At 54.4% G+C, this 56,901-nt stretch carries 53 protein-coding genes, 2 tRNA genes and 1 riboswitch (1 of these 56 only partly in view); of the genes, 13 read left to right on the plus strand and 42 right to left on the minus strand.

The window, feature by feature from the left end; genetic code table 11:
- Positions 1–161: 161 nt before the first annotated feature.
- The 7 genes from H4684_RS07310 to H4684_RS07340 form a co-directional block, all read right to left on the minus strand.
- Positions 162–1,004, minus strand: a complete 843-nt coding sequence (locus tag H4684_RS07310) for a hypothetical protein (protein WP_192623303.1) — start codon at positions 1,002–1,004, stop codon at positions 162–164.
- Positions 1,001–2,017: an AAA family ATPase gene (locus tag H4684_RS07315; protein ID WP_192623304.1), complete on the minus strand. Its 1,017-nt coding sequence runs from the start codon at positions 2,015–2,017 to the stop codon at positions 1,001–1,003. The genes H4684_RS07310 and H4684_RS07315 overlap by 4 nt, the downstream gene beginning before the upstream one ends.
- Positions 2,014–2,589 carry a nicotinamide riboside transporter PnuC gene (gene pnuC, locus H4684_RS07320; protein WP_192623305.1) on the minus strand — a complete coding sequence of 192 codons (576 nt, stop codon included), beginning with the start codon at positions 2,587–2,589 and terminating at the stop codon, positions 2,014–2,016. The genes H4684_RS07315 and pnuC overlap by 4 nt, the downstream gene beginning before the upstream one ends.
- Positions 2,590–2,648: 59 nt before the next feature.
- Positions 2,649–4,214, minus strand: a complete 1,566-nt coding sequence (locus H4684_RS21130) for an ADP-ribosylglycohydrolase family protein (RefSeq protein WP_318779623.1) — start codon at positions 4,212–4,214, stop codon at positions 2,649–2,651.
- A gap of 148 nt (positions 4,215–4,362) precedes the next feature.
- Complete coding sequence (locus H4684_RS07330) at positions 4,363–5,703, minus strand: hypothetical protein (protein ID WP_192623306.1); 1,341 nt, start codon at positions 5,701–5,703, stop codon at positions 4,363–4,365.
- 96 nt (positions 5,704–5,799) lie between these two features.
- Positions 5,800–7,698 (minus strand): DNA recombination protein RmuC, encoded by a 1,899-nt coding sequence (gene rmuC, locus H4684_RS07335; protein ID WP_225940312.1) that lies wholly within the window; start codon positions 7,696–7,698, stop codon positions 5,800–5,802.
- 260 nt (positions 7,699–7,958) lie between these two features.
- Entirely contained in the window at positions 7,959–8,552 is a 594-nt protein-coding gene (locus H4684_RS07340; RefSeq protein WP_192623307.1) for a PIN domain-containing protein, read from the minus strand.
- Positions 8,553–8,980: 428 nt separating this feature from the next.
- Here H4684_RS07340 and metK point away from each other — a divergent pair, with 428 nt between their 5' ends.
- Both metK and H4684_RS07350 read left to right on the plus strand, forming a co-directional pair.
- On the plus strand, positions 8,981–10,147 hold the full coding sequence (metK, locus tag H4684_RS07345; RefSeq protein WP_192623308.1) for a methionine adenosyltransferase: 1,167 nt from the start codon (positions 8,981–8,983) through the stop codon (positions 10,145–10,147).
- On the plus strand, positions 10,144–10,755 hold the full coding sequence (locus H4684_RS07350; protein WP_192623309.1) for a hypothetical protein: 612 nt from the start codon (positions 10,144–10,146) through the stop codon (positions 10,753–10,755). Before metK ends, H4684_RS07350 begins: the two co-directional genes overlap by 4 nt.
- Positions 10,756–11,187: 432 nt before the next feature.
- Here H4684_RS07350 and H4684_RS20965 read toward each other — a convergent pair whose 3' ends face one another.
- On the minus strand, positions 11,188–11,313 hold the full coding sequence (locus tag H4684_RS20965; protein WP_264080943.1) for a hypothetical protein: 126 nt from the start codon (positions 11,311–11,313) through the stop codon (positions 11,188–11,190).
- Between the two features lie 325 nt (positions 11,314–11,638).
- On the opposite strand from H4684_RS20965, the gene H4684_RS07355 reads away from it, so the two are divergent.
- From H4684_RS07355 to H4684_RS07370, 4 genes are all read left to right on the plus strand, one after another.
- Complete coding sequence (locus tag H4684_RS07355; protein WP_192623310.1) at positions 11,639–13,117, plus strand: ATP-binding protein; 1,479 nt, start codon at positions 11,639–11,641, stop codon at positions 13,115–13,117.
- Positions 13,104–15,803 carry a Z1 domain-containing protein gene (locus tag H4684_RS07360; protein ID WP_192623311.1) on the plus strand — a complete coding sequence of 900 codons (2,700 nt, stop codon included), beginning with the start codon at positions 13,104–13,106 and terminating at the stop codon, positions 15,801–15,803. The genes H4684_RS07355 and H4684_RS07360 overlap by 14 nt, the downstream gene beginning before the upstream one ends.
- On the plus strand, positions 15,796–16,791 hold the full coding sequence (locus tag H4684_RS07365) for a PD-(D/E)XK motif protein (RefSeq protein ID WP_192623312.1): 996 nt from the start codon (positions 15,796–15,798) through the stop codon (positions 16,789–16,791). The genes H4684_RS07360 and H4684_RS07365 overlap by 8 nt, the downstream gene beginning before the upstream one ends.
- Positions 16,792–17,390: 599 nt before the next feature.
- Positions 17,391–19,460: an AIPR family protein gene (locus H4684_RS07370; RefSeq protein WP_192623313.1), complete on the plus strand. Its 2,070-nt coding sequence runs from the start codon at positions 17,391–17,393 to the stop codon at positions 19,458–19,460.
- Between the two features lie 73 nt (positions 19,461–19,533).
- On the opposite strand, the gene H4684_RS07375 is transcribed toward H4684_RS07370, so the two are convergent.
- The gene (locus H4684_RS07375; protein WP_192623314.1) at positions 19,534–21,081 is read right to left on the minus strand and encodes a DNA cytosine methyltransferase; all 1,548 of its coding nucleotides are present in this window, start codon (positions 21,079–21,081) and stop codon (positions 19,534–19,536) included.
- 88 nt (positions 21,082–21,169) lie between these two features.
- Between H4684_RS07375 and H4684_RS07380 the strand changes: the two genes are divergently transcribed.
- Positions 21,170–21,595 carry a very short patch repair endonuclease gene (locus H4684_RS07380; RefSeq protein WP_192623315.1) on the plus strand — a complete coding sequence of 142 codons (426 nt, stop codon included), beginning with the start codon at positions 21,170–21,172 and terminating at the stop codon, positions 21,593–21,595.
- A gap of 41 nt (positions 21,596–21,636) precedes the next feature.
- Here H4684_RS07380 and H4684_RS07385 read toward each other — a convergent pair whose 3' ends face one another.
- From H4684_RS07385 to H4684_RS07435, 11 genes are all read right to left on the minus strand, one after another.
- Positions 21,637–22,572, minus strand: a complete 936-nt coding sequence (locus H4684_RS07385; protein ID WP_192623316.1) for an HNH endonuclease — start codon at positions 22,570–22,572, stop codon at positions 21,637–21,639.
- Positions 22,573–22,883: 311 nt separating this feature from the next.
- Positions 22,884–24,623: a UvrD-helicase domain-containing protein gene (locus tag H4684_RS07390; RefSeq protein WP_192623317.1), complete on the minus strand. Its 1,740-nt coding sequence runs from the start codon at positions 24,621–24,623 to the stop codon at positions 22,884–22,886.
- Positions 24,624–24,709: 86 nt separating this feature from the next.
- Positions 24,710–26,275 carry a nuclease-related domain-containing protein gene (locus H4684_RS07395; protein WP_192623318.1) on the minus strand — a complete coding sequence of 522 codons (1,566 nt, stop codon included), beginning with the start codon at positions 26,273–26,275 and terminating at the stop codon, positions 24,710–24,712.
- 309 nt (positions 26,276–26,584) lie between these two features.
- Positions 26,585–28,762, minus strand: coding sequence for a VIT domain-containing protein (locus tag H4684_RS07400; RefSeq protein WP_192623319.1), 2,178 nt, complete (start codon positions 28,760–28,762; stop codon positions 26,585–26,587).
- A gap of 3 nt (positions 28,763–28,765) precedes the next feature.
- Positions 28,766–29,188, minus strand: coding sequence for a helix-turn-helix domain-containing protein (locus H4684_RS07405; protein WP_192623320.1), 423 nt, complete (start codon positions 29,186–29,188; stop codon positions 28,766–28,768).
- Between the two features lie 372 nt (positions 29,189–29,560).
- Positions 29,561–30,379 carry a hypothetical protein gene (locus tag H4684_RS07410; protein WP_192623321.1) on the minus strand — a complete coding sequence of 273 codons (819 nt, stop codon included), beginning with the start codon at positions 30,377–30,379 and terminating at the stop codon, positions 29,561–29,563.
- Positions 30,380–30,392: 13 nt separating this feature from the next.
- A complete protein-coding gene (locus H4684_RS07415) occupies positions 30,393–31,256 on the minus strand; it encodes a metallophosphoesterase family protein (protein WP_192623322.1) in 864 nt (287 codons plus the stop codon).
- On the minus strand, positions 31,253–31,936 hold the full coding sequence (locus H4684_RS07420) for a metallophosphoesterase family protein (protein WP_192623323.1): 684 nt from the start codon (positions 31,934–31,936) through the stop codon (positions 31,253–31,255). Before H4684_RS07420 ends, H4684_RS07415 begins: the two co-directional genes overlap by 4 nt.
- On the minus strand, positions 31,933–32,202 hold the full coding sequence (locus tag H4684_RS07425) for a hypothetical protein (RefSeq protein ID WP_192623324.1): 270 nt from the start codon (positions 32,200–32,202) through the stop codon (positions 31,933–31,935). Before H4684_RS07425 ends, H4684_RS07420 begins: the two co-directional genes overlap by 4 nt.
- Positions 32,177–33,028 (minus strand): DUF6088 family protein, encoded by an 852-nt coding sequence (locus tag H4684_RS07430; protein ID WP_192623325.1) that lies wholly within the window; start codon positions 33,026–33,028, stop codon positions 32,177–32,179. The genes H4684_RS07425 and H4684_RS07430 overlap by 26 nt, the downstream gene beginning before the upstream one ends.
- Positions 33,029–33,045: 17 nt before the next feature.
- Positions 33,046–33,768 (minus strand): metallophosphoesterase family protein, encoded by a 723-nt coding sequence (locus H4684_RS07435; protein ID WP_192623326.1) that lies wholly within the window; start codon positions 33,766–33,768, stop codon positions 33,046–33,048.
- Positions 33,769–33,921: 153 nt separating this feature from the next.
- Between H4684_RS07435 and H4684_RS07440 the strand changes: the two genes are divergently transcribed.
- The gene (locus H4684_RS07440) at positions 33,922–34,149 is read left to right on the plus strand and encodes a helix-turn-helix domain-containing protein (RefSeq protein WP_192623327.1); all 228 of its coding nucleotides are present in this window, start codon (positions 33,922–33,924) and stop codon (positions 34,147–34,149) included.
- 217 nt (positions 34,150–34,366) lie between these two features.
- Here the strand turns inward: H4684_RS07440 and H4684_RS07445 are convergent, their stop codons facing one another.
- From H4684_RS07445 to H4684_RS07485, 9 genes are all read right to left on the minus strand, one after another.
- The gene (locus H4684_RS07445) at positions 34,367–35,557 is read right to left on the minus strand and encodes a tyrosine-type recombinase/integrase (protein WP_192623328.1); all 1,191 of its coding nucleotides are present in this window, start codon (positions 35,555–35,557) and stop codon (positions 34,367–34,369) included.
- Between the two features lie 187 nt (positions 35,558–35,744).
- Positions 35,745–35,820 (minus strand) — tRNA-Ile (locus tag H4684_RS07450).
- Between the two features lie 28 nt (positions 35,821–35,848).
- Positions 35,849–36,766: an NAD(P)/FAD-dependent oxidoreductase gene (locus H4684_RS07455; protein WP_192623329.1), complete on the minus strand. Its 918-nt coding sequence runs from the start codon at positions 36,764–36,766 to the stop codon at positions 35,849–35,851.
- Between the two features lie 64 nt (positions 36,767–36,830).
- Complete coding sequence (locus H4684_RS07460) at positions 36,831–37,082, minus strand: hypothetical protein (protein ID WP_192623330.1); 252 nt, start codon at positions 37,080–37,082, stop codon at positions 36,831–36,833.
- Positions 37,057–38,466 carry a hybrid sensor histidine kinase/response regulator gene (locus H4684_RS07465; RefSeq protein WP_192623331.1) on the minus strand — a complete coding sequence of 470 codons (1,410 nt, stop codon included), beginning with the start codon at positions 38,464–38,466 and terminating at the stop codon, positions 37,057–37,059. Before H4684_RS07465 ends, H4684_RS07460 begins: the two co-directional genes overlap by 26 nt.
- A 1-nt stretch (position 38,467) precedes the next feature.
- Complete coding sequence (locus tag H4684_RS07470) at positions 38,468–38,950, minus strand: adenosine-specific kinase (protein ID WP_192623332.1); 483 nt, start codon at positions 38,948–38,950, stop codon at positions 38,468–38,470.
- Between the two features lie 182 nt (positions 38,951–39,132).
- Positions 39,133–39,603 (minus strand): outer membrane lipoprotein, encoded by a 471-nt coding sequence (locus tag H4684_RS07475; protein ID WP_192623333.1) that lies wholly within the window; start codon positions 39,601–39,603, stop codon positions 39,133–39,135.
- Between the two features lie 129 nt (positions 39,604–39,732).
- Positions 39,733–40,671, minus strand: a complete 939-nt coding sequence (locus H4684_RS07480; RefSeq protein WP_192623334.1) for a hypothetical protein — start codon at positions 40,669–40,671, stop codon at positions 39,733–39,735.
- The gene (locus H4684_RS07485; RefSeq protein ID WP_192623335.1) at positions 40,668–41,888 is read right to left on the minus strand and encodes an L-serine ammonia-lyase; all 1,221 of its coding nucleotides are present in this window, start codon (positions 41,886–41,888) and stop codon (positions 40,668–40,670) included. The genes H4684_RS07480 and H4684_RS07485 overlap by 4 nt, the downstream gene beginning before the upstream one ends.
- A gap of 122 nt (positions 41,889–42,010) precedes the next feature.
- Here H4684_RS07485 and H4684_RS07490 point away from each other — a divergent pair, with 122 nt between their 5' ends.
- From H4684_RS07490 to H4684_RS07500, 3 genes are all read left to right on the plus strand, one after another.
- Entirely contained in the window at positions 42,011–42,265 is a 255-nt protein-coding gene (locus H4684_RS07490; protein WP_161949142.1) for an HP0495 family protein, read from the plus strand.
- A 292-nt stretch (positions 42,266–42,557) separates the two neighbouring features.
- Positions 42,558–42,633, plus strand: a tRNA-Lys gene (locus tag H4684_RS07495).
- 311 nt (positions 42,634–42,944) lie between these two features.
- Positions 42,945–43,952, plus strand: a complete 1,008-nt coding sequence (locus H4684_RS07500; protein WP_192623336.1) for a Fic family protein — start codon at positions 42,945–42,947, stop codon at positions 43,950–43,952.
- A gap of 54 nt (positions 43,953–44,006) precedes the next feature.
- Here H4684_RS07500 and H4684_RS07505 read toward each other — a convergent pair whose 3' ends face one another.
- A complete protein-coding gene (locus H4684_RS07505) occupies positions 44,007–45,179 on the minus strand; it encodes a multidrug effflux MFS transporter (protein WP_192623337.1) in 1,173 nt (390 codons plus the stop codon).
- 172 nt (positions 45,180–45,351) lie between these two features.
- Between H4684_RS07505 and H4684_RS07510 the strand changes: the two genes are divergently transcribed.
- On the plus strand, positions 45,352–45,819 hold the full coding sequence (locus H4684_RS07510; RefSeq protein WP_192623338.1) for a hypothetical protein: 468 nt from the start codon (positions 45,352–45,354) through the stop codon (positions 45,817–45,819).
- Positions 45,820–46,079: 260 nt separating this feature from the next.
- Here H4684_RS07510 and H4684_RS07515 read toward each other — a convergent pair whose 3' ends face one another.
- Both H4684_RS07515 and H4684_RS07520 read right to left on the minus strand, forming a co-directional pair.
- On the minus strand, positions 46,080–46,406 hold the full coding sequence (locus H4684_RS07515) for a hypothetical protein (protein WP_092192575.1): 327 nt from the start codon (positions 46,404–46,406) through the stop codon (positions 46,080–46,082).
- 292 nt (positions 46,407–46,698) lie between these two features.
- The gene (locus H4684_RS07520) at positions 46,699–47,607 is read right to left on the minus strand and encodes a hypothetical protein (protein ID WP_192623339.1); all 909 of its coding nucleotides are present in this window, start codon (positions 47,605–47,607) and stop codon (positions 46,699–46,701) included.
- 436 nt (positions 47,608–48,043) lie between these two features.
- Between H4684_RS07520 and H4684_RS07525 the strand changes: the two genes are divergently transcribed.
- Positions 48,044–49,393 carry an APC family permease gene (locus H4684_RS07525; RefSeq protein WP_092192572.1) on the plus strand — a complete coding sequence of 450 codons (1,350 nt, stop codon included), beginning with the start codon at positions 48,044–48,046 and terminating at the stop codon, positions 49,391–49,393.
- A gap of 105 nt (positions 49,394–49,498) precedes the next feature.
- On the opposite strand, the gene H4684_RS07530 is transcribed toward H4684_RS07525, so the two are convergent.
- The 10 genes from H4684_RS07530 to siaA all read right to left on the minus strand — a co-directional run.
- Positions 49,499–50,434 carry an ABC transporter substrate-binding protein gene (locus H4684_RS07530; protein ID WP_192623340.1) on the minus strand — a complete coding sequence of 312 codons (936 nt, stop codon included), beginning with the start codon at positions 50,432–50,434 and terminating at the stop codon, positions 49,499–49,501.
- Between the two features lie 685 nt (positions 50,435–51,119).
- Entirely contained in the window at positions 51,120–51,869 is a 750-nt protein-coding gene (locus H4684_RS07535; protein WP_192623341.1) for an ABC transporter permease, read from the minus strand.
- Entirely contained in the window at positions 51,866–52,627 is a 762-nt protein-coding gene (locus H4684_RS07540; protein WP_192623342.1) for an ABC transporter ATP-binding protein, read from the minus strand. The genes H4684_RS07535 and H4684_RS07540 overlap by 4 nt, the downstream gene beginning before the upstream one ends.
- Before the next feature lie 2 nt (positions 52,628–52,629).
- A complete protein-coding gene (thiD, locus tag H4684_RS07545) occupies positions 52,630–53,445 on the minus strand; it encodes a bifunctional hydroxymethylpyrimidine kinase/phosphomethylpyrimidine kinase (RefSeq protein ID WP_192623343.1) in 816 nt (271 codons plus the stop codon).
- Positions 53,442–54,077, minus strand: a complete 636-nt coding sequence (gene thiE, locus H4684_RS07550; RefSeq protein WP_192623344.1) for a thiamine phosphate synthase — start codon at positions 54,075–54,077, stop codon at positions 53,442–53,444. The genes thiD and thiE overlap by 4 nt, the downstream gene beginning before the upstream one ends.
- Positions 54,070–54,885 (minus strand): hydroxyethylthiazole kinase, encoded by an 816-nt coding sequence (gene thiM / locus H4684_RS07555; protein ID WP_192623345.1) that lies wholly within the window; start codon positions 54,883–54,885, stop codon positions 54,070–54,072. The genes thiE and thiM overlap by 8 nt, the downstream gene beginning before the upstream one ends.
- A gap of 67 nt (positions 54,886–54,952) precedes the next feature.
- Positions 54,953–55,044, minus strand: a riboswitch (TPP riboswitch).
- A 37-nt stretch (positions 55,045–55,081) separates the two neighbouring features.
- Entirely contained in the window at positions 55,082–55,876 is a 795-nt protein-coding gene (siaD, locus tag H4684_RS07560; RefSeq protein ID WP_225940313.1) for a biofilm regulation diguanylate cyclase SiaD, read from the minus strand.
- Positions 55,873–56,250, minus strand: coding sequence for a biofilm regulation phosphoprotein SiaC (gene siaC, locus H4684_RS07565; protein WP_092192558.1), 378 nt, complete (start codon positions 56,248–56,250; stop codon positions 55,873–55,875). The genes siaD and siaC overlap by 4 nt, the downstream gene beginning before the upstream one ends.
- A 27-nt stretch (positions 56,251–56,277) precedes the next feature.
- Positions 56,278–56,814: a biofilm regulation protein kinase SiaB gene (gene siaB, locus H4684_RS07570; RefSeq protein ID WP_092192556.1), complete on the minus strand. Its 537-nt coding sequence runs from the start codon at positions 56,812–56,814 to the stop codon at positions 56,278–56,280.
- On the minus strand, positions 56,811–56,901 hold the 3' end of the coding sequence (gene siaA, locus H4684_RS07575) for a biofilm regulation protein phosphatase SiaA (protein WP_192623346.1). The gene runs 1,970 nt beyond the window's last position; only the last 91 of its 2,061 coding nucleotides appear in the window; its start codon lies beyond the right edge, outside the window; it ends in the stop codon at positions 56,811–56,813. Before siaA ends, siaB begins: the two co-directional genes overlap by 4 nt.

Here is a 56,901-nt window from a genome sequence, read left to right on the forward strand (position 1 = left end):
CCTTGGGCGGAAGCTTGCGTGCATCGGTGGTTTGCATGGATCCGAATGTACACAATTCTTCCACGAATGTTAACTATTTTATGCTCGGATTAATAGCTGCAGTTCCTATTTTTCTCATTGGTAAAATTCAAAAACTCGTTCATTTCAAAATTATTTACCATTTAGTAGATATTCACCTTCCTCGTCATCTTGGAATTGACCGTTTTCCATTCGCTATAGCGTGCCAGTTCGTCCACCAGAGGATGCGAGGGGAGGGCGCCCAGATGTTGCCAGGTAGTTGTCCGGAAACTGACGCCTTCCGGCATTGTATCTTTGAAAGCGTTCGGAAGCAGGCTGATGCCGAGGACGACTTTGTGAGGCCTGTCCGGAAATATGACAGTTCCGTATTTGGTCAGGAATTCACCCCGCAGTTGGATCTGATCCTTGTCTTTGGCCTTGCCCTGGGCTGCTCCGATGCCCGACAGCCATTTGGCTTCACAAAGGATCACCGTGTTCGAGGTTGTAATGCCCATATCAATTTCAGGACCACCGGAGACCAGGGTGTCGGGGTGGGGGATGCGGCGCCAGAGGGAGATTTCCGCGTTGTCTGTCTTTGCACCCGGCAGGTCGATCAGTCTGAACAGGTCCCTGAGCCAGGGTTCGAGGATGTCTTGCGGCGCCCGGGCTATGGTGCCGAAGACCGTCCAGGTGATGGCGTCTTCGCTGTGCAGGGACTGCAGGTCGCAGTAGTAGCCAAGGCCCGAGGTTGCGATTTCGAGATCTTTACCTTCGAAGGCCCGTGATTGTCTGCTTTTGTAGAGCTTCTGGACGATTTCTGGCGGTGGCCAGGCCGTGAAGCCGGTGCGGATCAGGTTGTCGTAGGGGTGCGAAACAGCCTTCACGCCGCCTTTGCTGCGGGCAACGGGGATGGCTCTGCTGTTCCAGTCAAGCATTTCATTACTGCAAATTTCGACTGTCCCACGAGTATCATCGATCATGATTTTTTCACCGGGCTTTTTTTTCATCGTGTTGAAATGAGGTTGTCTGGCAGCGATGTATACTTGTCGAAGTTTTTGAGTACCCCGATCACGGTCTGCATGCGCTCTTCAAGTTCTCCTTGAAGGGTGATGAATGGTATGCGTCTGCGGATGAGGTCCGCGTGGATTTGCTTCTGAAAGATCGTCCTGTTTGCCAGGCCTGATCGGTCCCATGTGTCGTCATAGGAGATGTCGTCATTGCACAGGAAAAAGAGGTCGTAGCGATTGATCGTGCTGTCCGCCAGGCATGTCAGGCGCGGGTCGGCTTTGCCGTGGTAGTACATCGAGAAGCTCCAGGTTGTCGTTGCGTCGGTGTCGACAAAAAGGAACCGGTTTGCTTCAAGACTCTTCGCGTCCTCACGTTCGATATGGACTTGCGCGATTTCCAGGAGTTGATTCAGGGTCAGGCGGCGTTCCTGTTGGTGCTTTTCCCAGTACTCACGTCCGTACTCGGGCATCCAGACAGTGCCCATCTTGGTCGCCAGGGTCTCGGCGAGAGTTGTCTTGCCAGTGGAAGGGGCGCCAAGGAAAACGACCTTGGTGATGAGATCCCGGTAAACTTCCGCAGCAACGAACCGTCGGTTCTCGAAGGGTGCGTTTCGAATCTTGGTGGCCGAGATGGGGACGGCAACGCGATGCTCGTCAACACGGCAATCTCTGGCATTCAAGGCTTTGCTGACATGGTCTCCGTAAAATTCGCTGGAGAAGAAATGCGATATTCTCCGGCCTGCAAGGAAATTCAGGAGGAAGTCCTCATGGATTTTTCTGATTTCCGGTGTGTCTCCGACAATGGTCGGGCCGTCCCACGCCTCAAGGACCTCCACGGAAGGGTAGAGCTTCCTGATCCAGCCAGCGCGCACCTGCAGGGGAATCGTCGTGATCTCGGGGGAATCGTACACGATGACGATCAGGTGGTCGGTTTCCGCAAGGGCGCGCTCGATCAGGAATTGGTGCCCCTTGTGCAGCGGGGCGAACTTTCCGAGGGTCAGTCCGATCCTCATGCCGGGGACTCCGATCGCGAGGTAAAATCATTACGCCATGAAACAAGGCCTGCGGTCGCCATCAGAAGGAAGACCATGTAAAGACCTGATGTGAGAAGAAGGGATTTATACGCATACACCCCAATGGCAACGATATCCACGACGATCCAGAAATACCAGGATTCGACCTTCTTTTTGATCATCAGCCATTGGGCAATAAGGCTTGCGACGGTCGTGAACGCATCCCAGAAGGGCACGGAAGCGTCCGTATATGTCGCCATTACCCAGCCCCAGACACCTGTTCCCGCAAACGCGGCAGCCACCCATAGGGCGAGATGTCGAGATTCCAGGCGGGACAGGAGCAGTTCGTCTCGGTTTTTGCCGCCGTGCAGCCAGTGATGCCAACCATAAAGTTGCAGCCCGACATAAATCACTTGCAGGATTAGGTCAGAGTACAGCTTCACGTCATAGAAAATGTAAATATACAGCGTGACCTGGATGAGGCCGGTCGGCCAGCACCAAATATTCTGACGGATAGAGAACCAGACGCAAAGCAGTCCGAAGAGGACGGCAAGTGCTTCAATCCCAGTCATATATTGATCCTTGCACTACGCAATGCGCTCGTGTGAGGGGGGCGGCACTGTCCTGGCTGTCAGGTCTGTCCGGAATTTCTGAGAAGCTGTTGCGCCAGTTCCAATGCATCCACAGGCCAGAAAACTTTGGGGCGAGGGTGCGCAACTCCGGCACGTTGTTCAGGTCTGCAAGCAATCACTTTTTCCCTCCATTGCGCGGGCACTGCTCCAAGGCCATGCACGGCCCCAAGAAGAGCTCCACAAATGGCGGCATTGGTGTCGGTGTCGCCACCGCGCATGACCGTATCGACTACGCCTTCTTCAAGGTTTGGGGCATGGAGAAGCTGCCAGACGGCGTTCTGGAAGGCTATGAGTACCCATCCTTGCTGGCGTCCGTAGCTTTTGGGTGGAGTCGTGGCTGCATCAGCGAGAGCCCCTTTCAAGGCGGAATGAACGTCCATTGTCTCCGCCCAGAGCAGCATCCCGGCATAGAGACTCCACGAAGAGCAACCGCTCCGAATGACTCGGGACAAGGCCATGGCGAAAAGGGCATTGGCTTCACAGCAGACCAAGTGCGGATGGGTTATGGACGCGTCCTTTTTTGCCCAGTCGCCAACGTCCCACAGGTTGTGACGCGTTCCAAAAATGCCCAGCGGGCTGACGCGCATGAGTGCGCCGTTGGCTTGGCTCTCAAAATTGGGCTGATCCCTGAGGCCTGCCGCAATGGTTGCTCCGCAATCGAACGGGCGCGAGTCGTACCAGAATCGGTAGGCATTTCGAGCTTTGTATTTGTCGAACCTGCCATGTTCCACTAACGACCGGGCGAGCATGAGGGCCAATTCCGAATCGTCCGTGGGTTGACCAGCCAGGGTGTTCCACGTTCCCCCGTCGGCCAGTTCGCGTACCCCTGATGGATATAGGGCCCGTATCTCCTCCGCAGATTTGAATTCTACCAGACTCCCCAGGGAATCTCCTGCGAGCTGTCCCATCAGGCAGCCCTGGGCGCGGGAGAGAATGGTGTTGTGAAGAACATCGGGCGCATCTTCATTCCAGGACAGGATATAGTTTCGCTGTTCCTCAGTTTCCGGGGATTGGCGGTGCCTTGATTTGGGGCACCATCGCCACAGGCTGGACAGTTTCTCCAAGGCAGCGCTTCCGGCAAAGCCATGCCTGGCGAGCCAGCACCCGACAATCGTACCTGTTCTGCCAATGCCGCCCCAGCAGTGCAGATAGATCCCTTTGCCCTGGGCCAGTGAGTTGTCGATCAGGTCGAGAATCTCACGTGTAGTTTGCCGCGACCCTGGAATGCTCACATCCGGAATCGGAAACGTGCAGTATTTGGTCGTCCCATCGATCGAGTTGACGATGTCACGATAAGGCTTGAGGCCGTCCGCCGGGGTGGTCAGGTCAATGAATACCCCGACGCCAGACTTTAGCAGCGCCTTGATCCTTGAAATAGAGGATTCCTCGTCAAGAGTGCGCGGGTATTCCCCGGCAAGAAATTTGTTAGGGACGATCCAATAGGAGTTTTCGATTGGTGTTGTTGTCATGTTGAAAATCGTTGAGGTTTGGGATGGATTTATAACTCTGAACTCCGGCAACAAGCTAGGAACAACAGCTTGAACTTGGTGAATGAAGCGCGGCACTCATTGATCGAGGCTCGAGTGGGGCATGCGCTCCACCGGGGCCTGGTTCAGAAACCAGGCACGGTACATCGTCTACCCCACAAGGTCTGTTCTTCGATGACCTTGTGGGGGGAATGAATAGTTCTGTAATGTCAGACAGGTACCATTTCTAACGAATCCTTTGATTTGGAGTGCGACGTGTTGGTCTATTAAAATTAGAGAGAGATAAACGCAGCGGACGAACACTTTTCAACAACCGCACGCTTGAATACAATTGATTTTGATTGGCATGCAACCATTCGGCAATATCAAGAAGATTTTTGGCAGCAATAGTTGAGTCCGTACGAGAGGGAGCAATTGGTAACTGAAAAATCGCTCTACCTCGCTGCTCAAATTGCTGGCCTGGAAGATTCAGGATGCAAGCAGCTATGGAGGCAGAATTAGGGTCTCTACACTCCAACCGGGCACAATTTCTGCCGTGGCCGTCGCAACTATACGAAGTGTCGATACCAAGGCAATTAAGCCATCTCACTAACCCTGCCATGTATGTATCCATGATCGGAAGTTCGTCTGGAGCACCGCCTTCAGCACCACCATGGCATGATTCAACCGCACTCAACCAATGGTCTTCCTCAACTTCATTGTTTGACGGCGTAAAAGTATCATCTACTAACTCTCCAAATCTTCCAAGTTCTACAATTTTCTTAAGAAAACGTATATTTTCTTTTTTTTCATTTTGAAATGAAATATGCAGTTTGCCTTTCGAATTTGCTAAAAAACCACTTCTGATCAGGATTCTGGACCATGGCAGTTTCTTTGGCAGCAAAGTCTGCGGTAATTCATACTTCCACACATCCCATAGAATTTTATAAGCAAGTTCAATGAATGTTCTATCAGAATCTCTGTTGTAATTTTTGCCGCCATGAAACAAATTACAGCGAACCTGGTAAATCATTGAGATCAAATGTGGCCAATCTGCTGGGATATTTTCATCAGATTGGATATGATCTAATGCACAAGCTGGCGAAAATGCTGGAAAACGATTCTCTTGACCGTTTCTCGTAGAAACAATATACGGATCTCTCTCAGCAACTTTTTTTATAAATTTGTAGCGATCTTCAGTAAGGTTCCATGGCTCGATTCCGTTATTGTAGAGCCACAGGGATTGAAATATAGGAGCCATCTCAAGAAATGAATTAACGAGTTCACAGAATTTTGCATCAACTTTATAGAGGCTGCCAAAGCGATCAGACAAATTTTTGTCTTTTGCCATGCAATGCACAAGGTAGGCATCTTCATGGTTTCGGCTTAAGTCTGGAACGCTTTTTGATGCCCATGCGTTAACCGTTACCCAAAGATATATCAATTTTTCAGATACGTTGTTCTCGTCTGTCTCCCTAAATCTGTGAATCCAGCCTTTAGCAAAATTCCACAGTTCTATGTTATCGTGCGGTCGGTTTAATGATTGAATTGCCCTTGCTCTCCAAGTCAATTGCCCACAATTTGCCATTTTAGGCCTCCTCCCACGATGCTGGTATTGTCGTGAAAATCCCTTAACATGAAATTGCCATGTTGATATGAGATTGCGATATTTATTGATGTCCTCTTATTGTCTCTCAACAGCAAGCTCTCCGTCCTCGCCTTCCCTGGGTAGAGACAGCAGAGCCGATGATTCCTCGATCGGCATTTCCTGAACGTTTCTGAGCTTGCGCCCGATGGCGCGGGTGCGGACCTTGGCCTTCTCAATGGTCTCCGAGGCCTGGTTAATGCGTTTCTGCACCGCGTCCAGGACCTCGCCGTACTTGGTCCATTCCGTCTTGACCGCGCCGAGCAGGGTCCAGACCTCGCTTGATCGTTTCTGGATGGCCAGGGTGCGAAAGCCCATCTGCAGACTGTTCAGGATTGACCACAGGGTCGTCGGGCCGGCGATGACCACTCGGCAATCGCGCTGGATGCATTCAGCGAGACCCGGGCGGCGGATGACCTCGGCGAAGAGCCCTTCGATGGGCAGGAAAAGAATGCCGAAGTCTGTGCTGGCAGGTGGGTTGATGTACTTGTCGCGGATATCTCGGGCGCAGGCCTTGATGCGGGTTTCGAGCTGTCGACCGGCCATGTCGATGCCTTCTGCGTCGGCGCGCTCTTGGGCATCAAGGAGCCGCTGGTAGTCCTCCACCGGGAATTTGGCGTCGACAGGCAACAGGACGGGTGCATCGCCATTCTGTCCCGGCAATTTGACGGCGAACTCGACGCGCTCCGCACCTTCGCGGGTGGAGGCGTTGCGGACGTATTGCTCGGCGCTCAGAACCTGTTCGAGCAGCGCTCCGAGCTGGATCTCGCCCCAGGTGCCGCGGGTCTTGACGTTGGTCAGAACTTTCTTCAGGTCGCCCACGCCCGTGGCCAGGGTCTGCATTTCGCCGAGTCCTTTGTGGACCTGTTCGAGGCGTTCGCTGACCTGGCGGAAAGATTCGCCGAGGCGCTTTTCCAGGGTGCCCTGGAGCTTTTCATCCACGGTCTGGCGCATGTTTTCAAGCTGCTTGGCGTTGTCGGTCTGAAGCATTTGCAGCTTTGTCTCAACAGTGGAGCGGACAGTCTCCAGTTTGGCAGCATTGGTTTCCGAGAGCTGGTTCATGGCCGCCGCCATGGCGTCCAGTTGCGATTTTTGCGTCTTACCGAGTTCGCCCATGGTCCTGGCCGTAGTCTCGGAGATGCCGGTCAGGGCCTTGACGATCTCTTCGCGCAGTTCCTTGGCATTCGCGGAGGCCTGGACGCGCATGGTATCGAGGCTTCCGGACGTGGATCTGGTCAGCTCGGTCAGTTGCGCCGAGAACGTGTCAAGCTGGACCTTCTCTGCTGCCGAGAGATCCTTGAGGGTGTTGCTCATGGACTCCGAGATTTTGGTCAACGTGGACACCACTTCTTCTCTCAGGCTCTTGGCAAGAGCGGAGGATTCCTGGAAGGAGGCGTCGAGTTTGTTCGTGGTGACCTTGGCCGTGGCCGCGATCTGACTCGAAAATGAGTCCATGTGGTTCTTCTGCAGCGTCCCAAGGTCTTTGATGGTCACGCCGATGCTCTCTGAAATTTTCGTCAACGTGCCAACAACCTCCTCGCGCAGGGCCTTGGAGCTCTCGGCCGCCTGCTTTTCGAGGTGCGCAAGCTGCTCCTGGTTGGACCTCGTGAAGTCGGAGAATTGCGCAGCCAGCGCATCGAACTGTCGCCCTTGAGCGCAATGTGCCTCGGAAATTCGCTGAAGTATCCCGCTCGAAAGCTCCCGGAAACTCTCCCCGACCTCTCGGCGTTGATCACCAAGCATTCGCCCTGATTCGGCACGGCTTTGGCCGATTTCTTCCTTTATGAGACGGGTTGCCATTTCCAGGGATTTTTCAAAGGAATCGAGTCGCGCACCCATGAGCAGGGCGCTCCGTGACATCTGGTACAGGATGGCCAAGATCAGGAGGATGGCCGCTGCTGGCAGAGCGATGGGGCCGTACAAGAGCAGTTCGTTCATGGTTGCCTCGAGGTTCGATGAGCCGTTATGGGGGTGCCGATTCTGCCCTGTATGCAAATCAAAGCACGTGCTCTCAGCCTGGGTCGTGCATGACAAGCTCCGGGCCGGTTCAGGATAGGGTTGTTTTTAATGTTCGTGCACACAAAATTTTACAGGTTGTCCCGTGCTGTGGGGAACATCTTGGCATGAAATGGCTCATGGAGTTGAACTTATGCCTCCAGCCTTCATCTATAAGTGCATGTCAAGCCACGCCCCTGACTTCAGGCCAGCGCATAGGACACCTTGTTCTCATTGATGAGGATCCAGCCCTTGCCTTGCATTTCGGCCAAAAGCGAGGCGAGCTCCTCATCGGCGAGCTGCTTCTGGAACAGGGAGCTGATGGTGCTGGAGAGCGTCTTGATGGTGCGGGGCTTTGCTGAGCCACGCTGCTTGAGGTTGGTAAAAATAACTTCAAGCTTCTCCGGGGCAGTCTTGGCGTTCGAGGCCTTCAGCAGGGGGATGTCAGCGATGGAGACTGACCTTGCGACCGATATTTTCTTGCTTCTGAGGTGCTGGATCAGAGGGTCGAAGCCCGTGTCCTTGGAGATGATGTGGAAGTAGGCCGTGGGATCCTGGGCGGCCAGTTGGCCGACATAGAAGGCGATATGGAAATCAAGGGCATTGGATCCGTTGCCGGAAATCTTCACGTACTCGGCCCGCGTGCCCATCTTCTGGACTGCGGCCGCGAGGACGAAGGGCAGCTTCGTCTGGCTCGCCCCTACAAACAGGAGAATCTTGAAATGCTCGGCGTCCAGCCCGGCCAGGGCTTCGACATGGACGTTTTCGTAGTCGATGAGAACGAAGTTGGTGCGCAAATTATTACCCTCTTCATGACGATGTCTTTGAGTGGAGGCGTTCGGGTATGGCTGTAAACTGTCATGGCATAGCGTTTGGCCATCTCAAAGGATGCAGTGGGGATATAACGGGCGGAATATGTATGACACAAGTGTTTGTTCGGAATTGTTGAGCCCTTTTTTTATTGACCACCGGCTCGGCTGGGCATAGATACATTTCAGCGCCGATTTGATTTCAGCTTGCGGGCGCTTAACAAATGCAGCTAAAGCGTGGGACAACCCGCTTTGGCGCAAGCTGAGCGGATTTTTTTTGCCCGGAATTCGGGCGTCGCCGATTTAATCGACAACTTGCGGGGCGACCAAGAAATACTGCTAAAGCGTTGGCCCACGACTTTGCTCCACAGTGTGCCATGCGCCCACCTGTCCGGAGCAAAGGAGTTTTTTGGGCCATGTCTAAAATCACACCCCCCACCGAGCATTTTCATCTCTTCACTTCGGAGTCCGTTTCCGAGGGCCATCCGGACAAACTCGCCGACCGGATCTCCGACCGCATCCTCGACGCCTTTCTTGAGCGCGACCCGCATTCCCGCGTCGCTTGCGAGACCATGCTGGCCGACCAGTGCGTCATTGTCGCGGGGGAGTTCAAGACCCGTCGGCTCGATGACTTCCACGCCGTGCGCGACTCGGCCGAAATCCTGGTGCGTCAGGTGCTTCGGGACGCTGGCTACCGCAGCGCTGAAACAGGCATCGATCCCGATGCCTGCGAAATCCAGGTGCGCTTCAACGGCCAGTCAAGGGAGATCAGCCAGGGCGTTGACCGTCCCGACGGCATCCTCGGCGCCGGGGACCAGGGGCTCATGTTCGGGTACGCCTGCGACGAAACTCCGGAGCTCATGCCCGCGCCCATCGTGTACGCGCACCGGTTGGTGCGAAGGCAGGCCGAGGCGCGCAAAAGCGGGCTGCTGCCATGGCTCGGGCCCGACGCCAAGTCCCAGGTCACCTTCCGGTACAGCGAAGGCAGTCCCGTCCAGATCGAGGCCGTGGTCCTTTCCACCCAGCACGACGCTGGCATCGGGGCGGAAATGCTGCGTGCTGAAGTAAGGACGCACATCATCGACCCCGTCATTCCGGAAGCGCTGCGTTCTCCTGCATTCCGCACCCTGATCAATCCCACCGGCAGCTTCGTCACCGGCGGGCCGAAGGGCGATGCCGGCCTGACCGGCCGCAAGATCATCGTGGATACCTACGGCGGCGCCGCCCCGCATGGTGGCGGGGCCTTCTCCGGGAAGGACCCGTCCAAGGTGGACCGCTCGGCCGCATACATGGCCCGCTTCCTGGCCAAGCAGATCGTGGCGCGGGGATGGGCCCGGCGTGCCCTGGTTCAGTTGGCATATGTCATCGGCATGGCAGAGCCCGTCAGCTTCATGGTTGACACCTTCGGCACCGGGACGGAGCATTGCTCCGGCATCACCTCACGCCTGCGCCGCGAATTCGACCTGCGGCCACAGGGGATCATCGACGCCCTGGATCTGCTCCGGCCCATCTATTATCCCACGGCGGCTTACGGACACTTTGGGAGAACCGATCTGAACCTCCCGTGGGAGGTGGTGCGATGAAAGCGCGAGGCAAAGGAGTGAATCCCGAATTCAGACCCAAGGCGTACTTCGGTCCCCAGAAACTTGAAGAGCACCTGCTTTCGAACGTCCCTGGCGGAGTGGTCAGGAATCGGATGCGCGAGATGATCTCAGCCGGGCAGGAGAAGGAAGCCCGGGAGTTGATTGATGAGGTCGTGAATGACGGCGGAGAAATTGCCACCTATCTGGAATCCATCCACCCCATGTTCATGGGCGGCAACTACCTTCCCGAGCGCGAGCACGGGGAGGTCGAGATCGGCCGAATCACCATCGAGTCCACGACGTACGATGTCACCAGCGTGTATGCCGGGCGGTCGAACGGAAAAATCCGCATCAGGGTCGTTGACGAATACGATGGCGGCACCCTCGTCAGCCACCCCGAGATCGAAACGGAAAAGCCCCTCACAATGGGGGAATTCGCCGATTTCTTTCTGGGAGTGTGGCCGTTCATCGATGTCGTGATGATGAACGCTGAAGGGGATCTTGATGGAGGACTCGACTTTTTTTGGGCGGAGTCGAGCTTTTATCCGGACTTTGACATGTTTTTGCGACAACGGGTGATCGAGGCGTATGCGAAAGCGTACGACTAGGGCAGAGCAGATAGATGAAGACTCAGAAGCGGGGCCTCATTCATCGAGGCCCTATTTCCAACGGTGCTTTTGGTCACAGAGGTCTCGCAAAAGGGCCGTTCTCATTCTCTATCTGCACAACTACGTGTGACTCCTCAAATTTGTAAGCTCAGCTTAATTACTGGCTTGTTTTGGAAGAAAATAGCGATTCTAAAGGCCGTAAGAATGGTCTTTTTGAAATAAAAATAAACTATTTCTGAATATTAGATGCTTCAGTGACCTAAGCAGGATCCACGCATAGTAAATTCCTGTATGACGAGCGAATGATTTTTATTTATTTCTGCCACATTCCGAGGGTTCGTCTTACATCCTATTATTCTTGACAATTTTTATTTCATAAGGCGTAACTGAACTCAACAAAAATGAGGCCTTATGAACTTTGGGAGTTGGGCATCATCCCACCTGCATGGGGCCATTAGGTGGTAAAAACGGCCAATCGGGTATTTTTGTTGCGCTACCAATCTCTGATTGTTCAGCTACTTCGGCCTGCATATACAGCAGTCCTTCGTCCTGATTCATGTTAATTGGTCGCACAAAAATGCATCAAAATGAGAAGTATATGGCACAGGTCTTCGATTCTGTAGGCAAAGGCGCATTTACCATGACCACTCTCGGTACACTATGCTTGTTCGCATAGATTTTATGATACTGTCTTTATTCACCTGTTGTATGTAAAGATAATTTTCGATAGAGATGTTTGGTATATGTGAGGTATGTAAATTAGCCCTAATTGTCTTATTGTGTATTGAAATTGATTTGCAAAAATTATTTAATTAGAGACGTGGTGAGAATTCAGTCTACTGCGTTGTTTGACTTTTTTGTTTTCGAGGGAAAAGGGGGTCTCATGCGCTACATTTCCAACCCACCAGATGCCGCTTCGCTTATGATGTCAGCGCGAAGCTTCGGCAACTATGATCTGGCTGGAGCTCTCGCCGATTTGATTGACAACAGCATCAAGGCCAAGGCCAAGGTAATCCGGCTTCAGTGTCTGTTCAACGATGGAGATCCGAAGATCAGAATTGCTGATAATGGCACAGGGATGTCTTTGGATGAGCTCTGCAAGGCCATGAGACCTGCAAGCCAAAATCCCTGTGAAGAGAGAGCTCCTGACGATATGGGAAGATTCGGCTGGGGCATGAAGTCCGCCTCGTTTTCCCAGTGCCGATTCCTAACTGTTCTTACAAGAAAGAAAGGCCAATATTCAGGTGCTTCTTGGGATTTGGATAGTCTTGACAACTGGAATATGGGGATCTTCGGGGATGTAGAGGTCAAGGCAGAGTGTTCCAAGGAACTGTTAGATTCAGACGGTACCGAAATCATTTGGAGGAGGTGTGACCGTCTGTCGGAAGGGAAAACACTCAACAACGAACAATTCAATGAACTGATCATTCACGCCCGCAACAAGCTGGCTCTCATTTATCACAGATTCATCAACGGAGAAGTCAAATCAAAGAAACTTACTATTGAACTGAATGGTATTCCGGTGCCTGATTACGATCCGTTCCACAGAAAGCATGAAGCAACCATGCAGCTCGAATGTGAGCCGCTGAAAATGGGTGGCAGGAAGAAGATAAGAGTCCAGCCGTATATCCTCCCCCACTACTCAAAGCTCAAGCCTGCCGACTTGGACAAGCTCTCAGGTGACGAAGGACTTCTCAAAAATCAAGGATTTTACGTCTATCGCAACAACCGCCTCATCATCTACGGAACTTGGTTCCGTCTGCTCAAGCACGGGGATCTGTCCCAGCTTGTGAGAATCAGTGTCGACATCCCAAACTCCCTCGATGAAATTTGGAAAATCACTGTCGACAAATCAGATGCACAGCTGCCATCTATTCTAAGGACGAGGCTGAGGCAGATCGTTGACGGATTAAAAAGACGCTCCGCCAAAGTCTTCAGGTCAAAGGGAGGGAAGGTCAGTGAACACGGGAAAGTCTCTGTCTGGACAAGATATGTGAAGAACGGGGAAATTCGCTATGAGATCAATCGATCACACCCGCTTCTGACAGCACTTTTCACGGATGCTTCTCCCGATCTGGAAAGCAAACTTGATGGTGCCTTGCAAGTTATCGAGCGGGAGTTTCCAGTCAATATGTTCGGGGATGATTTTTCCAAAGGGGTTGAAAGAATCAATCAGGCTGAAGCCAATCCGGAGCATTTCATGGATTTTCTTTCCGCTTCGCTCCCGGGGGTTCTTTCAGAATGCAACGGCAAGCTGAACCTCATGGCTGAGCGAATCAGAAATGTTGAGCCGTTCAGCAGTAACTGGACATTGGTTGAAGATTTTTTGACGAAGGAGGGCTGGACCAATGTTAACTCATGAAAGCAAAATAGCTTTTTTCCGAATTGAAATTTCGAAGGAACCAAAGATAACTCGGGAATTCATCAGGGAAACAGTGCTCGGTGGCCCATGGACATTCCCGGAGGATGAGTTTGAAGCCATAATTCGATATCTTGAGCACACTTTCGACATCACCCAGACCGTCGGATCTTCACTAAAAAGTGCGATCAACAAGCCTTGGCTTACCGAGAGAAGAGCTGAAATTGATTTTTTCTACTGGAATCGCCTCCGCCGCTATTACACGGAAAAAGGCATTCTGCCTCCCAAGGTTGTGGGTACTCTTGATGCGGATACTGATCAGATCCTCGACTATTCTGGAAATCCGGCCACGGAAGGGCCATGGAAGCGTCGTGGCGCGGTCATGGGCCACGTCCAATCAGGAAAGACGACTAATTATTCAACATTGATCTGCAAGGCTGCCGATGCCGGATACAAGGTCATAATTCTGCTTGCAGGCATCACAAACTCACTTCGTCAACAGACTCAGGAGAGACTGGACGAAACATTTATTGGCAAGAAGTCGGTTTTTCAGGCCGCAGCCCAAGAACCCCTCTCAATTATCAATTTTGCAGAACAGAGGAGATTTCCTGCTTACGGAACATCACGTGACAGGGATTTTCTCAAAGATGCGGCATCTACCTACGGAGTCAGCCTTGCGGCTTTGAACGAACCGATCATTTTCATAACGAAAAAAAACAAGACGACTCTTGAGAGACTGAGGGATTGGCTTAAGGAACAGAATGTTGTCGAAACTATTGATCAGCCCATTCTTTTGGTCGATGACGAGGCAGATAATGCCTCTATCAATACTGCAAATAATCCAAACCAAGTTACGGCCATAAACAGGGCAATTAGAGAGATTCTGGCTCTCTTTTCAAGATCAACCTATATCGGATATACAGCAACCCCTTTTGCCAACATATTTATCGATCCCGAATCCGAAAGTGAAATGCTACAGGATGATCTGTTTCCAAGAGACTTCATCAAGGCACTCGATCCTCCGAACAACTATGTTGGCGCAACTAGAATGTTTTCCGAATGGGGGGATCTCAGAGCGTCGATGGTTGTCCCTCTTGATCCCGAAAAGGATGATTTTGCGGCAGTCCTCCCGTTGAATCACAAAAAGAGTCAGGTTATTTCTTCCCTGCCGAAATCGCTTGAGCAGGCAGTCCGGACCTTTATCCTTTCTAGGGCGATCCGGGTGCTTAGAGGGGACAGCAGAAAGCATTGTTCGATGATGATCAATGTAAGTCGCTTCAATGATGTTCAAGAGACCATATTTGGACTTGTCTACAACTATCTGAGTGTGCTCAAGAATTCGATAACGATCAATTCAGGGCTTGGTGCTGGGGCATTCAAGGATGCCAACATGATTGCGCTAAGGCAGACTTTTGAATTGGAATACGGTGATATCGAATTTAGTTTCTCCAAAATTCAATCGGTTCTTAACAGCGCCGTTGGAAGCATCTCCGTCAGGACAATCAACATGAGGGGAGGCGCCCTTGATTATTCACGTCATCAAGATACAGGGCTTCATGTCATAGCAATTGGTGGACTAGCCTTGTCCCGCGGGTTGACTCTGGAAGGGCTGACCGTTTCATACATTCTTAGAAATGCGTCAGCCTCTGATACTTTGATGCAGATGGCAAGATGGTTCGGATACAGGCCTGGGTATGCGGATATCTGCAAACTCTACATTCCTGAAAGCTCACTGGATCACTATGAATTGATCACAGAAGCCATTGAAGAGCTTCGCGCTGAAATTAAGCGGATGGAACTGGTAAACATGACGCCAAATGATTTTGGCCTGCGGGTGCGTAACGATCCTGCAGCAATAAGAATTACAGCTGCCAACAAGATGAGGACTGCCACCAAGATGACTATAGCCCAAGATTATTCAGGGCGGCACGTCGAAGGCTATGTTCTCTACAACGATGATGAAGTCAACAGCAAAAACCGTTTCTTGACACAGAATTTTCTAAAAAAATGCGGTAAATATGATATTCGTGAAAGTAATTTTGTTCTTTGGAATGGTGTTGATGCCGAGACAGTCTTTCACTTCATTAGAGAGTTTTCCTTTCCTGAAGATCACGCTGACTTGGGCATTATAACGTCCAATAGATCTCTTTTCATGGACTACGTTTCTGACCGGCTCAAGGCAGACCTTAGTTCTTGGGACGTTGTCATCCCTATTTCAAAAACAAGCAAGTATAAGTCTTGCGATATTATTATCGGTGAGAAACTGCCGCTCAGAAGTCGTGAATCTGGAAAAGTACATAAAGGAAAATACAAAGTAACAGGAAAAAACAGAGTTGCTAATCCAGGTGACGAGAAGTTTGGTTTGAGCAGTGAAGAAATAGAGGCTGTGGAGTGCGAGATAAAAGAGGAAAAGACAGGGAGGGGATGCTGTTCATATAGCCGCCACAGAAAAAGACCACTCCTGTTGATACATGCATTCGAAGCTAAATTGAAGGAAGACCCCAAGGGGGAGGTTCTCATGCTGTCGAGCCCCGTAGTTACTCTGACCTTCTGCCTCCCGGCGACATCCGTAAAATCCGTTGAGCGGACCTACCAAGTCAACCTTGTGTATAAGCGTCAGATTCTCGAGTCCTCGGTGGAGCCGCCTGATGATGATGAGGCGATAATTGATGGGGTAGACTATGCCTGAGAACTGGGACGATTTCAAAAGCAGCGTTCACCCGTCAGAGCTGAGAGTGCGGCGAGTCGATCCGCATCATCCGATGAATTTTTTCTATGGCAAGGATTTTCATGGAAATTACGTCTTCCTCCTCAGGGGAAGAATTTACGGGGAGCCGCCAAAGACGCCTAAGCAGCTGGCCGGTATGGATATCGTTTTGGATTCGTGGGGAGAGGGAGAGTTTGAGCTCAGGTTCAGACTAATCGACTCGGCACAGGTGGATATCTTCAAGGCGCTTTGTGCCAATCTCATGTCTGCCACGGAAAGACTCAAGAGAGACCAGCACAGGATTGGGCTTGAAACTACTATCCGTCGGCTGGCGAGATGGCAGGAGCTTCTCAGGTCCAGAATGGCGGAAACCCTTACTCAAAGCCAAATCATCGGACTGTGGGGAGAGCTCTTGTTTTTCAGGGACCTGTTTCTTGCACACCTTCCGCCACATGTGGCCTTGTCATCATGGCGAGGACCGTTTGGCGATGAGCAGGATTTCATCCTTGGTTCCAAGTTGATCGAGATCAAGACGCAACTGAACAGTTCCGATCGTAAGATTCAGATTTCATCAGCGGAGCAGCTGGATACCGTTTCGGGGCAGATTATCCTCTGTCATCAGATTATTGGCCCAGCAGCAAATGAAGACTCGCGAGGCATGTCGCTGAATGAACTAGTTGAGAATGTCACGGCGAGAATGGGGAAGGATACGGCAGCGCTTGATGTTTATTGCTCAATCCTCATTGAGTTTGGGTACATGAAGAGAAACGAGTATGATGTTGATAAATGGGTCTTAAATGAACGGCGTTACTATCTGGTCGAAGAAGAGTTTCCGGCCATTAAGGCGTCTGAACTTCTCTCGGGGATTTCCGATGTCAAGTACTGCATAAAGACAGAGTCGATTAGCGGTTTTCTGGTGGCAGAAGATCAGTTCAGCGACTCTGTTTTCGGTCAGGATCTTTTCGGGTGAGCAATCTTCACTTTAGCGGAGGCACCAACTCTCCTACTGAGCACGAGAGATGTTTTTATTAGGACTTGTCGTAAATACGACCCTGATTTCAAGCGAGAAGCAGTCCGTCTGGTTGTTGAGGACTATATGGGTGTCCAGTGAGCTCAATCTACGCTAGGTATAACGCCTTGCGATTTGAAAGGCTAAGTGTAGACGCATGCTAACGATCAAGATGCGTCTTTTGCACGCATTCTGCGCCGGAATTACCAAAGGCTGAATTGAAGCGTTTGTGTAAAGAATACGCACATCTTCGGCGAGCGCGTGATATTTTATTGCTCTGATGAAGAAACAGTTAGTTTCAATTTTTGCATATAGTTGCATGCTGAGAGTTCAACTATAAAATCATAAAATTTAGTATTTAGAGTAATACACAAATATAATTCGTTCTATAGATAGCAAATCTGAAAATTAAAGATCGATATAATAGTATAAATATTTTAATTATCTGGTCGAAAATTTGTTGTAGAGCGCATGAATAATATGAAATATGCTCGCAAATATATTCAGCTATGAAATATATCTGTCCACTATAGTGAAGACAGTTCAGGGGGTAGTCTGTCGTGCAGAACATCGAAGAGGCTTATGCAGAATTGTGGGAAGATATTAAGCGAGAATCATTTGCATTCGGTCAGCCGCAGCAGGAAACTTTTTTCAACATATATGCAGCGATTGCGGCAGAAAATGGAGATTGCCTAGATCTAACCTACACACCCGTCAAAAAGGAAGGGGTGCGAGGGTATCAGGTTGATGGATATGCCCTCGATACGGAGAGAGGAGAGCTTTATCTCGCAATCGTCGATCTGAGAGATGACGAGGACATAGAGCCACTGAATCAGAACCAAGTCGATTCTCTCTACACCAAGGTAGAACGATTCTATAATAATGCTATCAAGTCAGAATACATAAACACAATTGAGGAAACAAGTCCGACATTCCAAGTTGCGTATTCAATTTATTCCGACAATGCGCTCTTCAAAAGAGTCCGCGTAATAATATTCACAAACGCAAAGCTTGCTTCAAGAAAGAAAGGTGTTGATTCAAAAGAAGTTTCCGGTAAAAAATTTATATATAACATTCTTGATTTTTCGAGGTACATCGACATTGTCATGTCTATGGGTACTCCTGAGCCGATAGAAATCGACATTGAAGATGAATTTCAGACAACACTTCCTTGTCTTAAGGCGCATACAGGGGGCACGGAATATGCCTCTTATCTAGTAGTCATGCCTGGAAATCTTCTTTCCAGACTCTATGAGGTCTACGGTGCAAGGCTTCTAGAGCAGAACGTCAGAACGTTTCTACAGGCTAGGACGAAGATCAATCAGGGGATCATCACGACCATCGAAAAGTATCCCCAGATGTTCTTTGCGTATAACAATGGCCTTACTGCAACCGCATCTGGAGTTACGACACAAGAGCTGGACTTAGGCGGTACGGCTATAAAGACCATAAAAAACCTTCAGATTGTCAACGGCGGGCAGACGACAGCTGCAATCCTGTATGCAAGAGACAGTAAAAAAGCAAATCTTGATAATGTATTTGTACAGATGAAGTTGAGTGTGATTTCGGAGGATCGCGTCGAGGAAACCATTCCAAAAATATCAAGGTATGCCAACTCTCAGAACAAGATCAGTGAAGCCGATTTCTTCTCAAATCACCCATTTCATATCGAAATGGAGAAGATTTCCAGACGACTTTCAGCTCCGCAAAAAGAAGGGGCATTTGCTGCATCAAAGTGGTTCTATGAAAGAGCCAGAGGGCAGTACAAGAACAAGTTCGCTTACGGGAAGCCATCAGACAAGCGTAAGTTTGAAACAGAGTTCCCTTCAGATCAAGTTGTCACGAAGACAGATCTTACTAAATATGCACTCACATTCGATTGTCAGCCACACCTTGTCAGTCAAGGGGCACAGAAGTGCTTCATGCATTTTGCTTACATAATCGGAAAGGACTGGGAAGAAAACTCTAACAGTTACAACGATGGGTATTTCAAAGATGTCATAGCTAAGGCCATTGTCTTTCGGTGGACAGATAAGATGGTTGCACAGTCACAATGGTATCAGGACGACCGCGGCTACAAGGCTCAGATTGTCACCTATACGATTGCGTGGCTGGTTAATTACCTCAAGGTAGGCTTCAATCATTATCTGGATCTTCCGCAGATCTGGAATAAACAATCCCTTTGCGATGGCCTGAAAGCTGCGCTCGAGAAGGTGGCTCCACAGGTTTACTTAAAAATTAAAGACGCTCCTTCAAATGTAAAAAACCTGAGCGAATACTGCAAAAAGCAGGTTTGTTGGGCGGCGGTCTCCAGTCTAAAAGTCGATCTTCCGGGTGCACTGAAGACAGCGCTTATTTCAGCTGATCAGCTGAAACTGATCAAGAAAGACAGCATAGCGGTCAAAAAAATAACCAACGAAATTGAATTTGAGACCAGATTACTTGCGCTTATGCCTTTGATGGATGAAATCATGCAGTTTGCTCGTTCTAGAAAACTCCTTTCGCCGAAGACTCTTGCCGCTCTCAGTAAAATCAATTCTGGAAACATCATGATAAGCGCCTCCGAGAAAAATGCTTTGGAGTTTCTTTTCAAACGCATGAATGAAATGGGATATGAATTTAATGTGTAGCTTTTTAGAATTATTAAAAATTCGTGATAATTTTGTAACCACCTCATAAAACAGGGCCATTGAGATCTCGATTTCACCCTTCGAGGAGGTTGTGGACAATGGATGCAATTTGTTTAGCTAAATACGGGGGAACAGCATTGCCAACTTGAGTATACTGACTAGTTCTCGAACCACAAAAAAAATAATCGTCGGGAAATGTTTGTAGTCTTGCAGCTTCTCTTACAGTTAAGCTCCGACACTGAAGTGGATCTGGATGTATATAGTAATGCCCATCTTTTGATATGTGACTCGTAATAGTTGTAGATGGTAAGGACGCTAATTGGACTCGAAACCTGTCTGCAAACTTTCCAGAATTCCAGTTTTCGTGCTCAGGAGCCAGCCCAGGTAAAGAAAAATCACTTTCACCTTTTGGAGATCTGTTAAACACTTTGGCAAATACAGAAGCAAATGAATATCTTCTTAAATCAGAAATCATATGAGACTTACTTTCGTGATTAAAGCACGTATCCGGCCAAATACCACGCAGCCATTTTTGGAGATCAGGCGAAATTTTTTTTGAGAAATTGAGCTTAGTTTTCTTTTGAGCACAGCGATTGTATTTTTTAGTGGCAACTAAAAAACCAGTTTCATTCAATTCTTCTGCAAAGATATGCATTCCAGCTTTCTGCGCATATTTGGATAAAGCCCATAGTTCACGAGCAACATATGAATGCCATTTTGCTTGATCGTCTCGTTCTCTGGTCAAGCCACTGCGCAATTTTGGAAGGTCTGACAACATGCTTGAAACAGATGGTGGTTGATGGAAATTTAATAGATTTGGCTTTTTACATATGTCATTACGGACTCCAAGGAGAATTACTCTGTGTCTAGTCTGAGGAATTCCATAATCTTCTGATTTAACGATGTAATCAGATGTGTCAAAGTCGGAAATATCCATTCCTTGTTCATAGCATGTTGGTTTTACAATTGAATAAATTCTGTAACCAGTGCAATTATTTTGGCAATCTGGATCTCCACCATTGGCTAAATCGTTCAGTATTTTAAATGCTATATATTTTCCTTCAATTTTACACGAAAGCATGCCTCGCACATTTTCCATAATAAAGACAGCAGGCTTGTATTTATTTAATACTTTCAGATACTCTTGATACAAAAAATGTCTTTTGTCGCTTGAGGGGTTATACTTTGCGTTACCAAGATTGCGTACGCGCCCGACAACAGAGTATGCTTGACATGGTGGTCCGCCTATCAATACCCATTTGTCAGTATTAAAAAAGCGTGTATCAAGATTTTCATATAATTTAAAATCTCCATCTTTGCTTCCTAGTTCTAGGCATAGAGCTTCATCATTTGCCTTGATCCAAAGTGGATATGTCCTTGAATTGTAGGGATAAGCAACTTGTCCAAGGCAATACTGATACAATTCAGAAGTGTCTTCTTGGTTGCGTATTAAACTTCTATAAAAAGATCGAAGGCGTAAGGTTGCGTGTGCATGTGGATCCATCTCTGCCGAAAGGATGATTTCAAAAGGACAAGATTGCGAATCGTCAACATAGGCGGAAAAGCCTTCTCCTAAACCACCAGGTCCGGCAAAGATATCGACAATGGGTATTGTTTTCATTAATTTGGTTGGTTTGTATTGTGACCTTTTATAACAAGGGGTCAATTGCCAAGATTGAAATGAAAAAGCAACAAGGAAAAGTGCTGATATGGCAGATGTAGTGGATTCAAAAAAAAGAAGTGAAATGATGTCTGCGATTAAACAAAAAAACACGAAACCTGAACTCACCGTTCGTAGATACTTTCACTCAAAGGGCCTAAGATACAGGCTTCATAAGAAAGACCTGCCTGGAAAGCCTGATTTAGTTTTCCCCCAAAAAAAGTTAGTTGTATTTATTCATGGATGTTTTTGGCATAGACATGAAGGATGTTCAAAGTCATACATACCAGCTTCAAATTTTGATTTTTGGAATAAAAAATTCAATGACAATATAGCAAGAGATAAAAAATGTAATTCCCAATTGAAGCAGCTAGGCTGGGAAGTTATCGTAATATGGGAATGTCAAATAAACGAAAAAAATTTAGATTTTTATGTTGAAAAAATACAAAATACAAAAACAAATCATGTTAAATAAAATTATGATCTAAAATGTAGGTTGTGAGAATCGGCTGCGATTTACCCAAGTTTGTACCGATGCCAAGCCAGATTCTCCGTCGCAGGGTAATAGCATTCCCTCTCAGGCAGGATCATGGGCCGGTGCGCAAACTGCTGGATGTGTCCGGGAAGATTGCCGTCCCGTGCTATCGAGCGGGCGATGATGACTCTGTAGTCGTCATCGAAGCCGACCAAGCCGCTGTCGAAAGTCCAGTGGCAGAGCTTGCACAGAGCCAGGCCGTTGGTGGGGCTGTCATCAAAAGAGACGGCCCAGTCTTTGATGTGGGCGGCGTCCACCACGGTGCGACTGTCCGGGGAAATGATGCGGATGCCGCAAAGGGCGCAGCGGTGATCGTAAACCTTGACGATGACCCTACGGAACGCTTGGTCGCGGACGGGTTTTTCCACGGGTTTTTCGTAGGGTGCCGGAGTTTCCCGAAGGAGTGTGGCGGCATAGTCGAAGGCCGAGACCTGGGTATTGGCCAGGTCGAGCAGTGCCTTTTCCAGTGCGGGGACGAAGCAGCGGCGGATCATGTCCAGCCGGGCCGTTGCGCGGGTCAGCGGGTTCTGAAGTAGTTCGAAGGTTGCCTCGTCCAAGGACGCGAAGGCGTATCGCTCCCGCACGTTCTTCCAAGAGGACGGTTCGGTTGCGGGCAGCTCTTTGCCGGGAACCGGATGCAGTGTCCAAAACCCGTCTGTCTGCAGATAGAAGAAGGGCAGGTGGATGCTCGGTCGCAGGCGGTCGGGCAGGATGGCGTTCCAGTAGAGCATGAACGCGTCGGTCAGGTCTTCGTCAGGCGCGATCCGGTTTTCCGTGATCCTGCCGGCATCCATGAGGTCGAGCACGGACAGGAGCAGGAAGGGCTTGTAAGGAGCCCGGCCAAGGGTTTCTGCCGGCCAAGTTGCTCTGTTGGTGTCCTGTCGGATGGCTGGGAACGCGAAGGGTGGCATTGGCATGGGCTTTTTTATCGTCCATTTTAGGAAATGTCAGTAGGGAAGCTTGGAATGTTGCGGCTATTGCATCCTATATTAATGAAGCCCTGCCAGCCCATGACGGTGACGAACCCCGGTCGACACGAGGTAGTGTCGTGGTAAATTTTTCGTCGCGCACGTAAGTCTACAAGGCAATAATCTTCCTTTTGGTATCAAAAAAAGCAGAATTACGTCTTGCCCGTGATCTTCCTAAAAGCGAAAGTGATCGCCTTTATTTGACTATAGGAATAACTTGCCTGTCTCCACATGTATTTTTATTTAATGCTATTTACTTTTTATTTTTCAAAATCAATTTCTTCAAAAAGTTCTGTAGGGACATTTTCAAAGAAACGACAGAAAGGATCATTGCCGACCAAAGTAAGAGATTTTTTTGCTCTAGTCATTGCTACATAAAGAAGCCGTCTCAATATCTGCTCATCTTCTTCGATTTCATTTTGAAGTGATTGATCCAAAAAACGTCCTGGAAAGTTTTTGTCGTCAAGTCCCATAATGACAATATGGTCAAACTCTAGTCCTTTTAGTTGATGGTACGTTGTGACAACTATCCCATTGGTAAATTGACCCAGTTTCGATCCCTTTGCTGTACTCGGAGTGATTCCAGCTTTTTTTAGACCGTTTTGCGCCCCAAAAACCTGTTTTGAGAATGGCATGGCGATAGCTACTGTCGACGTTCGTAATCTACCAAACTTTTCAACAATATACCTGTGACCTCTTTCCCATGATTCTTTCGGGCTATCCCCTTTTATTAGCCCGACTTTAGGTCCTTCTTTATCAGGAAGAATTGGGGGGACATAATCATCTGATTTGGCAACATCTGAGTTTTCTATCACATACATCGCAACTTCCATGATCTGTTTAGTTGTCCTATGAGATCCAGAAAGCTTACGGGAACGGCTGGCGTGAATATCAATCCCAACAGACTTCCACGTAAAGTTACGTTTATATATCTTTTGAGCTAAATCTCCTGCTAGTGTAAGTGAAATCCGTGAAAACGGAGCCAATGCTAGCAGCCAACTCTGGTGAAAATCTTGAACCTCATCAATAAGAATATGGTCATATCTCAAAGTATTTGGGAGTTCCCCGGTCTTATCTAATGCTCTCAAAATAAGCATTCCCGCATTGTCGTAATCTTCTACATTTTCATCACGGAGAGCTTTGTTATACTGTTTAAAAACGCTCCAGACCAGCTTTCTGTCTTCTTCAGACAGCTTAAATACTGTGCCTCTACCTATTCTCTCTGCAAGAAGATATTCTTGCATTTCAAGAAATCCTTGCCCAAATATCCAGCTTATTTCGTCATCCCACCAGTTCAAGAGCGTTCGCTCATCATCAATCTTAAGTAATCGATGGGCTGTGTTATTTTTTGCTTCTTCTTTAAGAATTCTTTGGATATTTTCTGAACGCCATTTTGGGTCAGCCCAACCTCGAAAGTTTTCACCAAGATCACTTGCGGTTTTTTTTGCCCATTCATGGAAGGTGCTGACTTTTACCTGCTTCGATATTTCGGAATTTCGGAAACACCGGTTTATGTAGGCGCATAAAGCAGTATTATATGTCAGAAATAGCAGGCTACCCTTACCCATTACTGATAGGATGCGCCCAGCTCGGGCAGCTAGAACTGTTGTTTTGCCGCACCCTGCTTGGCCGCGGATCAGAAGATTCCCAGTTGGATCAAATTCTATGATTCTGTTTTGCTCTTCTGTAAAAGTAATTTCCGGTATTGAAACTGGTGCTTGTTGACCAGCATCGTTACGGGATTTTATTGTCTTTCCTACACCAGGGAGGCTCCAGAAATGATTTAAATCTTTCTGTGCTTCACCACGAGCCTTCATCCTATACAGAATAGAGTTAATGTCGCTTTTTTCTATCTCAAGTCCGTAGTCATTGACTAGCATGCTCGCAATTTGTTGAGCTTTGATCGGTCCATGTATGCGCAAAATTTCTCGTAATGTTTGTTCTTCGCTAGGTGTATCTTTTTCAGTTTGTTTGCTTTTAAAAATGCTTAAAAAACTCATCATTACTCCAATATAAATACAAGTAGTAAAAATTCTCAAATTTCTAATGTTCTATCAGCCTCTCACCTGTTTGAAATCTGATCGATCTACATTTTCATGAATCCACCTGAGTTTTTAAAAGCGCTCTGAATCCAGGCTTTCGTTTCTGGAAGCGGGCTTTGGGCTCCTTTCTGAACGAACATGCTCGATGTCGCTCGAATGGGCGCAACGTTGCCAGCTTTCGTTATAGAACTCAAGGTAATAAGGGCTTTCTTCGCTTCTGATCCTGGGCCGAATAAGTCTTCGTAGCCCTGCCAGGCAGGTCCCGTGACGATGATGTAACCTAGGTCGGTACGCGGGAGTGTCGTGGTCAATTTTTCGTTCGCCCGAACGCAGGCCCGCAAGGCGAGAGTTTTTGCGTTGGTGTCGAAAAAAAGCAGGATGACATTCTGGCCACGATCTTCCTCAAAGACGAACTTGATCGCAGTTGTAGAATTGTCCGAAGAGACCGCGTGAGTCAGTGGAAATGACAAGGGGACGTTTGAATATGAACGAGATTTTTCGACTTTAGTGTTTTGGGCTGGGTTGAAAACGCTAGTCACGGTGGCCTGCATGGTCTTGTACGCGCCAGTCAGGAGGATTGCGGCCAAGGCGCATGCTGCTAATTTGAGCGTCAGCGCAGGCCACTGAATTTGTTTGGTTGGCGATTGCTTGTGCTGCGAATCCTGGCCGGAAAGAAGGGCTTGCAATGTCCTGGTTAAATCCTTGGGGGCTGCTGCCTGGGCGGACGTGCTGTCGTGAGGTGAATTCGTCTGGACGTGGGCGTAGATGACGCCGCATTTCGGGCATTCGCCCGCGCTAACGAGCAGATCATCGTTTTTTGTGCGTTCATGAAAGCACTTCGGGCAGACAATGCCGCTAGTTTGGGATTGCTGGCCAATCGGGCTGGGTTGTGCCGCTTGGTAGGACACGGCTGCGGCCAGCAGGGGGATAATTTGATCCCTCGCCTGGGCCGGAAAACTCCCGCGCTGCGAAAGAATATACGGTCGCAGGTAGTCGACATTGAGCACGGCCACGCCACGGACCGGCCCTCGAATTTCAACGAATCCCCGCGAGAAGCAAAGAATCGGCTTGATCGAAAATCCGCGCAGCCTCTCTGCGTTCAGGTGGTCCCGGAGCGAGTAGGTCTGGCTCCAGCATTGATTCAAAAAATCCTTGAAGAATTTGCGCCCGTTTCTGAGCAGGACGTCATTTTGCTGAGTGATATTTCCTTTTTGGCTCTTGGTCTCCACCAAGAAGATGCCGTTGGGGCCGAGGACAACATGGTCGATGTTGAAACCGGGGAATTCGAGGTCATGGAAGACGTAGTAATCGTTTGGGAGTTCTTGCAAGGCTTCGGCGACGGCTTGTTCAGCTTTGGCTCCTGTGTCGGCGTCGGAAATCCGTTTTTTAAGCTTGAGCCCAGCTTGTTCAAGCGACTTGATGGAGACGAAATAGAAGACAGCGACCCCGACACCCCAGTTAAGGTGCCCATGTGTCAGCAGATAATAAGCGACAGGTATCAGCAGCAGTGACGAAAGCATGGGTAGGGCGATACGAGAAAGCATATCCTTGTATCGCGAATTTCCCATGGCAAAAGCACTTTTGCCAGCTGATCCAAAGACCTGAGCCATTTCCTCCTCACCCTCCTGGAGCATTTGCACCTGAAATGTGCTGCACATTTTATTGCAGCCATTTTGATAAGCCTCAGCTGGACGAAAGTGTCAAGAATTTTAGGATGTAAGACATGCTGGTCGGTGTTGTTGGATTCTTGTCAAAAAATGGCGTTTGTCAGACGCCAGTCTAATCAGAGTGTCTCCAATACGCCTTTTTAAGGATTTTATGTCTTGAATATTGGGCATCGTCCCAGGCAGTTGGGATGATATCCGGTCCCGACACCAAAATTGGCCGTCCAGCGAATACTGGACGGCCTTGAGGGGTGCCTAGAAATTGTCGAGGATATCCTCGACTGAGGTTTTCAGCCTCGGAGCAACCGCAAACGTACTCAAAGCCTGACGCAATAATCTCGTGTCATCCCGCTTGATAGACCCATCCCTCTTTGCAGCCAACAGCGCCAGCGTAAGTGAGATTGCAGTCTCTGTTGCTTGAGATGCTTTGGCATCCGTTTGGGCGGTCGCTATGCCAAGGAGTGTGTCTCGCAGCAAAGCGTTGAGGGCGTCGACAATCTCTTCCGGGATGCCCCACGCTTCAAGCATTGCGAAAGTGATGACCAAATCCGGCTGATGTCTGATGGCACTGATGGCCTGTTCGAGGAGACGCGCGATCCATGTGTTTTCTGATGGCGCGCTGACCGGCAGAAGAGATGAATACTCTGCGCCGGAGTCGCGAATATATGACGGCGCGTACATGTTTGGCGTTACGGCCATGATGCTCTCATGCGTGACCATGCCTCCCCACCCACGCGGAATGTTATGCTCCACCGTACGCAATTGCGGCAGTCCCCCAGATTTCTCAGATTCGGCCCTTTCCAGCACGGCCAGGAAGTTGGTGAAGGGGCTCATCAGGTTGTACTCGACCGCCAGCGCCGTCGCCTCGTCTTCCGGCAGGGACTCCAGCTTCATGGCTGCCGCGAAGCGGGGCAGGGCGTTGGCGAGGGCCAGGGATTCCTTCACTTTGGTCTGCTGCGACATGGAGCCGTCCGCAGTGTCGAACCTGAAGGAGACGGTCTTGGGCGGGGTTGCGAACCAGGCGCAGCCGAGCACCATGTCGCCATCGAAGACGGCCGGCAGTTTCTCCGGGCAGACGGCCAGCGGCTTAGCCCCACCGAAATCAAAGGCCGGGTTTTGGGCGGGGATGAGGGTCATGCGCTTGAAGTGCTCGAAGACCTTCCTGCCCATGTCTTCCTGGACGCTGACGAAGATCGCGTCACCATCCGTTTTTGAAGAGAGGGCGGAGAGGACACCGCGTTCGACGGCGCTGCCCACCCCGATGCAGAACACCCGGTGCCGTTTTTTGGCCAGCTTGCCGGCGACTGCGCCCATGTCCCAGACCTGTCCGTCGGTGATGAGCAGGATGTCTTCGGGCATGCCTGCCGGCGAGGCGGAGTTCAGGGCTTTTTCCAGGGCCTTCTCCATCTCGGTGCCGCCCATGTTGGCGTCCATGGATCTTGTCAGCGTGATGGCGGCTTCAAGGTGCGTGGCGTCGGCCGGTTCCTGCCTGTTGAAGAGCGCGGTGCAGAAAGACCCGAAGAGGATGATGTTGAAATGGTCTTCGGGGCGCAGGCGGTCCAGGGCCCGCAGCAGGGCCTGCCTGGCCTGGAGGATGGACTCGCCGCCCATGGAGCCGGAGCAGTCGACCACGATCTTGATGCTCCTGGCCGGAGCCGGGGCGCTGAATTTCGGGGTGAAGCCGGCGAGGACGACATGCCCGCCCTTGTCCGGTGCGCACACGGCAAAGGACCTCGGCATATCCTGCGCAGTGAAGGCCATGATGAAGTCGCGGTCCATGGCGGTCGTCTCCGCCGAGAGCGAGATTTCGACGCGGCCAACGTCCCTTTTCATGACGGTCTTGTGGGCCGGGGTGAGGATGTCCGCAGCGGCGAGGCACCCTTCGATGCCAATGTGCAGGCTGAACCTGTTGTCAGCCAGGAGACTGTGCCCCGGGATCTGGTGCGGCGCCAGGCCGCGCGCGACCGGATCGCCGTAGAGGGGAGCCAGGGTCGTTGGCAGCTCGTAGCGTACCTCGTCCGCCTTGGGGCTCAGAACTTCCAGGAATTCGACGCTGACCACGGCCCTTTCGCCGGGCATGATGTTGCCGACGTTCAGGCTGTACAGCCCGGAGTCGAGCCGCTCCAGCATGATCGGGGAGTCGCCGTCCGAGATGGCGTCTTCATAGCGCTCCTGGGCCTCCCGCTTTTCCACGGCGATGCCTTTGAGCTCCCTCTGCCCGATCACAATCCCCAGATCCGTGAGCACGCCGTCAATGGGCAGAGCAAAGGTGTACACGGCCTCGATGTTCACGTCTTCGCAGTTGACGAAATGATACTCCATGCGCGTGCGGGCCAGGTAGTCGCGAATGTCGACGCGCACGTTCGCGCTCTGCAGGAGGACATTGCGCGAGTCGATGGTTTTCAGGGAGGGGGCTGATATCTCGGAATACATGTTTCACTCCTTGGGGTTCATGGCCGACACCAGGGCGGTGATCTGTCCTGCCAGGTGTCGAAGCTGGTTGTTGTCAAGTTTGAGTTCCGACGGGTCGAGGTGCAGCTCCAGGCCCGGCGCCAGCCAGATCCGTGAGCAGATCCGGATCTCGCCGGGTCGCTGGGCCCGGGGCAGGGCGGCGACATCGGGCCCGGCCAGTTCGCCGGTCATGATCCCGCGAATGGCCTCCAGAGATACCCCGGCCGCTTTCCATTTCTCGATCTCCAGCAGCTGGCGCACATGCTCCCGGGTGTAATGGGCAGCCTTGCGCTGCCCCACCGGGCGGTCCACCAGCCCTTTCTGGATGTAGAACCGGATGTTTCGGGGCGACACCGCGGTCAGCTCGCTGACTTCGTCGATGGTGAGTTTGTTTTCGTGTGAGCTCATGGGGTCTTTATGCGACATTTTTAATGTCATTGTAAAGTGTCGTAAAAAATATTGGCCGTGATTTTGCTCAATGAAAAAAGCGGGATGGAACTTCAGTGATAATTGAATGCCAGTGTCTTTGATGTAAAATTTGGAAACGGCAGGAAACGCCCCCAATGGCGGAGCGGAAGAGGCTGTGCTCAATTTACGGATTGTTGAGCACCGGTTTTATTTAGAGGAGGTTTTTTCGGAGGGGTTTGGAAATGCAGTTTTTTCAAAGATAGCCGAGCGCATTCGATTTGATCACCTCAAAAAAATGAAGTTGAGCAGAAATGCGTCGGCTGTGCCGGCAGGTCTTCCACGCGTTTGATCATTCTCGGATCGTGCGTTCTGTCAATCCTCCATGGCGTCACCCATGGCATCCAACTCCGCAACCGCATCCTTGGTGGCGTGGTAGCCCTTCGCCATCAGATACTTGCGCAAGATCCGGCGTTCCTCTGGCGTCACCTTGAGATCCGGGTGAAGCCGTGTGCGATCGTCTTCGATGTCGCAAGGATACTTTCGCAGTATGCGGTTGATCGTAGCCACCTCCTCGGGATCAATCAAATTCTTTGGGGTGCTCGCCTTGGAAAAGTCATAGACCATCGTGCGCGTGGAATCTTTGGGCTTTTGCGCAGGGCCTGTGCCTGCTGGTAATGAATTCATCTTTTTTGCGTAAACCTTGCCCACGGTCAGCCCGTCCGCATCGGCCCAGTCCATGTGCGGGAAGTTGGGCGGGAGGTGTCCATGTTCGGCGGCGGTGTGGGCCACGGTGTAGCCATCGAAATCTGCCAGATCCCATCTGTTGAAATCAGGGGGGAGGGCGCCGTGCGAGGCTGCTTCGTGGGCCACGGTCCATCCCCTCAGGTCGCGGATCTCCCAGTGGATGAAGTCGGGTGGCAAGTGCCCGGTTCTGGTCGCCTCGTGGGCCACGCTCCAGCCGTCGACATCCGCCAGGTACCATCTGTCGAAATCAGGTGGAAGGGTGCCGTGTGAGGCTGCTTCGTGGGCCACGGTCCATCCGTCGGTGGCGCGGAAGACGTTGGGTGGCAGACAGACGGATCTGGCCGCCTCGTGGCCCACGCTCGAATCGTAGGGGTGCCTCAATCCCCATTGATCGAAGTCCGGTGCCAGAAGCCCTTTGCGGGCCAGATCGTGATAATCAACGGGCATGGTAATTCTCCTTTTATCGTGCTTTCCTGCTTTTCAGGAAGGTATCAAGAATCAGGATGCCTTCTTCCTGCAAGGCGTTCAGGTCGGGGGCCGTAAATCGTGTGCACCCTTCCAGGCCGACGAATTCGCCTTGGTACATCTTCCTTCTCGGGTCGTATCCCATCGCCGCCATGTTTCCGCCGGGATAGGCGGCAAGCCAGAAGAGCCCATCCTTTGGCTGGAGCCATTCAATCATCATGCCCGACATGCCGACCCCGGCAACCCGGACGCCTCCATCAATCATGGCGTCATAACGCTCGTGGTGATGGCCATGAATGTGAATCCTGGCCTTGAGTGCGCGTGCCGCGTCACCCAGGATCCGGTAGCCGAGTTTGTGGGACTCCGGGGCCTCGTGGGTCACGAGTACATCGACGCGGGTTTTGCTGGCAAGGCGGGTCATAAAGTTCAGGTCTTCCGGAAAGATGGTCGTGTGATCCTGCGGGGCAAGCTTCTTGTCCTTGCGAATCAATGCCAAGCTTTGGCGAGTGTCCTGGGGGCGGACGTGGGGCAGGTCGCTCAACGTCGTCTGCCGGTCAACGCCCAGGATGTTGGACCGGAATGTGCCGCCGAGTCCGGCGATGCGCAGGCCCTCAATCTCCACCACGCGGCAATGCAGGTTTCTGTCGGCCATGGGGGCATGGTGAGCGAGGTATTCGGGATCGTCACTGTCATGGTTGCCGAATATCCACCATGTCTTTGCCGCGATCTCCGTGCCGAGGATGGACGCCAGATCGTCGAGGGGTTCCTGGTCGCCCAAAAGGATGACTGCCCTGGCTGATGCCGCAGCTTCCAGAATGGGCTCAAAGTCGCCGTGACAATCTCCGACGAAGAGTATCATACCCGCTCTCTCAGACCTTGGCCCAGCCAGAAAAAACCTTCGGCGGTTCTCGCCATTCCGATGCCCTCGACGCGGATTCCGCCTGTGATAGTGGCGCTGTAGCGTTCGTGGTGGTGCCCATGAATGAGCATCTTGACGCCCATGGCGCGGGCAATGTCGCCGAGGAGTGGGAAACCGAGCGCGTGAGACTCGGGGGCCTCGTGCGTGACCAGCACGTCCACTTGCCCCTTGAGCTGCAGCAAGGCTGTCAGATCGTCAGGAAAGATGGAAGTGAAGTCCGCAGGGTATGACCTTCCGCCGCGCCGGAGCTTAATCCACGCCTCTCTGGCGTCTTGTGGGCAATTTAAATCTACTTCGTGCAGCCTCGTCGTTTGATCTATTTCGAATTTTTTTGCGCGAAACACGCCGCCAAGGCCTGCGATGCGCACGCCCTCGATTTCCACTACGCGGCAGTGCAGGTTGCGGTCAGCCATTGGCGCGTGATTATCGAAATAACACTGGTAGTCACTGTCATGGTTGCCATAGATCCACCATGCCTTCGGGGCCAAGCCAAGCCCTAGTTCCACCGTCAGGTCGTTCAGTGGTTCCTGGTCGCCCAGCAAAATGACTGCTGAGGCCTCGCTGGCCTCCTCGATGATGGGCACAAAATCCCCGTGACAGTCGCCCGCAAACAGAATCATACGCCCCCGCAGTTTTTCAGATTTGGTCCCCAGGTCTCCCGCCCGGGATCCTGCACCCACCTCCACCATTCCCGGTAGCACAAGTCGTCAAAGGGGCTCTCAAGGTTCTTTTCATAGCCCGCGACTTTGCGCAGGTCCTCCATGATTTCAGCATCATCGAGGGCGGCCCTGCGCAGCTCGTTCCAATCTTCCTGTCGTCCCCGGGTGATGCAGGAATCAATGGCTGCCGGGGTCCACACTTCATGGTTCAAATGTCTGTGCTTCATTTCTTCTTTTCTCCCACCGCCGTTTCCACGCCTTGTAAGTCCTTCCAGGGCCAAGTAATTTCCATTTTTTAAGATTTGGCAGGGAATCTTTGAGCCCTACATGGTATTCGGTTTGTGGGTTCAACGTCGCTTTAAGTACGGATCGAAGTCGTTTGTATCGTGCATGCTCAAGCATTGCACCCAAGACAGCCCGCACGCGTGGCGGGTAGTGCAGGGCGTATTCAACCAGCTTTTCGACCCTGTGTTTTTCAAACCGTTTGATGATCCACAAGAGACGCCTCACAGCGTCGTCTGGCGATGCGTCTTGGATATGTTTTATATCCTTTATTGAATCTAAAATCATGAGTAAGGCACAATCAGCACCATCAGGAATTTCTTTTAATGTCGAGCGCACATATCTGATACGAAGACGGCCCAACCTTCTTCTGTAATGTTTGGTCGGATGCGCAATGGTAACAATCATCGGAATTTGTGTTGAAATTCCAAGCGCATTGTGTGCGTCGAGACCTGTGACATATACATTGCCTAAAGAATTTATTCTCTCTGCGTCAAAGATCGGGACTGCACCATATTTGTTCCAATCAGGCCGGTAGAAATTTGCAGTGTATGCTCTTTTGAGCTCTTCGCGCTTGACGAGCTGCGATAAAGCCTGGGTAAGGGCTTTACGCCTGGTCAGTGCCAACTCCCCGAAGGCTTCGTAGCCAAAGATCTCCCCAGTGGAGAACTGCTTTATTCGCTGCCGCACGACTTCGATGACGCTTTCTTTTTTCACAACAAAACCTCGCAGCCTGCCTTTCACCGTGAGAGGGTAGTCCGCAAGAGACATATTCTGTCCCTACAGGACTACCCTTCAAGTTCCACCCACCACTTGTCCCCGAAGCCTTCGGCGCTTAGGGCCTGCCATTCGCAGCCCTGGTCTTCCCCGTGTGCGCTGAGGTGGAAATGCCCGAAGAACCACCTCCGGGGCTGGAACGCTTGCAGAACAGAATCCAGGAGGGCCACCGTGGGGTCCTCCAGTCGTGCCTGATCAAACTTGTTCTTCGGGAGCTGCCGTAAGAATCGCGCAGGTCCAGTGTGCGAGATCACGATATCAACGCGCCCCCCATGGGCCGCAACTTGCGACCGGGCACGATCAAGATCCTCGACAGTGGGCACCTCTTTCGCCCACCAGTCGTCGCCTTCGGTTCGACCTTCCCTGTCGGTGGACATGCCTCCCCCGAAGAAGAGGACGTACCTGCCGTCTGGTAAAGTCAAGACTGAACCCCTTGGCATGTAGAAACAGCCGGGAACCGGAATTTCCAGGGGCTGCCCTGGGGTTGCCTTCATGCGCTCTTGCAGGTCGTCGTGATTTTCGTGATTGCCGTCGCACCAATACAGCGTCGCCCCGCCCAGCTTGACGGAGTATTGATCGAACCGACGATTTCTGCTGATCTTGTCCGTGCCGTGGCGGTGCGGCCACCATCCAAAGTCGCCACATTGCAGTATGATGTCGGGCCGTTTCTTGTTGCAGAACCTGTTGAGCGCCCCAAAGTCAGCGTGGATGTCTCCGATGACGATTGTTTTCATAGCTGTACGTAAAAATAGTTTTTTTTGGTGAGTTATCGCCAATGTCAGCACGAACTGGGTGCTGATCCTGTTGTCATTAGTAATATATTACGTTGGGCTTGTCAATAGATTTCCGCTAGTCTCACCCAAAATAATCAGGACGGTGGTGGGGTCATGTCAATTTACGATATTCGTTCGGAGACAACAGGAATTACAAGTAATGTGAAGCGAATCATGGAAGAGAAAAAAATATCCATAGTAGCGCTTTCAAATGAAACAAAGTTGTCCACCAAAATTATTGAGCGAGCCAGAACAAATCAAATCAAATTATGTAAGCTTGAAACTCTTGCAATAATTGCCAAGGGATTGAATGTAAAAATAGTTGAATTGTTCGATGAATAATTCACAAATATAATGATTTAAATTTATATTTTAATATAAACATTAGTGTAAAATTTAAATAAAAAATTTGTGTATAGTAAATAGTATTTAATAATAGTTTTTTATATAAACTGTGAAGGATTTTTGAACAAAAAAAGCCCCGGGCAAGCCCGGGGCAGGGGGAGAGACTATCGCGTCTATCCACGTTGTCAAATATTAGCAGTCATCGCAGGAGATGTCACTCGTTGACCGTGAAAGGCAACACCTTGCGGCCCTGACCTGCCTTCAATTCGTCCAGATAATCTGCCCATAGTTGCATCATCTTCCTTCTTTCATCGAGAAACTTGGTTCGATTGTAGGCGCGTCCAAGGGTGTCGGGCACTGCATGCGCAAGTTGGTGCTCAATGATGACTGGATCGATGCGCAGGCGTTCATGCAGAAGCGTTCGGGCTATGGCGCGAAACCCATGGGCCGTGATCTCGCTTTTCGTGTCGTAACCGAGGCGTCGAAGGGCGGCATTGATAGCCGCCTCACTCATGGCCTTCGACTTGTCTTTGCCACCATTCGGGAAAACGTACTGGCCGACCTTGGGCAACTCTCCCAGCAATTCAGATGCCTGGATGGCCAGGGGGACGATGTGCGGATTCCGTGTCTTCATTTTTTCTGCCGGAATGCACCATTCCCGGCCGGACAAGTCCAGTTCCGACCATTCCATCTTTCGAAGTTCCCCAGGACGTACAAAAAGCATGGGGGCAAGCCGCAGAGCGACGCGCACATGGGGTGTTCCGGTAAAAGCCTCGATTGCACGCAGCAGTGCTCCGACTTCCGTCGGGTCGGTGAGGGCGGGGTAGTGTTGAACCCGAGCGGGAGGGATCGCTCCAACCAGATCCCCTGCCGGATTGCGAGTTGCGCGACCGGTCGCGATTGCATAACGGAATACCTGTCCGATTATTCCGCGTGTTCTGTGTGCGAGGTCTACCGCTCCCCGGGCTTCGATGCGCCGCAAGAGCGCAAGGATCTCGGGGGGCTCAAGGGTGTCCATTGTGCGACTGCCGATGAAGGGAAACACGTTTTTCTCCAACCCGAGCATAATCTTGACAGCATGTGACTCCGCCCAGCCTGGGGCTTTTTTGGAATACCACTCCCGGGCGATCTTTTCGAGGCTTTCGTCTTTTCGTTGTGCCTTGGGCGGCAGTTCGCCACGGCCCAGAGCGATCTTGAACTCGTCTTTCTTGAGTCTGGCTTCATTAAGGGTGACAATGGGGTATTTGCCAAAACTCGCCAATTTTTCTTTTCCGTTCTCTCGATACTTCAATCTCCACAACTTTGATCCGGAAGGTGAGACGAAGAGGAAGAGACCGTCCGCGTCGTAAAGTTTGTACGCCTTGTCGGATGGCTTTGCTGCTCGAATCTGTGCGTCTGTAAGCATTGGATACCCCCATTTTTGACTCAAGATACCCCATATGGGGTGAGATACCCCAAATTGATACCCCAAAAATGAGTTTACACACTTAGCAGCAAAATGAAAGATGCTGAAGGATAATGAATATAAGGACCCGGAATAGTTTGCGATTGGCGAAAAAAAGCCCGCATTGCGCGGGCTATTTTTGTGTGAATGGTGGGCCAACCAGGGGTCGAACCTGGGACCATCCGGTTATGAGCCGGGGGCTCTACCAACTGAGCTATTGGCCCTCTCGTGAGGAGCAACGGTTGTTAAGTCCTACTTCGCTTCTTTGTCAAGAAGTGTGCGGCGTCTCTCCTTGACGTGACTGATGGCCGCGCGTCCGGCCAGGGCGCCTTCGCCCACGGCCACGCTGATCTGCAGGAAGCGGCCCACGCAGTCTCCGGCCGCGAAGATGCCGGGGACGTTGGTTCGCTGATCCCGGTCCGTTTCGATGAACTGACCGTTGCGTACGAGGCCCAGGCTGTAGGCGAAGTCGCTGGAGGAGGCCTGTCCCATGGCCACGAAGAGGCCCTGGGCGTCGATCTGCTCGCCGGATTCAAGGTGAACCTTTTCAAGTCCGTTATCCCCGGCCAGGGTGGCGATCTTGCCTTCAAACACGGGAATATTGCTTTCTTCCAGGCGGTAGAGGAACTCCTCGCTGATGGACAGCTCCTTGCCTTGTGAGCAGACTTTCACGTCCGGGGTGTATTGCAGGAGTTCCAGGGCCTGGTTGGCGGCGAAGTTTCCCTCTCCGACAACCATGACCGGCTTGCCGCGCATGAAGAAGCCGTCACAGCTCACGCAGTAGGACACGCCCTTGCCTTCATAGTCGGCCAGGTTGGAGATGCCGGGCCTGATGCGGGACACGCCGGTGGCCAGGATGATGGACGCGGCTTTGATTTGCTTGTCCTCGGTCTTGGCCACGAAAGCGCCCGCGTCATCCTGATGGATGCCGAGCACGCGGTCGCAGCGGATGTCGGCCCCGAATTTTGCGGCCTGGGCCTTGCCCCGTTCGATCAATTCCTTTCCGGTTATGGTTTCGGTGAAGCCGAAGTAATTGTCTATTTCATAATCGCCGGCCACCTTGGGGGCGCAACCCAGAATCAGGGTGCGCATGCCTGCCCGTGCCGTGTAGATGGCGGACGAGAGACCGGCGGGACCTTGGCCTATGATGAGGATGTCGACGCTTTCCATGATGATTCTCCTTTGCTTGTGGCAGGTCAGATAAGGACGGATGGAGCGTGAGGCAATGCGTTTTTCAAATTTTGCAGTGGCACTCGGTCAGGCAGTGGTGCATGGCCTGGCCGAGCGCGATCATGTTCACCGGCTTGGGAAGGATCCGGCAGACGGCATGGTGCGAGCAGGCGATGCTGCCCAAGGGCGAGGCCGTGACCAGCATGATGCGGATGGCCGGGTTGAGCTGCCGTACGGTCGCGCAGAGGTCGTCGAGGCTGTTTGGGGGGCCGTCGTCGGTCAGGATGAGGTCAAAACCCAGGGGCTCCTCCTGCACGATGCCGCAGCCCTGCGCCAGAGTTTCGGCCTGGCGGACCTGATAGCCGAGTCTGGTCAGGCAGGAGCTGATGGAGGCGCGTACCTCGGGGGTGTGATTCGATGACCAGGATGCGCTCGGCATTGCCCCGGATGTCCGGGATGGTCAGGCATTCGACGCAGTCCGGAATCCGCCCCCGGTTGGCGGGCAGGCAGACCCGCGCAGTGGTGCCGCCTGACTGGTTCCGGGAGAAGAGCAGTTTGCCGCGCAGCGTCTTCACGATCTTCTGGGTGACAAAGAGTCCAAGCCCGGTCCCTTCGTCCCTGGGCTTGGTGGTGAAGAAAGGCTCGCACAGTTTGGGCAGATCCTCTTCCGGTACGCCGGGCCCGTTGTCGCTCACGCTGATGACCACGAGCATGCTCTCGGGATCGGTGATCATGATGTCCGTCTGCGGCTCGTCGTACCCGACGGCCGAGATTTCGATGCACGGCTCTTCCGTGTCCGCGAGGGCATGGATTGCGTTGTTGGTCAGATTCATGAGAATCTGCTGCATATGGACAGGGTCGCCGAAAAGCGTGCCCAGATGATGGTCCACCCGGGTCTTGACCTCGATGCGCGAATTCGTGGTGCCCCGGATGATGTCCAGCGTTTCAAGAATGGTGTCGCGCACCGAAAAATGGGTGAATTCCTCGTGCATCTTGCCGGTGAAATGCAGCACGCTGCGGATGAGCGAGGTGCCGCGCTGGCAGACGCGCAGGATGCGCTCCAGGTCTTCCGGGTCCGGGGTCTCGCACGCCCCGACGGAGCCGCGGATGAGTTCCGTGGAGAATACTATGGAGGAGAGGATGTTGTTGAAGTCGTGGGCCATGCCTCCGGCCAGGGTGCCGATGATGCCCAGCTTCTGCTGCTTTATGAACTGCTGCTCAAGTTCGCGGTTGGCCTTTTGCAGCTCCAGGGTGCGCTGCTGGACCTGGCGTTCGAGGTTGAGTCTGTAATCCTCGTTTTCGCGGATCAGGGCCGCCCGTTCCAGGGCCTTGTCCACGGCATGCAGCAGGACCGTGGGCGAGACGATGGGTTTGACCAGATAGTCCCAGGCCCCAAGGCGCAGGGCCTCCACCGCTTCGTCCAGGCCGCCCTCGCCGGAAACCACCAGCACCGGGGTGCGCGGAGTTTCGCCGGACAGCCTGGCCAAAAGCTCCAGGCCGTTCATGACCGGCATCTTCAGATCGACGATGAGCAGGTCTGGTCCGTGGGCCTGGAACATGTCCAGGCCTTCCTGACCGTTGCCTGCCTCCAGGATCTTGAAGCTCCGGGAGCGCAGGCTCGCTCCGGTGGTGGCGCGGATGAACGGATCGTCGTCCACCACCAGAACGGTTTTGGCTCGTTTGGGCTGGGCCGCCGACATGTCAGAACTTGTAGCCGATCATGCGCAGGAATTTCGTGCGCTTCTCCTTGTCTTCCTGGGTCTCGACTCCCTTGGAAGCAAATCCGTCTACCACGCCGAGGATGCCCCGGCCCTGGTCCGTCTGGGCCACGATGACCTGGACCGGGTTGGCCGTGGCGCAAAAGAGGCGCACCACTTCGGGGACGTTCTGTATGGTGTTGACCACGTTGACCGGGAACATGTCGCGCATGAACAGGATGAAGCTGTGCCCTGCGGAGAGCGCCTTGGCGTTTTCCGTGGCCAGTTCGATCAGTTCGGGGTCCGTGCCCGTGGTCCGGATCAGGCAGACATCCGAGGCTTCGCAGAAGGCCAGTCCAAACTTTGCCCCGGGCACGGTGTTGACCATGGCTTCATGCACGTCTTCCACGGTCTTGATGAAGTGGGACATCCCCAGGATCAGATTGAGGGCGTGCGGATTCTTGATGGGTACGAGCGAGAGCTCCATCTTCATCTCCTGACAAGCCGCTCAAAAACGGCAATCTGCTGCGTCAGCGAAAAAAAACCAGACCTCGCATCAGCTTAATACACTGCGCGCCCTGGATTTTTTCGCTTCCTTGCATCTTACCATTTTTGAACGGCCTGTGAATTTTGTATTATTGAGCAGTCAGCCAAAAGCGTTCGGGAAAGTTACTTCTGGACCCTGGACGAGCCGTCGTTGGCGCGCAGCACGCGCACCCTTTCACCGGCATAGAATTCCATGTCGGCTTCCTGAACCACGCTCAGGATCTCGCCGGTATCCAGTTCCACCGTGATTTCAAGCGCGTTTTTCCTGGTCACACCCTCTTCGGCCAGGGCGCCTGCGGCCGCGCCGCCCAGGGCACCGACTACCGCGCCGAGCACCTGGCCCCGGCCGCCGCCGACCATGCTGCCGAGCACTCCGCCGGTGACGCCGCCGCCCACCGCGCCGATTCCGCTCTTGGTGCCTTCAAGCTGCACTGCGCGTACAGATTGCACGGTTCCGTAATTGACCCGCATTTCCTGCATGGCTTGGTCACGGGAATACACCTGTGCCGAACGGCTGGAGGCGCAGGACGTGAGCAGGCCGGTGCTTGCGATCAGGAAGAGGCAAAGAATGAGCAATTTTTTACTATGGCGCATACGAAGCTCCTGGGTTGCAATTTGAGGCGCGGGTGTTTTTTGTTCCACGCATGGGAAAAGAGTCATGAAATCAATCTATAGTGGTTTGGCGATGGTGGTCAAGGATTCGCCGGGCCGCTTGCAGACGGTTCATGGAGTGGGCATTGCCTGTGTCGCGCTTTGCGCGGCGCGATCATGGGGCTTGAGCGCTTCAAGAAGGACCGCCTCGGGGTCGGCAATGTTTTTGGCACGCAGCACCTTCAGGAATTTTTCATAGAGAGTGTCCAGGTCCACGTACTGCGCCACGGATTTGTACTCAGGCATGGTCAGCACGGAAGAATAGACCGGCAGATTGTCCGCGTCGTGGCCGTTCAGCACCACGAGAGAAAATTTGCGTCCCTCGATTTCGAAATCCAGCTTGAATTCCTTGATGTCGGTGTTGGTGATGGTGTTCAGGTTCGAGATGGACTTGGCGCGGGCAAAGATGCCGGAGATGATGCGCAGGCTGTCCTTTTTCATCTGGGCCAGGGCTTCGCGTTCGGAAAGCTCGATGAGCAGGATGGACTTGTTCAGCTCGTAATAGATGTCCTCGAAGATGTTGTTCTTCTTGAGTTCGTCATAGAGGGTTTCGAAGTCGGCGTGGTTGATCCTGCGGAAATGGGACATGTCCGGCCGCTCGTTTTCCACGGCTTCGAAATCGTCGCACACATAGGGCACGATGGACGTGGTCTCGTAGAGATAGAACTCAAGCCCGATGGCCCCTTCCTCTTCAAGGATGGCAGACACCGACAGGTCGGCCAGGAGCGTCCCTCCGTCGATTTCAAGGCCGTAATCGGCGTAGGTCTGACGCAACCGGGGGTCGGACGCGTCGATGACGTAGTTGTATATGGGGTAGGCCAGGCCGTCCTGGTCGTGGATGGCCAGTTCCTTCCAGGAAGCGAAACGGGTCGCGACCATGTGCTGAAAGATCTTCTTTATGAATTTCTTCAGGCACATCGTGAAGAGTTTGAGTTCCTTGCCACGGCTGGTCGGTTCTTCTGATTCCCTGGTGGTAGGCAGCTCTTCGAAATCTTCTTCATCTCTCTTCATGCGGATCCTCGTTTTTCCTTGCGTTCGCCATATGCTTTGGCCAGGCCCCCGTGGGATGTTTCCCGGTAGAGGCTTGGCAGGTCGTGTCCTGTTTCTTTCATGACTCGCACCACTTCGTCAAAGGGGATGCAGTGCGAGCCGTCCGATAAAAGCGCCATGTGCGCGATGCTGATCGCCTTGGAGGCGGCCATGGCGTTGCGTTCTATGCAGGGTATCTGGACCAGTCCCCCGACGGGGTCGCAGGTCAGGCCCAGGTGATGCTCAAGTCCCATCTCGGCGGCATATTCGATCTGGCGGATGGTGCCGCCCATGAGTTGGGCCGCGGCCGCGGCGGCCATGGCGCAGGCCGAACCGACTTCGCCCTGACAGCCGACCTCGGCTCCTGAGATGGACGCGTTGTTCTTGATGATCAGTCCGATCAGTCCGGCCGTGGCCAGTGCCTGCAGGATGGATCTGGGTCTGGCCTTCATGTTTTCCTTCAGGTAGCGCAGCACGGAGGGCAAGACGCCGCTCGCGCCGCAGGTCGGCGCGGTGACGACGGTCCCTCCGGAGGCGTTTTCTTCGGACACCGCAAGGGCATACGCGGCCAGAAGTCCGGTCCGGCGCATCTCGGCTCCACCAAGCAGGGTCTTCTGGTGGTACGAGCTGGCCTTGCGGGCCAGTCCCAGGCCGCCGGGCAGCACGCCCTCGGTGGTCAGGCCCCGTTCCACGCAGCTTTTCATGGCGGCCCGGATCTCTTCAAGGAAGTTCCAGATGTCCTCGCCTTCGTGACGGGCCACGAATTCCCAGTAGGTGATGCCTTCCTCGCCGCAAAGCTCCATGATTTCCGTGAGACTCTGCAACGGATAGATCTGGGGCGTGGCGAAGGTCGAGCCCCTGTCGCGCAGGGCGCCGCCGCCGATGCTGAAAACAGTCCAGCTGTCCAGGACCCGGCCGTTTTCGTCCAGGGCCGTGAAGTCCATGGCGTTGGGATGTTCGGGCTGCTGCCGGTCCTGTGCCCAGAGAATTTCGACGGGGAAGGGAGCCAGGGCTTCCCGGATGGCCTTGTCGGTGAGATGCCCCTTGCCGGTGGCGGCAAGGCTCTCGTACAAGACTACCTGAAAGGAGGCCGCCCCCTTGACGCGGGCCCGAAATTGCTCGGCGGCGAGCTTGGGGCCCATGGTGTGGCTGCTGGAAGGACCTGCGCCAATTCGATATATTTCCCGGATGGATTCCATCCGCACCTCGCCATGTGGAAATTTGGTATTGACTGTCCGAAAAAGCTTGGGCCATGGAGTCCGTCACGGACGCTGGTCCTTGGACTAGCTGTACCGCACACATCCGTCAACAAGGAGCCCCCATGAATAAGCCGGAACTCGAGTTTCCCCTGCACTGGGAGTACAAAATCATAGCCGTGCGCAGCGACGAGGCCTTCGCCGCCATCCTCGATGTCATGAAAAATCATGGCTTCACCGAAACTCCCCGCGCCAGCAACGTCTCCCGCAACGGTTCCTACGTGACCTATACCGTACGCATGCACATCGAAAGCCGTGAAATCCTCGACAGCCTCGGCGCCGCCCTGGCGGGCTGCGAGGGCGTAAAGTATCTGCTTTGATTGTTGGTGAATTGTGGATGGTGAATTGTGAATGGACAAAGGCGGGTGGCGGCCGCTCAGGGTGGTCTTCGGGTCCGAACAGTCCAGAGTATTGTGAAATTGCCTTTAATTTCGAAATGTTGTGTTAGAAATCTCTTTCTTTCTTCTCCAATTACCAATCACAATTCACCATTCACTAATTTTCCCCTTGACGGGTAACCTGGAAAACCGTAGAAGCCTTTTCGTTGTCGGCGCAAAGCAGGTTTTAGGGCTAATGCTTTGACATGATTTGCATATTCCGATTCAACAAGCTGGGCCAATAGCTCAATTGGTAGAGCATCTGACTCTTAATCAGCAGGTTCAAGGTTCGATTCCTTGTTGGCCCACCAGCTGCAGCAACAAACCCGTCAAGGACACAGCGTCTTTGACGGGTTTTCTTGTTTCTTTTGTCTTTAGACGAATCCGCTCTGTCCTGACGTCAGCAGTCGACAGGGATACCTAGTTGTCCTTATTGAAGAATCGCTTGCGCTTCGCATAACGCTTGCTTTATCTCCATGAGATATCCTGAATGCAGGCCTTTTCGGGCAAATTCCTGTCTGCATCAAGGCTTGGCCAGTCAGGATGATATGAGCGAATCACTTTTATCATCTCAGATTGCCACATGGATCAGGACATGGTTCCGGGAATAAATCGGAGAGTCATGAACGACAAAGTTGCATACTGCCCGCCTTTTTCCATAACTCCGCAGATTCTGAACCTGGTCGCCGGGATCAGCGAGGCTGTCGGCCGGTTGACCGCGCTCTCGGAAAAGGCCGGCTCCTCGCGGCTGCGGCGCATCAACCGTGTCCGCACCATTCGTGGTTCACTCGCCATAGAGGGGAATACCCTAAGTGAAGCGCAGATCACAGCGATTTTGGAGGGCAAGCGGGTCATTGCCCCGCCCCGGGAGGTGCAGGAGGTTAAAAACGCGTTGGCCGCTTACGATCTCTTCGGAACCTGGCGGCCGGAAAGCGAGCCGGACCTGCTCGAAGCGCATCGTGTCCTGATGTCCGGCCTGATCGACGACGCGGGCAGATACAGGAGCGGCGGAGTGGGGGTGATGACGGGCCAGCGGGTGGTCCACATGGCGCCCCCGGCGAGTCGTGTGCCGCAGCTGATGGGCGACCTGTTTCAGTGGCTGGCGGCAACGGACGCCCACCCGCTCATCGTCGGTTCGGTCTTTCATTACGAGTTCGAGTTCATCCATCCCTTTGCCGACGGCAACGGCCGCATGGGACGCCTGTGGCAGAACCTGATTCTGGCGAACTGGCATCCGCTGTTCACGGACATACCGGTGGAAAGCCTCGTTTTCGACCATCAGCGCGACTATTATCAGGCCTTGCAGGAGAGCACCGCGCAGGCTGACTCCGCTCCGTTCATCACCTTCATGCTGCAGATGATTCTGGAGACGATTTCTTCCGTCACCCCCCAGGTCACCCCCCAAGTCGGCGAACTGCTTGCGGCGCTCCGCACGGAAATGAGCCGCGAAGCCCTGCAGTCCGCCCTGGGGCTCAAGGATCGCAAATCGTTCCGCGAGCGGTATCTGGGGCCTGCGTTGGCCGCTGGCCTGATTGAAATGACTCTCCCATCCAAGCCCAACAGCCGCTTGCAGAAGTACCGTCTGAGGGAAAAGGGGCGACAGTTTTTGGCGGATCAAGCCAATAAATAACCTCTGAAGATCATCCCCGAATATCTCGGCAGCCCCGCATCAACTTAAAAAACATCACTCCTGCTTCGTCCGTTCCAGCCTCGGCAGCAATACCAGGACAAGGGCGCTCGTGGCCATGCCGACCAGGGCCAGGGTAAGGATCTTGTTGTCCCAGGGCAGGGCGATGAACCACATGGCCGTGGCGCCGCCAACGAAATACGTGAACATGATGAGGGAGGCCGCCGAGCCTGCGTCCTGTTTGACCTGCTCGAGCAGGAAGTTGCTGCTCGGCGGGCGCGACATGCCAAGGCTCAGGGTCAGGAAGGCCATGGGCAGGGCCATGCCCCAGGGGCCGAGGCCGGAGCACAGGGCCAGGGCCGCCGAGCTGATCAGGATTCCGGCATAGCCGAGCAGGATGATGCGAAATCCGGGCATGCGTTTCAGCAGCCTGCCGCAGATCCAGAAACCGAGCATGAGCGCGGCCGAGTTGAAGGCGAAGAAATAGCTGTATTCCTGCTCGCTCAGACCGAAATAGGTCACGAAGATGAAGGAAGATCCGCCAATGAAACAGAAAAGCGGTGTCATGCCCAAGGCGATGAGGGTGCATTGCGTCATGAAGCGCAGGTTACACATGAGCCGCAGGTAGCCGCCCATGACCTGGGCCAGGGTGCGGGTCGTGGCCGGGGCCGGCTCCTTGAGTCTCCAGACACCGCAGATGGCCACGACGCCAAGGACCATCTGGGCGAGGAAGATGACCGACCAGTCGGCGAAGGTGAGCATGATGCCGCCGAGCACGGGCGCGAGCATGGGGGCCAGGGAAACTATGACGGCCATGTGTGCCAGGGCCCGCTCGCGTTCCGCGCCCACGAAATAGTCCTTGGTCATGGCCAGGGACAGGGTTGCCGCCGAGGCCGCGCCCATGCCCTGCAGGATGCGCCCCACGATCAGGGCCGTGGGGCTCTGGGCCTGGGCGCAGACCAGACAGGAAAGGACATAGAGGGATATGCCGCCCAGGAGCACCGGCTTTCGCCCATAGCGGTCCGAGAGGGGGCCGTAGAAGAGCAGCGCCAGGCTGAAGCTGATGAAAAAGCCGACCAGGGTCAGGTTGATGACCGCTTCCGTGGTCTGCCAGGTCTCGACCATAGTGGGCAGGGCTGGCAGATACATGTCCGTGGACAGCGGCGGAAATGCCGCGAGCAGGGCCAGAATGAGCAGGGCGCGTATTTTGAGTGGGGCTGGTATTGTCATGGTATTTTTTGATGGTTTGAGGGCTTCGCCTACTCTGCGCGTGTGGGGCAGGCAAGCAAAAAACTCTGGGGCATTTTTTCTGATCTCATGCGAGCTGGGAACGACGAGCCTATCGGTGGAACAATCTCTGCATCTTGGTAATCGTGCAGGAAGATTTTTCCGGAGGTATAACATGAGTATCGCACCCCTGGCCGCCCTCGGCATCGCCAAGACGGCCTTTTCGATCATAGGCTCCCTGGCCGACGCAATGAAGCGTCCCAGTTCCGAATCCACCGGGTCCGCCATGACCGCGGCTCCGGCGCAGGAGTCCCTGTGGCATCAGATCGGCAAGGAAGTGGACCCAGGTTCCATGACCAGGGACGAGCTGGCCAAGGTCTCGTCCATGCTCTACGACAACGGCCTGATCAGCCTGCGCGACCATGCGACCATGAGTTTTGATCCCAGCTTCGCGGGTTCCTCGAACCTGCTTACGGCGGCCGACGGATCGGGGCGCGTGGACTGGATGGCCGAGTTTCAGGCCCGCCTGGCCAAGCACAAGGCCGATGGCGACAGCTCCTCCGTGGCTCAGGACGAGCGCGTGCTGGACATCCTTTCGCGCCTGCAGGCCGGATCAAAGGGCGTGACCTCGATCAGGGTCTGACCCGGCAAGGTTTTCCGGTTTTCCGATTGTCCGCGTCTGTCGGCCATGGGTTTAATTTGTGTTCTTGCTGAATGTGCGGCCGTGGGCTGCAATGATTTGAAGAGTCAGGGCAATGATGGGCATCAGACGTGGAAAAGGCAATGGCCGGATGGCCCGGCGCCGCGTTCACTGCGTTGGCCGGGCATGGGCCGAAGATTTGTTGATCCGATGCCTGCTTTTCGGAAGTGTTGAGCTGCCCCGGATATCTCCGAGGCGCGTATCTATCTCCAGTCCTTTCGCGGCGCAGTGGTCACAAGCTGCACGCCCGCCTGAAAAAAGCCGGACCATCCCCCTTCCTCTTTTTTGCACCAGCGGATGAAACCTGTCAGAAAGGTGCTGCTCTCGTAGTCCACGGTTCCCCGCAATTCATCGGCGAGATAGATGTTCACAGGCACATCATCGACGGGCAGCGAGCAATCCATTTCAAGCAGCAGGCCATCCGGGCTTTGATTGATGATCCTGGCCGGGCAGGGGGTGTCCAGGGATGGGGAAACGACGGCGCAGCGCTGGAGGCTTGCGGTTCTGTTGTATTTTCTGTTTTCAGACATGTTGAGCTCCGCGTGTGGATAATTGGCGTAAGGTTGCTTGCACGGCGCTGTCTGGCAACGCGTGATGGCAACTTCCTGAAAAGGCGTTGTTTTTTTTCAGACACATATGCGTTTTTTATCACAATGCCAACATGTTGTCAGACATTGGCCGCGCAGCTTCCGGAACAGCGCCAGGGCAAGAGAGCGGCGCGTTGGCGCTGATTTGTGCCGGGCATTTGATAAAAATAAAGGGCGACCGTGCATCGTGAAAGACGCGCGGTCGCCCTTGCATGAGGCGTGAGCCAGACCTCGTCTAGACCTCCGCGTTCAGCTCATCAAGAGGAGCCTCGGATTGAGCTGCGGTGCTTTCTGCGACAGTGTTCATGTTCCTGTATATCTCCAGAAATTTGGCGTAGGCCGCGCCGTTGCCCCGGGGTTCGCTCAGCGGCGGCAACTCGGCGGCGGCTGTCACATCGCCGTGCAGCGAGGTCAGGCTTTGCGTGAACCAGGCCTCAAGTTCCTGCATGCCGGCCTTGAAGGCGGTAAGGCCGGGGGCCTCGGTTTCGGCAATTTCCTCCCCCGTTTCCTCCGTCGGCGCTTCCTCCATCTCCGCTGCTACCTGTCCCGGCAGCTGTTCCTCGGAAGCGAGCGCGCCTTCATCATCAAGCAGTTCGGCCAGCTCCGGATCGGTGGCGTCCTGTTCCTGCGGCACGGCAGCCGCAGCCAGTCCGGCGAAGGCTCCTTGCAGCGATTCAAGCAGCTCGGAAAACCTGGAGTTTATGTCCGAAAGGGTGGTGGACAGCGGCGTCTGTTCGGCCTTCGCCTCTTCGAGCAATTGCTTGATATCGTCCGAGAAGTCTCCTGCCAGCTCCTCTGCCTGCCCGGACAGGCCGTGCTCTTCTCCGAGGGCGCCGAGTTTCGCGGTCAGCTCGTCAAAAAGCCCCGTGCTTGCGCCTTCGAAGTCGTTGGCTGCATTTTGCGCGGCCACCTGCTGGAGCTCGTCGTGGAAATTGATGCGCAGTCGCACGTCAGCCACTCCCTGGAAGTGTCCGGCCTGCAACAGGCGAATGACCCCTTTGCTCCCTTGTTCGTCGCCGCTGGCGGGCGGCGGGGTGATCTCCGTTTCGGCTGCTTTGACCGGCTTTTCCGTGGCGTTATCCTTGAGTTCGACATGGTTGACCTTCATCCATGCCTGCTGATTTCCAGCGCCTTGCACGTTCATGATCTTCGCTCCTTGGAAAATTACCCATTTTTCTTCTTATCGGCCGTGAGGCGAGAATTCTTTACCCATCAGACTTCTGCGGTTGCAAAGGTCATGCTCGGGAAGTTTTTTCTCCATGCGGCACGAGTCCGGTCCTTTTAAATTTTTTGAAATCGAGAGGTTGCGGCATCGAAATATTTTTATGCATTATCCGCGTTTACAATATCTCCTTCATCGGGTACGGCCCCTCTGCATCTTTTGCCCAATAGATAGCTTCAGACTTTGAGAATTGTTTCCACGGAAGCACGACGTTCGGAAAATTCGGCTATCGGATTTTATCCATGAAGCGTTTGCAGTGTCTTAAAAAGACGTTGCATGAACTGACAGGCAATATTTTTTCGATAATATATTATATTGTAGGAAACATTGATTCTGAAACGATAAGGAGAATCGGACAATGGGATCTGAGTTGAACAAGAAGTTCGGCCTTTTTACCGCGATTGCGATGGTCGTAGGCATTGTCATCGGCAGCGGCGTTTTTTTCAAGGCGGAAAAAATTCTCACCGCCACCGGCGGCAATCTGCCCCTGGGGATTCTTGCCTGGATCATCGGCGGATTCATCATGATTTCTTGCGCCTACACATTCTCTCTCATGGCCACCAAGTATGAGCGTGTGAACGGCATCGTCGACTACGCCGAAGCCGCCATGGGCAAGAAATACGGCTATTACGTCGGCTGGTTCATGGCCCTCATCTACTATCCGACCCTGACCGCTGTCCTGGCCTGGGTCTCGGCCCGCTACACGGCCGTCCTTTTTGGATGGGACATCACCGGAGGCGAGTGCATGACCATCTCCGGCTTCTTTTTGGTGGCAAGCTACGCCCTGAACGCCCTGTCGCCCGTCCTGGCCGGAAAATTCCAGGTCACCACGACCGTGATCAAGCTCATCCCGCTTTTGCTCATGGCGGTGGTCGGCACCGTCTTCGGTCTGGACAACGGCATGATAATGCAGAATTTCACCACTTCCGTGGTTGAAGTCGATCCGGTCATCGCGGTGTTCACTGCCGTCGTGGCCACGTCTTTTGCCTACGAAGGCTGGATCATCGCCACCAGCATCAACGCGGAACTCAGGGATTCCAAAAGGAATCTCCCCCTGGCCCTGATGGTGGGCACCTTCACGGTCATGGTCGTGTACATACTGTACTACGTCGGCCTGGCGGGCGCGGTCACCAACCAGACCCTCATGGAAGGCGGTCAGGAAGGCGCGAAGCTGGCCTTTGAAACCGTCTTTTCAAGCCTTGGCGGAACGCTCATCTTCGTCTTTGTCATCATTTCCTGCCTTGGCACCTTGAATGGCCTGATGCTCGGATGTACCCGCGGTATCTACTCCATCTCCGCCAGAAACCAGGGCCCGCGCCCGTTCATGTACAGGCAGATCGACAACGCCACGAACATGCCCACCAACTCCGCCGTGCTGGGGGTGCTGCTGTCCGCATTCTGGCTGGTGTATTTCTACGGTGCTAACCTCACCAAACCGTGGTTCGGATTTTTCTGCTTTGATCCCTCGGAACTTCCGATCGTCACGATCTATGCCCTTTATATCCCGATTTTCCTGGTGTTCATGAAAAAGGAAGCCGATCTTTCGGTGTTCAAGCGCTACATCATGCCCTCTCTGGCCGTATTCGGCAGCCTGTTCATGATGTTCGCCGCCTGCTTCTCGCATGGCATGGCCGTTGTGGCGTACCTTGTCATCTTCGGCGTGATCATGCTGGGCGGTGCTTTCTTTTCGCGGGAGCGCGAGTTTTAGACGCCTTGTCCGGGATTTTCCTGCCCTGTCAATAAACGAAGCCGGGCGGCAGCGATCAAGCTGCCGCCCGGCTCCGTTTATTCGGGATAGGGCTTGTCGGTTCGCTTAGCGCAATTCCACCGCCCATGTGTCAAGCTCGGGCACATTGGTCACGATCTCTTCGCGCATCAGAAACTCCGCGAAACGTGTGTAGCGCTTGTTGTCGAGAGCCCCGGGGCGCAGGGCGAAGCGGGGCAGGGTGTCCCGCCAGGCGCGGCGGTTCAGTTCGTCGTCCAGGCTGGAACGCTCGCCGGAGACGAAGAGCTTCCAGCTCTCCTCGGGGTGATTGATCAGGTACTGCACCCCTTCCTCCAAGGCATCGACAAAGGCGCGCAGCTTGGGGTCCGCCACCTTCGCGGCGGCCGCCACGAGGATCAGTTCATCATAGGCCGGAACCCCGTATTCCTCCACGAAAAAGGCCCGTCCAGGGCGTCCTTCGATATCCATCTGGTTCAGCTCGAAGTTGCGGAACGCGCCGATGACTGCGTCGGTCTGACCCGTGAACAGCGACGGGGACAGGGAGAAATTGACGTTGACCAGCTTGACGTCGGCCATGGTCAGACCTTCCTTTTCGAGCATCACTTTCAAAAGCGCGGTCTCGAACCCGCCCACGGAATAGCCGACGGTCTTGCCCTTCAGGTCGGCGATGGACTTGATGGGGCCGTCCTCAAGCACGACCAGGGAATTGAGCGGCGTGGCCACCAGAGTGGCGATGCGCGTCAGAGGCAGGCCTTCCGCCACCTGCATCTGGTGCTGATGCTGGTAGGATACGGCAATGTCGGCCTTCCCGGCGGCCACGAGCTTGGGCGGGTCGTTGGGGTTGGAAGGGGCGATGATTTCCACTTCAAGGCCGTGTTCCTTGAAGAAGCCTTTCTCCAGGGCCACGTAAAGGGGCGCGTGGTCGGGGTTGACGAACCAGTCCAGCAGCACGGTCAGCTTTTCGGCCTGGGCCTGGGTGGCGCAGAGGAGGAGGGTTGCGAGGATAAAGGCGATTTTTTTCATGTGGGTATCCTTATGGTTTGGAGAATGTGAAAAGGTTTGCGGTAATGCGGATTTGAGTCGGATTGTCATGGTCGGGGAGGGTTGGTGGCAGTGCGGACGCGAGTCGGATCGCTCCGGGCGGGGGCCGCCAAAACTCCTTCGCTGGCCTCGTAATGTTTTCCCGCCGCTCCTGCCGGACATCGGACAGCGCTTTGGGCGGTCGCGACGGGAAAACAAACGATGCCCGGCTCAGTCAGACAGTTGCCGGCCCCCGCCCGGAGCGACCCGACTCGCTGGGCAGCGGTGGGAGTAAAACAAGATGGAATTTTTGTTTTTATGCTACGGCACCAAGGTTTCGCGCCCTTATCAGGGTCATTCCCGCGCAGGCGGGAATCCATCTTCGCCAAGGCCAGAAAGGCATGAATCCCCATCTGCGCGGGGATGTCCCATGCGTGAGTATTTGTCTTCATTGCATCCCAAGTTTCGGCTGCCAGAAAACCAGCCTGACTCCCCGTCCGGAGCGACCCGACTCGTTGGGCAGCGGTGGGAGCAAAACAAGGTGGAATTTTTGTTTTCATGCTACGGCACCAAGGTTTTGCGCCCTTATCAGGGTCATTCCCGCGCAGGCGGGAATCCATCTTCACCAGGGCCAGGAAGGCACAAATCCCCGCCTGCGCGGGGATGTCCCATGCGTGAGAATGTGTGTTCATTGCATCCCATGTTTTGGCTGCCAGTAAATCAGCCTGTTCAGCAGTCGGTCGATTATGAAATAGAGCGTCAAGGACGTGCCCGCCAGAACGGTCAGGGCCGCGAACATGACGTCGATCTGCATGCGGGCGTTGGCGTGGAGCATGTAGAAGCCAAGGCCCGCGCTGGACCCGACCCATTCCCCGACCACGGCTCCGATGGGCGCCACGGCCGTGGCCACGCGCAGCCCGGCCGCGAAGGCGGGCAGGGCCGAGGGGATGATGATGGTGCGCAGCACGGCCAGGGGCCTTGCGCCCATGATGCGGGCCATCTCCAGCAGGTCGGGTTCGGTGCGCTGCATGCCCGAGTAAAAGGACGACGCCACCGGGAAGAAGATGATCAGCACCGCCATGGCTACCTTGGAGGCCATGCCGTAGCCGAGCCACAGCACCAGGATGGGAGCCAGGGCGAAGACCGGGATGGCCTGGCTGATCACCAGGACGGGCAGCATCCAGCGCTTCAGCAGCGGCGAGAGGATCATGACCAGGGCCGCGCTGCTTCCAAGGACCGTGCCCAGGGCCAGACCAAGCAGGATCTCGGTCAGGGTCGTGCCCAGATGCGAGAGGAGCAGCGGAAACTTTTCGATCAGGGCCGTGGCGACAGGCAGGGGGCCGGGCAGGATGTACGTCGGAGCACCGGTCAGGATGACCAGAACCTGCCACATGATCACAATGCCGACGGCAAGAATGAAGGGACGCAAGAAGTTCATGCCGCCTCCCCGTTCATCAGCCTTCTCAGCAGCCCCGCGTACAGGCCGGTCACTTCGGAACTTCCGGCCTCGCGCGGGGGCGGGCCGGCGGGCTCCATGGTTTCGAGTACCCGCACCGGCGTGCCCCCGAGCACGATGATGTCGTGGCCCAGGCGCAGGGCCTCCATGGGATCGTGGGTGACCAGCACCACGGTCGCGCCCACGGTCAGACGCGCGGAAAGGTTCTGCAGCCGCACGCGGGTCAGGGCGTCCAGGGCGGAGAAGGGCTCGTCCATGAGGATGACGGGGCGCTCTTCCATGAGGGTGCGCAGGAGCGCTCCGCGCTGACGCATGCCTCCGGACAGGGCCTCGGGCAGCTTGTCCTCGTATCCGGCCAGGCCCGCCTCGTGGATCAGTTCCAGGGCCCTGGCCCGCTTTTCGGGCGAGAGTTCGCCCCGGAGCCTGGCTCCGAGCAGGACGCTGTCCCGCAGGGTCAGCCAGGGCAGGAGCAGGTCGTTCTGGCTCATCCAGGCCACCTGTGTCGAGCCTGTCCCGCCGGAGCCAAAACGGACCTGCCCGGAGAAGTCGAGGTTTGGAGCACCGGCCATGAGCTTCAGGAGGGTCGATTTGCCGCATCCGCTCGGCCCCAGGATGCAGGTCGTCCGTCCGCCCCCGAGGGTCAGGCTCAGGTCCGCGAACAGCGGTCGGCCCTCGAAATCGAGGGAGATGCCTTCAAGGGCGATGCCTGGTGCGGCCTGCGCGGTGGCGGGAGCGTACACGGCTATTCGAAGAACCGGTGGAAGTGATGCACCGGCCCGTGTCCCTGGCCGATGACGTAGGCGGCTCCGGCCCGGATGGCTTCGCTGATGTATTCCTTGGCGTTGCGCACGGCCGTTTCCATGTCTTCGCCCCTGGCCAGGTTCGAGGCGATGGCCGAGGACAGGGTACAGCCCGTGCCGTGGTTGTTGCGGGTCTGGATGCGCACGCCCGGCAGGGTCACGACGCGCTTTTCATGGCCGATGTACAGGATGTCGTCGCTGTCGCCCGACTCCAGATGCCCACCCTTGACCAGCACGCTCCCCCGGCCCATGGCCGCGAGGTCCGTCAGCGCTTCCATGGCCGCCGCCTGCGTGGCTATGTCCCGGCCGAGCAGCACCGAGGCTTCGGGCAGGTTGGGTGTGATGAGCGTGGCCATGGGGATGAGCTCCGATTTCAGGGCGTCGATGGCTTCGTCCTGCAAAAGCTTGTCCCCGCTCTGGGCGACCATGACCGGGTCGAGCACGATGATCCCCACCCCGTGTCTGGCCAGCCCCCTGGCCACGGTGCGGATCAGTTCCGGGGAGAAGAGCATGCCGATCTTGACCGCGTCGGCCCCGATGTCGCCAAGCACCGCGTCCATCTGCGCGGCCACGAATTCGACGGGCACGGCGTGGATGCCGGTCACGCCCAGGGTGTTCTGGGCGGTCAGGGCGGTGATGACGCTGGCCCCGTAGCAGCCGTGGGCCGCGATGGTCTTGAGGTCGGCCTGGATTCCGGCCCCGCCGCCGCTGTCGGACCCGGCGATGGTCAGTACGCGGTGATATTTGCGCTGGTTCATGAAAGCTCCTTGGCTGCACGGATGATGGTTCTGAGGCGGGAGGCAGCCTCTCTTGGATCTGGGGCCGAGACGATGGCCGAGACCACGGCGACGCCGTCACACCCTGCCCGGATGACCTCGGCCGCGTTGCCCGGGCCGATGCCGCCGATGCCGACCAGGGGCAGGGACACGGCCGCGCGGATGGCGGCCACGCCGTCAAGGCCCAGCGCCGGGGCCGTGTCGGTCTTGGTCGGGGTGGAGAAGACGGGGCTCACGCCCACGTAGTCCGCACCCTCGGCTTCGGCGCGCAGGGCGTCCTCCACGCACTCGGCCGAGATGCCGATGAGCATGCCCGGACCCGTCAGGCGCCGGGCGTCGGCGATGAGCATGTCGGTCTGGCCCAGGTGCACGCCGTCGGCTCCCACGGCCAGGGCCACGTCGATGCGGTCGTTGATGATGAGCGGGATGCCGGTTCCGGCCAGCAATTCACGCACGGCCCGCGCTTCGGCCACGAATTCGCGGGTCGCGCAGCGCTTTTCCCGCAGCTGCACGCAGGTCACTCCCCCTGTCACGGCGGCGCGGACGATGTCCGCGGTGGCGCGGCCAAGGGACAGCCCCCTGTCCGTGACCAGGTACAGGGACAGATCAGGCATGGTGTTCCTCGTGGATGCGGCATTCCTTGGCCAGGTCCTCGGGCGTCAGATTGAAGAGAGCGTCCAGGAGATGGATCTGAAAGGAGCCGGGGCCGGAGGCCTGCGCGCCCGCCCTCTCTCCGGCCAGTCCCAGGAAGGCCAGGGCAGAGGCGGCGGCGGAGACGGGGTCGGGGTCCACCGCGTGGAAGGCGCCGACCAGGGCAGTGGCCGAGCAGCCCGTGCCCGTGACGCAGGGCATGAGCGAGTGCCCGCCCTCGATGACCAGCGTGCGCCGTCCGTCGGTGACCAGATCGGTGGGGCCGGTGATGGCCAGGGTGGTGCCCAGTTCGCGGGCCAGGGTCCCGGCAGCCTTGGCCGCGTCCTCGATGGAGTCCGTGGAGTCCACGCCCTTGGTGGTTGCGTTCTGTCCGGCCAGGGACAGAATCTCGGAGGCGTTGCCGCGCACCACGCTGACCTTTGTCCAGGCCAGGATGGATTTCGCGGCCTCGGTGCGCAGGGTCGTCGCTCCAGACCCCACCGGGTCGAGGATGATGGGCTTGCCGAGCGCCGTGGCCCTGCGTCCAGCCTTGAGCATGGCCGCCACCCAGACATCGGTCAGCGAGCCTATGTTCAGTACCAGCGCCCCGGCGTAGGCGACCATCTCTTCGACTTCGTTTTCGGCGTGGGCCATGACCGGAGACGCGCCGCAGGCCAGAAGGGCGTTGGCGGTGTAGTTCATGACCACGAAATTGGTGATGTTGTGAACAAGCGGTTTGTTTTGTCTAAGGGCGCGCAGGTTGTCTGCGGCCTTGCGGGCTGGATCGGACACGGTGCACCTCGCACTGCTGTTGATATTTGGGGCAGCAGGGGCGAGGAATGGGGGGATTGGCCGGTCATGGCCTCAAGTCTTGCAATTCCCTTCGCTGGCATGATCCAGATCAGGTTCAACGGGTATCATCTCAGGCTCCTCGCCACCCCTGCAAAAACTGATTTCTGGCTAGGACAAGCGCGTTTGGCTGTCAAGCTCACTCCCCGGCGACGCAGTTCCGCCCGGCGTCCTTGGCCTTGTAAAGGGCCTGGTCCGCGCGCAGCAGGGTCGTGTCCACGGGTTCGCCGGGCCGGTGAATCGTGAAGCCGATGCTGACCGTCGGGGCGGGAATTTCGTCGCGGATTCTTTGTGCTCCGGTCACGGCCTGGCGCAGTCGTTCCGCCACGACCGGGGCGCTGACTGCGTCGCAGGCCGGGAAGAGGAACAGAAATTCCTCTCCGCCCCAGCGCGCGCACATGTCGTATTCACGCAGGGAAAGTTCCAGGGCCCGGGCCACGGCCTGCAGCAGCTGATCCCCGGCGGCGTGTCCGAAGTTGTCGTTTACCTCCTTGAAATGGTCGAGGTCGGCGATCATGACGGCGAATCCGCCTTCTGGTTTTCGCGTTGCCCGGGAAGCGGCCTCGTCCAGGCGCACGGTCATGTAGCGGCGGTTGGGCAGGCCTGTCAGGGAGTCATAGTTGGAGGCGTGCTCCAGACGCTCCTTGAGCTGATGCAGCATGGTCTGGTACTGGTCGCTGATGCGCACGATTTTTTCCAGCTGCCGGACTTTCTTTTCGTAACTGGCCAGATAGCCCTGGCTGCGCTCGCGTTCGGCGGCCTGAAAACGGTCCGCGATGTGGGTCAGCCGGTCCAGCAGGCGCTGCTGGTCGAGGTAACGCTCAAAGAGCACGCCAAGCGCTTCCTTCCACCCTTCCGGAGGCGTTTCGGCGCCGAGAATGGCCTCGATGCGCCGCTCAAGGCTGTCTTCAGGCGGACACTGCGGCATGATCATGACCTCGGGGCGATGGTGAAGGGAAAGGTGCAGTCTTCCTTGAATTCCTCGGCCAGTTCGCCGACGCGTTCGTTGTCCGGATCATAGTTCCATGCGACGCTGACCGGTCGTCCGCTCTGGTGGGATTCCTCCAGGCGGTCGAAGATGTCCATCATGGCCCGGATGCTGCTGGTGTTGAGATAGATCAGCTCCAGGTCGAAGGCGAGGGGGCGGTCGTCATTCTTCAGAAAATCGTCGATCCAGTCGATGATGGGCTGAAAGAATTCAAAGGGATTCTCGGGGTATGAATCTCCGGCCATGAAGACACGTCCCTGCTCGTTGTCGGCGCGGACCATCGGAGTGCTGGGTGTTTGGGCGATATCTAGATTGTTCATGTTCTTCTCGTACTTTTTTGAGTCTTTCTACAGTACGACGCGCAGGCTCAGGAAGCTTCGCGTCTCGTCGATGTCGCGCACCGTGACAGCCAGGGGGCGTGAGGCCTTGCGGGCCATGTCGATGATCCCCAGACCCGCGCTGCCGTTCAATCCCTCGCGCGGCTGGCGCAGCTGGGTCTTGAAGAGGGCCTTGAGCGCGGCACGGTCCAGGACCGCCAGGCCGTCCACGCGTTCCTTCAGGGTGATTCCGTCCTCGCGGGTGACGACATTGCCCGCGCTGATCACATAGTGTTCATCCTCGCGGGACACGACGATGGCCGCGCTGGCCGCGCCTGTCAGCTTCGGGTGCTGGTCCGCGTAGCGACGGATGTTCTGTGTCATTTCAATATAAACGGAAAAAATGTCGGCAACGGCGCTGGGCGCTTCCTGCTGGTGGTTGAGGTAGTCGCGCAGGGCGCGGCCGATCTCCTCGATCAGGGCGGCGTTGATGGGGCCGTTGAAGCAGACCATGATCTGTTGACGGTCAAAGATTTCGCGCAGGTCGTAAAGGTCGGGTGTGCTCATGAAGCGATCTCCTTGGAGGAATCAGCCGGCGTTTGGTCGAAACGAAAGGCCAGCACGGTGATGTCGTCGCGTTGCGGGTAGTCTCCA

Origin of the sequence: Desulfomicrobium macestii, assembly GCF_014873765.1 — a bacterium.
Classification (GTDB): Bacteria; Desulfobacterota; Desulfovibrionia; order Desulfovibrionales; family Desulfomicrobiaceae; genus Desulfomicrobium; species Desulfomicrobium macestii.

What these genes read in the sequence shown, in the direction of transcription:
- H4684_RS07310 (WP_192623303.1), bottom strand. Translation starts at nt 1,004, where the DNA reads ATGAAAAAAAAGCCCGGTGAAAAAATCATGATCGATGATACTCGTGGG.
- H4684_RS07315 (WP_192623304.1), bottom strand. Translation starts at nt 2,017, where the DNA reads ATGAGGATCGGACTGACCCTCGGAAAGTTCGCCCCGCTGCACAAGGGG.
- pnuC (WP_192623305.1), bottom strand. Translation starts at nt 2,589, where the DNA reads ATGACTGGGATTGAAGCACTTGCCGTCCTCTTCGGACTGCTTTGCGTC.
- H4684_RS07330 (WP_192623306.1), bottom strand. Translation starts at nt 5,703, where the DNA reads ATGGCAAATTGTGGGCAATTGACTTGGAGAGCAAGGGCAATTCAATCA.
- rmuC (WP_225940312.1), bottom strand. Translation starts at nt 7,698, where the DNA reads ATGAACGAACTGCTCTTGTACGGCCCCATCGCTCTGCCAGCAGCGGCC.
- metK (WP_192623308.1), top strand. Translation starts at nt 8,981, where the DNA reads ATGTCTAAAATCACACCCCCCACCGAGCATTTTCATCTCTTCACTTCG.
- H4684_RS07350 (WP_192623309.1), top strand. Translation starts at nt 10,144, where the DNA reads ATGAAAGCGCGAGGCAAAGGAGTGAATCCCGAATTCAGACCCAAGGCG.
- H4684_RS20965 (WP_264080943.1), bottom strand. Translation starts at nt 11,313, where the DNA reads ATGAATCAGGACGAAGGACTGCTGTATATGCAGGCCGAAGTAGCTGAA.
- H4684_RS07355 (WP_192623310.1), top strand. Translation starts at nt 11,639, where the DNA reads ATGCGCTACATTTCCAACCCACCAGATGCCGCTTCGCTTATGATGTCA.
- H4684_RS07360 (WP_192623311.1), top strand. Translation starts at nt 13,104, where the DNA reads ATGTTAACTCATGAAAGCAAAATAGCTTTTTTCCGAATTGAAATTTCG.
- H4684_RS07365 (WP_192623312.1), top strand. Translation starts at nt 15,796, where the DNA reads ATGCCTGAGAACTGGGACGATTTCAAAAGCAGCGTTCACCCGTCAGAG.
- H4684_RS07375 (WP_192623314.1), bottom strand. Translation starts at nt 21,081, where the DNA reads ATGAAAACAATACCCATTGTCGATATCTTTGCCGGACCTGGTGGTTTA.
- H4684_RS07380 (WP_192623315.1), top strand. Translation starts at nt 21,170, where the DNA reads ATGGCAGATGTAGTGGATTCAAAAAAAAGAAGTGAAATGATGTCTGCG.
- H4684_RS07385 (WP_192623316.1), bottom strand. Translation starts at nt 22,572, where the DNA reads ATGCCAATGCCACCCTTCGCGTTCCCAGCCATCCGACAGGACACCAAC.
- H4684_RS07390 (WP_192623317.1), bottom strand. Translation starts at nt 24,623, where the DNA reads ATGAGTTTTTTAAGCATTTTTAAAAGCAAACAAACTGAAAAAGATACA.
- H4684_RS07395 (WP_192623318.1), bottom strand. Translation starts at nt 26,275, where the DNA reads ATGGCTCAGGTCTTTGGATCAGCTGGCAAAAGTGCTTTTGCCATGGGA.
- H4684_RS07400 (WP_192623319.1), bottom strand. Translation starts at nt 28,762, where the DNA reads ATGTATTCCGAGATATCAGCCCCCTCCCTGAAAACCATCGACTCGCGC.
- H4684_RS07405 (WP_192623320.1), bottom strand. Translation starts at nt 29,188, where the DNA reads ATGAGCTCACACGAAAACAAACTCACCATCGACGAAGTCAGCGAGCTG.
- H4684_RS07410 (WP_192623321.1), bottom strand. Translation starts at nt 30,379, where the DNA reads ATGCCCGTTGATTATCACGATCTGGCCCGCAAAGGGCTTCTGGCACCG.
- H4684_RS07415 (WP_192623322.1), bottom strand. Translation starts at nt 31,256, where the DNA reads ATGATACTCTTCGTCGGAGATTGTCACGGCGACTTTGAGCCCATTCTG.
- H4684_RS07420 (WP_192623323.1), bottom strand. Translation starts at nt 31,936, where the DNA reads ATGATTCTGTTTGCGGGCGACTGTCACGGGGATTTTGTGCCCATCATC.
- H4684_RS07425 (WP_192623324.1), bottom strand. Translation starts at nt 32,202, where the DNA reads ATGAAGCACAGACATTTGAACCATGAAGTGTGGACCCCGGCAGCCATT.
- H4684_RS07430 (WP_192623325.1), bottom strand. Translation starts at nt 33,028, where the DNA reads ATGTCTCTTGCGGACTACCCTCTCACGGTGAAAGGCAGGCTGCGAGGT.
- H4684_RS07435 (WP_192623326.1), bottom strand. Translation starts at nt 33,768, where the DNA reads ATGAAAACAATCGTCATCGGAGACATCCACGCTGACTTTGGGGCGCTC.
- H4684_RS07440 (WP_192623327.1), top strand. Translation starts at nt 33,922, where the DNA reads ATGTCAATTTACGATATTCGTTCGGAGACAACAGGAATTACAAGTAAT.
- H4684_RS07445 (WP_192623328.1), bottom strand. Translation starts at nt 35,557, where the DNA reads ATGCTTACAGACGCACAGATTCGAGCAGCAAAGCCATCCGACAAGGCG.
- H4684_RS07455 (WP_192623329.1), bottom strand. Translation starts at nt 36,766, where the DNA reads ATGGAAAGCGTCGACATCCTCATCATAGGCCAAGGTCCCGCCGGTCTC.
- H4684_RS07465 (WP_192623331.1), bottom strand. Translation starts at nt 38,466, where the DNA reads ATGTCGGCGGCCCAGCCCAAACGAGCCAAAACCGTTCTGGTGGTGGAC.
- H4684_RS07470 (WP_192623332.1), bottom strand. Translation starts at nt 38,950, where the DNA reads ATGGAGCTCTCGCTCGTACCCATCAAGAATCCGCACGCCCTCAATCTG.
- H4684_RS07475 (WP_192623333.1), bottom strand. Translation starts at nt 39,603, where the DNA reads ATGCGCCATAGTAAAAAATTGCTCATTCTTTGCCTCTTCCTGATCGCA.
- H4684_RS07480 (WP_192623334.1), bottom strand. Translation starts at nt 40,671, where the DNA reads ATGAAGAGAGATGAAGAAGATTTCGAAGAGCTGCCTACCACCAGGGAA.
- H4684_RS07485 (WP_192623335.1), bottom strand. Translation starts at nt 41,888, where the DNA reads ATGGAATCCATCCGGGAAATATATCGAATTGGCGCAGGTCCTTCCAGC.
- H4684_RS07490 (WP_161949142.1), top strand. Translation starts at nt 42,011, where the DNA reads ATGAATAAGCCGGAACTCGAGTTTCCCCTGCACTGGGAGTACAAAATC.
- H4684_RS07500 (WP_192623336.1), top strand. Translation starts at nt 42,945, where the DNA reads ATGAACGACAAAGTTGCATACTGCCCGCCTTTTTCCATAACTCCGCAG.
- H4684_RS07505 (WP_192623337.1), bottom strand. Translation starts at nt 45,179, where the DNA reads ATGACAATACCAGCCCCACTCAAAATACGCGCCCTGCTCATTCTGGCC.
- H4684_RS07510 (WP_192623338.1), top strand. Translation starts at nt 45,352, where the DNA reads ATGAGTATCGCACCCCTGGCCGCCCTCGGCATCGCCAAGACGGCCTTT.
- H4684_RS07515 (WP_092192575.1), bottom strand. Translation starts at nt 46,406, where the DNA reads ATGTCTGAAAACAGAAAATACAACAGAACCGCAAGCCTCCAGCGCTGC.
- H4684_RS07520 (WP_192623339.1), bottom strand. Translation starts at nt 47,607, where the DNA reads ATGAACGTGCAAGGCGCTGGAAATCAGCAGGCATGGATGAAGGTCAAC.
- H4684_RS07525 (WP_092192572.1), top strand. Translation starts at nt 48,044, where the DNA reads ATGGGATCTGAGTTGAACAAGAAGTTCGGCCTTTTTACCGCGATTGCG.
- H4684_RS07530 (WP_192623340.1), bottom strand. Translation starts at nt 50,434, where the DNA reads ATGAAAAAAATCGCCTTTATCCTCGCAACCCTCCTCCTCTGCGCCACC.
- H4684_RS07535 (WP_192623341.1), bottom strand. Translation starts at nt 51,869, where the DNA reads ATGAACTTCTTGCGTCCCTTCATTCTTGCCGTCGGCATTGTGATCATG.
- thiD (WP_192623343.1), bottom strand. Translation starts at nt 53,445, where the DNA reads ATGAACCAGCGCAAATATCACCGCGTACTGACCATCGCCGGGTCCGAC.
- thiE (WP_192623344.1), bottom strand. Translation starts at nt 54,077, where the DNA reads ATGCCTGATCTGTCCCTGTACCTGGTCACGGACAGGGGGCTGTCCCTT.
- siaD (WP_225940313.1), bottom strand. Translation starts at nt 55,876, where the DNA reads ATGATCATGCCGCAGTGTCCGCCTGAAGACAGCCTTGAGCGGCGCATC.
- siaC (WP_092192558.1), bottom strand. Translation starts at nt 56,250, where the DNA reads ATGAACAATCTAGATATCGCCCAAACACCCAGCACTCCGATGGTCCGC.
- siaB (WP_092192556.1), bottom strand. Translation starts at nt 56,814, where the DNA reads ATGAGCACACCCGACCTTTACGACCTGCGCGAAATCTTTGACCGTCAA.